The 57671-nt window shown below is 43.0% G+C and carries 43 protein-coding genes and 1 riboswitch (2 of these 44 running past the window's edge); of the genes, 24 read left to right on the forward strand and 19 right to left on the reverse strand.

Going from position 1 to position 57671, the window contains the following annotated elements:
• A protein-coding gene (locus R7H07_RS04995) for a DMT family transporter (RefSeq protein ID WP_017633983.1) crosses the window boundary here: on the reverse strand, nt 1-844 show its 5' portion. 44 nt of this gene lie to the left of the window's left edge; 844 of the gene's 888 nt are visible here — the first part of the coding sequence; the start codon lies at nt 842-844; its stop codon lies off the left edge, out of view.
• Nucleotides 845-954: 110 nt separating this feature from the next.
• On the opposite strand from R7H07_RS04995, the gene R7H07_RS05000 reads away from it, so the two are divergent.
• The 4 genes from R7H07_RS05000 (at nt 955) to R7H07_RS05015 (ending at nt 2883) form a co-directional block, all read left to right on the forward strand.
• Nucleotides 955-1437 (forward strand): MarR family winged helix-turn-helix transcriptional regulator, encoded by a 483-nt coding sequence (locus tag R7H07_RS05000; RefSeq protein ID WP_053350391.1) that lies wholly within the window; start codon nt 955-957, stop codon nt 1435-1437.
• Nucleotides 1438-1460: 23 nt separating this feature from the next.
• Entirely contained in the window at nt 1461-1814 is a 354-nt protein-coding gene (locus tag R7H07_RS05005) for an MmcQ/YjbR family DNA-binding protein (protein WP_206959184.1), read from the forward strand.
• A gap of 119 nt (nt 1815-1933) precedes the next feature.
• On the forward strand, nt 1934-2368 hold the full coding sequence (locus tag R7H07_RS05010) for a DUF962 domain-containing protein (protein ID WP_206959185.1): 435 nt from the start codon (nt 1934-1936) through the stop codon (nt 2366-2368).
• Between the two features lie 203 nt (nt 2369-2571).
• Nucleotides 2572-2883, forward strand: a complete 312-nt coding sequence (locus R7H07_RS05015; RefSeq protein WP_005377799.1) for a hypothetical protein — start codon at nt 2572-2574, stop codon at nt 2881-2883.
• Nucleotides 2884-3033: 150 nt separating this feature from the next.
• On the opposite strand, the gene R7H07_RS05020 is transcribed toward R7H07_RS05015, so the two are convergent.
• From R7H07_RS05020 to metA, 7 genes are all read right to left on the reverse strand, one after another.
• On the reverse strand, nt 3034-4125 hold the full coding sequence (locus R7H07_RS05020; RefSeq protein WP_054577886.1) for a hypothetical protein: 1092 nt from the start codon (nt 4123-4125) through the stop codon (nt 3034-3036).
• Between the two features lies 1 nt (nt 4126).
• On the reverse strand, nt 4127-4603 hold the full coding sequence (locus R7H07_RS05025; RefSeq protein WP_017633987.1) for a hypothetical protein: 477 nt from the start codon (nt 4601-4603) through the stop codon (nt 4127-4129).
• Nucleotides 4604-4612: 9 nt separating this feature from the next.
• On the reverse strand, nt 4613-7789 hold the full coding sequence (locus R7H07_RS05030; protein ID WP_206959186.1) for a response regulator: 3177 nt from the start codon (nt 7787-7789) through the stop codon (nt 4613-4615).
• A 156-nt stretch (nt 7790-7945) separates the two neighbouring features.
• Nucleotides 7946-10102, reverse strand: a complete 2157-nt coding sequence (locus R7H07_RS05035) for a GGDEF domain-containing phosphodiesterase (protein ID WP_206959188.1) — start codon at nt 10100-10102, stop codon at nt 7946-7948.
• Nucleotides 10102-11031, reverse strand: a complete 930-nt coding sequence (locus tag R7H07_RS05040) for a phosphate/phosphite/phosphonate ABC transporter substrate-binding protein (RefSeq protein WP_033905206.1) — start codon at nt 11029-11031, stop codon at nt 10102-10104. The genes R7H07_RS05035 and R7H07_RS05040 overlap by 1 nt, the downstream gene beginning before the upstream one ends.
• 267 nt (nt 11032-11298) lie before the next feature.
• Nucleotides 11299-12024 carry a type IV pilus biogenesis/stability protein PilW gene (pilW, locus tag R7H07_RS05045; protein WP_206959190.1) on the reverse strand — a complete coding sequence of 242 codons (726 nt, stop codon included), beginning with the start codon at nt 12022-12024 and terminating at the stop codon, nt 11299-11301.
• A gap of 179 nt (nt 12025-12203) precedes the next feature.
• Nucleotides 12204-13145 (reverse strand): homoserine O-acetyltransferase MetA, encoded by a 942-nt coding sequence (gene metA / locus R7H07_RS05050; RefSeq protein ID WP_206959191.1) that lies wholly within the window; start codon nt 13143-13145, stop codon nt 12204-12206.
• 340 nt (nt 13146-13485) lie between these two features.
• Between metA and R7H07_RS05055 the strand changes: the two genes are divergently transcribed.
• From R7H07_RS05055 to R7H07_RS05065, 3 genes are all read left to right on the forward strand, one after another.
• Nucleotides 13486-13872 (forward strand): DUF6559 family protein, encoded by a 387-nt coding sequence (locus R7H07_RS05055; protein WP_005377791.1) that lies wholly within the window; start codon nt 13486-13488, stop codon nt 13870-13872.
• 123 nt (nt 13873-13995) lie between these two features.
• Nucleotides 13996-14331: a DMT family transporter gene (locus R7H07_RS05060; protein WP_069593657.1), complete on the forward strand. Its 336-nt coding sequence runs from the start codon at nt 13996-13998 to the stop codon at nt 14329-14331.
• A 420-nt stretch (nt 14332-14751) separates the two neighbouring features.
• The gene (locus tag R7H07_RS05065) at nt 14752-15702 is read left to right on the forward strand and encodes an LpxL/LpxP family Kdo(2)-lipid IV(A) lauroyl/palmitoleoyl acyltransferase (RefSeq protein ID WP_031778977.1); all 951 of its coding nucleotides are present in this window, start codon (nt 14752-14754) and stop codon (nt 15700-15702) included.
• 70 nt (nt 15703-15772) lie between these two features.
• Here R7H07_RS05065 and R7H07_RS05070 read toward each other — a convergent pair whose 3' ends face one another.
• The gene (locus R7H07_RS05070; RefSeq protein WP_005377788.1) at nt 15773-17245 is read right to left on the reverse strand and encodes a carboxypeptidase M32; all 1473 of its coding nucleotides are present in this window, start codon (nt 17243-17245) and stop codon (nt 15773-15775) included.
• Nucleotides 17246-17468: 223 nt separating this feature from the next.
• On the opposite strand from R7H07_RS05070, the gene R7H07_RS05075 reads away from it, so the two are divergent.
• The gene (locus R7H07_RS05075) at nt 17469-18104 is read left to right on the forward strand and encodes a LysE family translocator (protein WP_017820932.1); all 636 of its coding nucleotides are present in this window, start codon (nt 17469-17471) and stop codon (nt 18102-18104) included.
• On the forward strand, nt 18104-18670 hold the full coding sequence (locus R7H07_RS05080; RefSeq protein ID WP_005385713.1) for a hypothetical protein: 567 nt from the start codon (nt 18104-18106) through the stop codon (nt 18668-18670). The genes R7H07_RS05075 and R7H07_RS05080 overlap by 1 nt, the downstream gene beginning before the upstream one ends.
• Nucleotides 18671-18788: 118 nt before the next feature.
• Here the strand turns inward: R7H07_RS05080 and R7H07_RS05085 are convergent, their stop codons facing one another.
• Complete coding sequence (locus R7H07_RS05085; protein WP_206959192.1) at nt 18789-20165, reverse strand: alanine/glycine:cation symporter family protein; 1377 nt, start codon at nt 20163-20165, stop codon at nt 18789-18791.
• A gap of 123 nt (nt 20166-20288) precedes the next feature.
• Nucleotides 20289-20388: riboswitch (glycine riboswitch) on the reverse strand.
• 526 nt (nt 20389-20914) lie between these two features.
• On the opposite strand from R7H07_RS05085, the gene R7H07_RS05090 reads away from it, so the two are divergent.
• Nucleotides 20915-21073, forward strand: a complete 159-nt coding sequence (locus R7H07_RS05090; protein ID WP_005377784.1) for a hypothetical protein — start codon at nt 20915-20917, stop codon at nt 21071-21073.
• A 31-nt stretch (nt 21074-21104) separates the two neighbouring features.
• Entirely contained in the window at nt 21105-21839 is a 735-nt protein-coding gene (locus R7H07_RS05095; RefSeq protein ID WP_017820934.1) for a chromosome segregation ATPase, read from the forward strand.
• Nucleotides 21840-21929: 90 nt separating this feature from the next.
• Here R7H07_RS05095 and R7H07_RS05100 read toward each other — a convergent pair whose 3' ends face one another.
• The 6 genes from R7H07_RS05100 to proV all read right to left on the reverse strand — a co-directional run bounded on the left by R7H07_RS05100 (nt 21930) and on the right by proV (nt 28345).
• Complete coding sequence (locus R7H07_RS05100) at nt 21930-22313, reverse strand: hypothetical protein (RefSeq protein WP_158173857.1); 384 nt, start codon at nt 22311-22313, stop codon at nt 21930-21932.
• Between the two features lie 99 nt (nt 22314-22412).
• Nucleotides 22413-22778: a VOC family protein gene (locus tag R7H07_RS05105; RefSeq protein ID WP_158173858.1), complete on the reverse strand. Its 366-nt coding sequence runs from the start codon at nt 22776-22778 to the stop codon at nt 22413-22415.
• 145 nt (nt 22779-22923) lie between these two features.
• Nucleotides 22924-24873, reverse strand: a complete 1950-nt coding sequence (locus R7H07_RS05110) for an LTA synthase family protein (protein WP_206959193.1) — start codon at nt 24871-24873, stop codon at nt 22924-22926.
• A gap of 194 nt (nt 24874-25067) precedes the next feature.
• The gene (gene proX, locus R7H07_RS05115) at nt 25068-26075 is read right to left on the reverse strand and encodes a glycine betaine/L-proline ABC transporter substrate-binding protein ProX (RefSeq protein WP_005377779.1); all 1008 of its coding nucleotides are present in this window, start codon (nt 26073-26075) and stop codon (nt 25068-25070) included.
• Nucleotides 26068-27153, reverse strand: a complete 1086-nt coding sequence (gene proW, locus R7H07_RS05120) for a glycine betaine/L-proline ABC transporter permease ProW (RefSeq protein WP_005377778.1) — start codon at nt 27151-27153, stop codon at nt 26068-26070. Before proW ends, proX begins: the two co-directional genes overlap by 8 nt.
• 4 nt (nt 27154-27157) lie before the next feature.
• Nucleotides 27158-28345: a glycine betaine/L-proline ABC transporter ATP-binding protein ProV gene (gene proV / locus R7H07_RS05125; RefSeq protein WP_005377777.1), complete on the reverse strand. Its 1188-nt coding sequence runs from the start codon at nt 28343-28345 to the stop codon at nt 27158-27160.
• 438 nt (nt 28346-28783) lie between these two features.
• On the opposite strand from proV, the gene R7H07_RS05130 reads away from it, so the two are divergent.
• From R7H07_RS05130 to R7H07_RS05160, 7 genes are all read left to right on the forward strand, one after another.
• Entirely contained in the window at nt 28784-30664 is a 1881-nt protein-coding gene (locus R7H07_RS05130; protein ID WP_005377775.1) for a DUF294 nucleotidyltransferase-like domain-containing protein, read from the forward strand.
• Complete coding sequence (locus tag R7H07_RS05135) at nt 30664-31410, forward strand: 3'-5' exonuclease (RefSeq protein WP_017820938.1); 747 nt, start codon at nt 30664-30666, stop codon at nt 31408-31410. The genes R7H07_RS05130 and R7H07_RS05135 overlap by 1 nt, the downstream gene beginning before the upstream one ends.
• A 192-nt stretch (nt 31411-31602) precedes the next feature.
• Nucleotides 31603-33261, forward strand: coding sequence for a BCCT family transporter (locus R7H07_RS05140; RefSeq protein ID WP_005377772.1), 1659 nt, complete (start codon nt 31603-31605; stop codon nt 33259-33261).
• Between the two features lie 314 nt (nt 33262-33575).
• Complete coding sequence (ectA, locus tag R7H07_RS05145) at nt 33576-34109, forward strand: diaminobutyrate acetyltransferase (RefSeq protein ID WP_005393379.1); 534 nt, start codon at nt 33576-33578, stop codon at nt 34107-34109.
• Nucleotides 34110-34143: 34 nt separating this feature from the next.
• Complete coding sequence (gene ectB / locus R7H07_RS05150) at nt 34144-35409, forward strand: diaminobutyrate--2-oxoglutarate transaminase (RefSeq protein ID WP_017820939.1); 1266 nt, start codon at nt 34144-34146, stop codon at nt 35407-35409.
• 14 nt (nt 35410-35423) lie between these two features.
• The gene (locus R7H07_RS05155; protein WP_005377769.1) at nt 35424-35810 is read left to right on the forward strand and encodes an ectoine synthase; all 387 of its coding nucleotides are present in this window, start codon (nt 35424-35426) and stop codon (nt 35808-35810) included.
• Between the two features lie 86 nt (nt 35811-35896).
• Nucleotides 35897-37318 carry an aspartate kinase gene (locus R7H07_RS05160; RefSeq protein WP_005377768.1) on the forward strand — a complete coding sequence of 474 codons (1422 nt, stop codon included), beginning with the start codon at nt 35897-35899 and terminating at the stop codon, nt 37316-37318.
• Nucleotides 37319-37506: 188 nt separating this feature from the next.
• Here the strand turns inward: R7H07_RS05160 and R7H07_RS05165 are convergent, their stop codons facing one another.
• Nucleotides 37507-39072, reverse strand: coding sequence for an arylsulfatase (locus tag R7H07_RS05165; RefSeq protein WP_005377767.1), 1566 nt, complete (start codon nt 39070-39072; stop codon nt 37507-37509).
• A gap of 389 nt (nt 39073-39461) precedes the next feature.
• On the opposite strand from R7H07_RS05165, the gene R7H07_RS05170 reads away from it, so the two are divergent.
• Entirely contained in the window at nt 39462-41792 is a 2331-nt protein-coding gene (locus R7H07_RS05170) for a tetratricopeptide repeat protein (protein WP_065274484.1), read from the forward strand.
• Nucleotides 41793-41837: 45 nt separating this feature from the next.
• Here R7H07_RS05170 and R7H07_RS05175 read toward each other — a convergent pair whose 3' ends face one another.
• Nucleotides 41838-42566: a formylglycine-generating enzyme family protein gene (locus R7H07_RS05175; protein ID WP_372081184.1), complete on the reverse strand. Its 729-nt coding sequence runs from the start codon at nt 42564-42566 to the stop codon at nt 41838-41840.
• Between the two features lie 238 nt (nt 42567-42804).
• On the opposite strand from R7H07_RS05175, the gene R7H07_RS05180 reads away from it, so the two are divergent.
• The 3 genes from R7H07_RS05180 to R7H07_RS05190 all read left to right on the forward strand — a co-directional run bounded on the left by R7H07_RS05180 (nt 42805) and on the right by R7H07_RS05190 (nt 46442).
• Nucleotides 42805-44130 (forward strand): anaerobic sulfatase maturase, encoded by a 1326-nt coding sequence (locus tag R7H07_RS05180; RefSeq protein ID WP_206959194.1) that lies wholly within the window; start codon nt 42805-42807, stop codon nt 44128-44130.
• A 53-nt stretch (nt 44131-44183) separates the two neighbouring features.
• Nucleotides 44184-45281 carry a hypothetical protein gene (locus tag R7H07_RS05185; protein WP_065274487.1) on the forward strand — a complete coding sequence of 366 codons (1098 nt, stop codon included), beginning with the start codon at nt 44184-44186 and terminating at the stop codon, nt 45279-45281.
• Between the two features lie 162 nt (nt 45282-45443).
• On the forward strand, nt 45444-46442 hold the full coding sequence (locus R7H07_RS05190; protein WP_005385672.1) for an HAD family hydrolase: 999 nt from the start codon (nt 45444-45446) through the stop codon (nt 46440-46442).
• Between the two features lie 107 nt (nt 46443-46549).
• On the opposite strand, the gene R7H07_RS05195 is transcribed toward R7H07_RS05190, so the two are convergent.
• Nucleotides 46550-48067, reverse strand: a complete 1518-nt coding sequence (locus tag R7H07_RS05195) for an arylsulfatase (RefSeq protein WP_005377761.1) — start codon at nt 48065-48067, stop codon at nt 46550-46552.
• A gap of 247 nt (nt 48068-48314) precedes the next feature.
• On the opposite strand from R7H07_RS05195, the gene R7H07_RS05200 reads away from it, so the two are divergent.
• Both R7H07_RS05200 and R7H07_RS05205 read left to right on the forward strand, forming a co-directional pair.
• The gene (locus R7H07_RS05200) at nt 48315-49751 is read left to right on the forward strand and encodes an arylsulfatase (protein WP_225478180.1); all 1437 of its coding nucleotides are present in this window, start codon (nt 48315-48317) and stop codon (nt 49749-49751) included.
• 152 nt (nt 49752-49903) lie between these two features.
• Nucleotides 49904-57671, forward strand: partial view of an Ig-like domain-containing protein gene (locus tag R7H07_RS05205; RefSeq protein WP_318128760.1) — the 5' portion only. The gene runs 4373 nt beyond the window's last position; 7768 of the gene's 12141 nt are visible here — the first part of the coding sequence; the start codon lies at nt 49904-49906; the stop codon falls past the right edge of the window.

Below are 57671 nucleotides of genomic sequence, written 5' to 3' on the forward strand. Positions count from 1 at the left end.
GCTGAGGTAGTAATGACATTACGATCATTCCTAGCATTAAGCTGTATTGCAGAGGAGTGAACGTTTCCCCCAATAGCAGTAGGCCTGAAACAATGCCTGCGACTGGGTTTGCAATACCACCAAAGGTAAAATCTACGACCGACATCCGCTGTAATAACCATACATACATGCCATACCCTAATGCAGTGTTCAGAATAATTACCCACAGTAACCCTAGAATATTCGTCATGGATACGTCCTGAACGACCGTAACATATGGCTCTGGATTGTTTATCGCCAGCACACTTGTTGCGATAGACATAATCACGCCACCCAAAATGAGCTGCCATGTTAGCACTGTCCACCAGTGCATTTTTGTACCTAGTGACTTTGTTACGCTACTTCCTATCACGATGCACATAATGGCGGAGATCATCGCAAGTAAGCCCACGGGTTCGAGAGAAATAGAGCTAGGATCAAATAAGAACCAAGCTAAAGTAATCAAAGTTGCGCCGCTTATCGCTTGAATGCCACTAGGCTGACGTTTGTAGACCGCCCAACCAAACAGCATCGCAAAAACGGGGACCGAAACCATACCAACACCAGAGATGGCAGAAGGAAGCGTCAACGCCATGACAAAAATGAGACCAAAGAAGCAAGCGATGTTGATGGTTCCTAAAACAAGCAGCACTTTCCACTCACTTCTTTTTGGAAACGAGGGCTTTATTGCCAGCAACAAAAGACCCGCAGGCAGTGCCCTTAGAGCACCAAGTAAAACGGGAGGCCAGTCCGGTAGAGTAAACTGAGTAACAGCGTAAGTCGTCCCCCAAAAAAAGGCAGGAATCATCGCAAGTAAAATGTTCATGTTAAATATCTTTATGTAGAGATAATTAAATGTAACGATATCGGCAAGGTGGCTTTTTGTAAAGTATCTTTATGTTAAAATAAAAAATATATGATGTTTGGAGAGAAATAATGGATGCAATTGATAGAGTGGTAGAGCAGTGGGCTAGGGAGAAGCCAGACCTCGACACTGAACCAATGGCAATAATGGGTCGACTAATGCGAATTGCAAAACACATGGAATCTAGGGTCGCCGAGCTACATAAGAAGTACGATCTGAAAATGGGTGAATTTGATGTGTTAGCGACACTGCGTCGAGCTGGTTCACCATATTGTCTTACTCCTTCAGCGTTAATAGAGTCGATGATGCTCACTTCGGGTGCGATGACCAATCGCTTAGATAAACTTGAGAAGAAAGGGTTTATTACCAGAACCCATAGTAAAGAAGACCGACGTAGCGTCACCGTTGAACTAACAGAGCAAGGCTTAACCTTAATTGACAAGCTAATTTTGGAGCATGTAGACGTTCAGCAATCGTTATTGCATGGTCTAGAAGGCAATGAAAAAGCGCAGGTTAACCAGGCGTTAAAATTGCTATTGCCACAATTTGAGTGAGAACGCAGAAGGAGGTAGGGGATATGAAAAGCAAAGAACTAGAACAATACTTAAGTACCTTCATGTGTGCAGAAAGTGATTTCCCATTTGGGCCTGAAGCGGTTGTATACAAAATCAAAGGCAAGATGTTTGCCATCATTGCAGAGAGAAACGGTCGGGAGTATGTCAGCGTAAAAGTAAAACCAGAAGATGGAGAAGTCTTAACGTCGCAGTTTACGGACATTATCCCGGGTTATCACTTAAATAAGCGTCATTGGATAACGGTTTATTTTAACGGTGATGTCGAGGATGGGTTGATTCAAGATTTGTGTGAACGCTCTTATTCTCTTGTCGTTGCCAAGCTGCCGAAAGCACAACGAGCGTTGCTTGGTGAGTAATCGGCAACGCACTGGCCTCTGTTGTTTTGTCGCTCGTTGCTCGTAGCCTTTACGGAAAAATTCGCACCTTTTTCATCCTCGGGCTATATAAGAATAAGAAGGTGGAAAAGGGGAATGATATGCGAGCATTATCTGAATGGCTAAAAGAATACGGGGAGAGTCACCAAAACCCTATCAACCAAAAGATTCACACAATCGCAGTTCCAGGTATTTACCTTTCTGTGGTTGGACTTATTTGGTCGATTCCCCAGATTTCATTATTAGGCTTCGAACTTAATTGGGTTTGGGTAGCGGTGATCCCCACTTGGGTTTTCTATTTTCGTTTGTCTCTGAGCGTATTCATGATGATGATCGGCTACACATTAGCGTGCATTGGCCTTATTTGGTCTCTAGAGGTATTGATGTTGCCCGTTCTGCATATTTCTATGCTTTTGTTTAGCGTATTGTGGATATTGCAATTTATCGGTCACAAGATTGAAGGTAAAAAACCGTCGTTTTTTGAGGATTTACAGTTTCTACTCATCGGCCCGATTTGGGTGTTCAGAAAACACTAGCGATAAGCAAAATCAGGCATCATCCGAATGACACAAGACATATAACGTTCAGAGATTATGTAGCTCTTACTACAGAATACCTCTCCTTCTTATTGCCACGACAAGCATTCACTTTAGATACGCACTATGATTAAAGAGGTGCCAACGCACTTTACGCTATCGAGATGCTTAAACTTACGGCAAGTTTACTTTAGGGGGGATGAATGTACGATCGACAATATAAATATGCCTATTGGAGAGAAGAGCGTAAAAAAGGCAAATGGCACTATATATTAAAGTCCTTCTTTATGATTTGTTGTGCATTACTGCTTGGTAAAGTCATCGGTTTGTTCATTTTTGGAGAGCTGCATTCTTTAAGCGACATTTGGGAACAACTCCCAGCGGATGTTTTTATTATGATGCTCGTGGGCTTTCCAATTAGTGTCCTTGGTTGGTACCACGAAGAGTCAAAGTTTTTCCGGGCACTGCGACGCAAAGAAAAGCGGTTAAAAGGCAATCAAAATAAACCGAAATAGAGTAACCTTTGTCTCTGTTTGGATTGCCACTTACCTATCTGATCGATTCTATCCCTTCCAGTTGTTTAGCGTTTAGTTACGTGTTGCAAAAAGCCTTCTTAATACAACAAACAGCCCCCAGTGTTGTGGAAGTTGGTACTGTAAGAAACATTAAAAAACGAAGTTGAGCATTAGCGTATAAAGGCTCGCACTGTCATCCTTTGGGGCTGATGAAAACGCGCCAGAGCTATTATTGTAGGCGTTGAACCTTTGCCATTCTGCGTTTAGGGAAACGTTGTAATCTAGGTCGTATCTCAATCCGAGTAAGAAACTGTCTCCACTTTTTTTATCCCGACTATTAAACTGCTGACCGTAAACAATATAAGGAGTCAGCTTGTTTACATTATAACTTGTTGTCGCGTACCAAGATGAGGAAAGATTGCTGGTCTGTCCTTCTGCCATAATCACAATGTTATCGAGCTCGTATCTTAACCCTAGAGAGAACAGATCGATCGTGTTGTTTTTTTCTGTTTCAACTAGACGGTCAATGATTGTGGTTCCGCCACCGGGAGTGGACTGCTCAATGTTAGAGAGCGTCGTTGTTTGATCATAATCGCCGTGGAGGTAGGAAAAATTCCAACGATAGCTCTCTCCGCTTAGCGTTAAGTTCATCCCTGCAGTATTGTTTGACTCAATTTCCAATTCAGTACGTTCATTGATGGTTACGTCACTATTGTCTTTAAACCCGACAAACGGCATGGCAGTAAGTACGACTTGCTCATTGAGGTCATGAATCCAGCGTGCAGATAGGCCGTTATAAGCCGTGATACCTAGAATGCTGTCATATACCTCATTCGGTGGGCGGGCTTGGGTAAAAGCGTGGCCGACATAGTTGTACTCAGACATCAAAAACAGTGGCAGTCTTAAGCGTCCTCCTCGTATTTCTATGTTTTTATAGGTATAAGCCAAATACGCCCACTCGAGCTGAGGCGAGCTCCAATGGTCTTGCGGGCGCTTTACGACTTGTGCGGATGCCCGAAATGCCTTGTGAAAATAATCGAGCTGCATGCCGAAAGTGGTATCGCAATCGAAACAAGATTCATCGCCAATAAAGCGGTTAACTAGTACCGTAGTTGGGTTATCGGATTTTGCCCACGATGTAGAGCCAAAACCACTTAAAGAAAGTTGTTCTGTTAGTTCAATCGTGGCTGAGCTCGGAAAGGTCGCGATACTCAGCGATAACATGGTTAAATATTTTTTCATATCAATTCTCCGAGCTAACCACACATAAAACATGAGCATTACTAGGGACGCTCGATGTTGGGGCATAACCAATTCTATTCGGCTTCTCTTGCATCCATGCTATGAGGTCATCAATGCTGGAGCGTGCAATCACTTTTGGCGGTCTAGCTTTACCTGAAAAAGACAAGCTTGCCCAATGCGCGTTCATTTGCGCTAAATTTTTGTTGAGAAGATAACGATAGAACTCAGCTCTTTCTGTTGATGTCGCAGGCCAGTCAGAGAGTTCAATTCGCTGGCCTTGTAAAAGTTGCGTCTTCCCTCTGTACAACTTTCGCGCTTTATTGACAGTGAGCGGAGAGAATTCGTCATTAAATGAGAAAACGGCGTAGCTCTCTGCAGCGAGAGCTTGGCAATTTAATGAAAGAAGGGCAATCAGAATAAACAGATAGCGTTTTATGTAACGCAAAGGAAAAGCAACGCGAGAATGATTTCTACTCATAGAATCCACCTACATTGCTTGTTCAATTTGATACAACAGTTTTTCTTTGCGCACAGGCTTTGGTACGTAGGCATCCATTCCTGAATCAAAGCAGCGCTGAATGTCATCATCTACGACGCTTGCGGTTAATGCGATAATGGGCGTCTTAGCTAATCCTTTACTCGCTTCATAAGCTCTAATTTGCCTAGAAGCTTCAAACCCATCCATTATGGGCATCATGCAATCCATCAAAATAACATCAAACTTTCCATCTTTTTGGAACATCTCGACTGCAATTTGCCCGTTTTCAGCGACTTCGAATTGATAACCTGCTTTAGATAGCAATAGAGACGCCACTTTCTGGTTCACTCTATTGTCTTCGACAAGCAAGATGCGTTCGGAGCGAATAGGCGTTACCGTTGCTTCTGGTTGCTCTGAACTCGCAGGTAGTTTATGAGTTTTATCGGGGGTAGTGTTCTCTTGGTGTGGTTCAGCAGGCGTCGTGTTGGAAACACGTAACCCAATTGCCTTATCTAACTTCTCTTTAAGCAACCCTGCTTTAAACGGTTTGGGCACATAGTCATCCATTCCAACGTCAAAGCATTTTTGTATATCGTCATCGACCACACTTGCCGTTAGAGCAATAATCGGAATTCTGAAAGCGCGTTTTTCTTTTACTTCTATTTGACGAATTATTTGGGTGGCTTCAAATCCATCCATTACGGGCATCATGCAGTCCATTAAAATTATGCTGTATTGATTCTGTTGAAATTTCTCAACCGCTTCTTGTCCGTTTACTGCGACATCAAAGTCGAAGCCAGCTTTTGTGACGTGTAGCCCCGCGATTTTTTGATTGACCGTATTGTCATCAACGACCAAAATTTTCGGCAAAGATTTAACATGTTGCGCTGAAATGCTCTCTTGTTGTGCGTGCGAGAAATTTGCCGCACAACTTTCAAGTGCTTTAATTAAGCGCTGCCCTAGTAGTGGCTGAGTGACCAAGGCGCTGATACTGCTTCTAAAGTCGAATTGTGGGCTATGAAGGTGCTTGATGAGGCAGACACGAATGTTTCGTTTACAAAGGCTTTCTATCTCATCGATATGCATCGCCGCTGCATTTGGTGATGCTTCTACATGAATAACGATAACGCGCTCGTTATCAATCCACGTTGGCAACGCACTTAAGGTATCTACTGACTGCGTTATATTGATGTTGAAAAAACTTAACTCGTTACGCAGTTTTTGTTCTAGTTGAGTACTGCTGCATACAATCCATATGTCGTTGTGATTCAGAGCGTGATAAGCGTTAAACTCTTGCGTCACAACAGGAGCAGTTAGTTCAAAGAAGAAGCGACTGCCTTTACCTTTCTCGGATTCAAGTTGAATTTCTCCACCCATTAGCTCAACTAATTGCGTGCTAATGGCAAGCCCAAGTCCAGTTCCCCCAAATTGTCGGGTAGTAGAGTTATCCTCTTGGGCAAATGGAGCAAATATTTTCTTTTGCTGCTGGGCATCAATACCAATCCCAGAATCTTTAACGGAAAACTCGATGACCGCTTCACCATTTTTTATTTCGCGGGTGATGACCGATAGCTCTACACTGCCTTGTTCGGTAAATTTTACCGCGTTAGACATGAAGTTCATGACAACTTGGCGTATACGATGGTCATCCAACATTACGTGGTAAGGCGTGTTACGGCTAATGTTGACTTGCACATCGATGCCTTTTTCCTTTGCTTTCGGTGAAATGATAGAAGCAATGTCATAGATAGACTCTCGAACACAAGTTGAATGTGGGCTAATGAGCAACATCCCAGATTCAATTTTTGAGAAGTCTAGAACGTCATTAATTAAACTCAAAAGCAGTTGGGAGGAGGTTTCAATCGTATCGACGTAATCGCGTTGTGTGGCAGTCAGGGAAGTATCGGATAAGACTTCAGAGATACCAATAACGCCATTTAGCGGCGTGCGGATCTCGTGGGACATGTTGGCCAAAAAGCTACTTTTGGCTTTACTCGCCTTAATTGCATCATCTTTTGCTTGTTCTGCATCTTCTTTAGCTTGTGTGAGCTTTAGTCTGGACAACATCCGCTCATCACTAAGCTTTTTTACCTCTCGAGCAAACTTACTCAGCTCGTCTTTACCCTTTATTAGTTGAGCAAGAGGTGAATTTTCAGTGTTACTTTGTTCATTGCTTTCGTTACTGAGAAATTTGAGGACTAGATTCAAGTTTCCAGTAACTTTTCGCACCAATCTTAGCGTTAAACTTACGACCAACAGCGTTAAAAGGCTCATCATTGCGATAAAGGTAAAGCGGTGCTGTGTCGTCGTGTTGATTGTCTTTGATATATCATCACTCAGCTGCTGTTCCATTTTGTCGTCAACACTTTGTAATAACGATAAGCGTTTGTTGAGTGCAGATAACCCCGCATCAATCTCATCCGGGGTTAATGATTTGAGTTGAGCTGGTTGCAATAAATAGGCACGAAACTCTTGGCTTTTGATAAAGACTTCACCCGTAAACGTCTCAATGAGCAGATCTACTTGTTGTTGATTGGCATTTAGCGTCACAAAACGCTCTAGAAATAGTTGTTGGTTCTGGATTAAAGATTGGATAGAAGCCTGTGTTGTGAGGTCATACTCGTTATTTTCCTCTGAAGATCGAATCAAATATTCGCTTAATCTATGCTCTTCAGTGGACCAAAACATCAACCATTCAAGTTGCATCAAAGAAGAAAGGTGAGTGTTTGTTTCATAACTCACATTTCTAAAATAGACTTTGTCTAAGCTCATGAGGATTTCTTTGAACGTATCAGCGCGCCACTCTGCCACATCTAACTTTTCTTCTTGATTTTGCGAAGAGAGCGTCGAGAGGGTTGCTTCCTCAAAGCTTGTCAACTGGTTTAGTATCTCAGCGTTTTCACCGAATATTGGTGCAGCGGTGTCGCGTAACAATTGAGATATCTGCTGAGTTTTTAGTTGCTTATCTATTACATCAGGGTTATTCGGTAGGTGATAAAGCGAAGATACGCGGTCGATGTAGACAGAGAATAACTGTGCTTTTTGTAGTTCCTGAGCCTGGATAGAAAGGCTTTGTACATGTTTACCCGCGAGGACAAGCAACAATAAAATTGGCAGCAAAACCAACCCAAATAGCTTTTGTTTTACCGACAGGTTGTTCCAAGAAAAGATTCCTACCACGCGCATTTCCATATCCAAGAAGTTGATATGAAAAGTGTAGTTTATTTATCTCAGATGTTAGATTTTAAGAGAAAATTCATATTAATGAGGTGGGGGAAGTGTGACCGATATTGCATTACGAGTACTAACGCGCTAAGCGGCAATAGTTAACAAAACGGCGTTCTAAGCAAAGTGATTGACGCTTTGAGCGCCACTCCCTCGTTGGTATTCAAATGCAATCAATTCCTCGGCAGGTACAGGTCTACCTAAGAAAAAACCTTGTACGACGTCACAGTGGAGAGACTCCATTCGTGTGAGTTGAGTTTGAGTTTCTACGCCTTCGGCTACTACTTTCATTCTTAGGTTGTGAGCCATGGATACAATCGCGCGAACTAATGAATCGTCTTGATCGCTTTTTCGGATTTGAGCGATAAATGAACGATCAATCTTGAGCCCGTCAAAAGCCATATGTTGTAGGTAGGCAAGGGCTGAATACCCCGTACCAAAGTCATCTAGCCAAACTTCCACTCCGATACTTTGTAGTTTTTTAAGCACATATTGAGCTTTCTCTGTATCATCAATAAAAAGTGACTCTGTCACTTCAACATGAATGGTTTGAGGGGCGACATCATGTCGTCGTAAATACTTAGAAAATAATTGACTTAAATCTTGGCGATAGATTTGTCTTGGGGACAAGTTTAATGCGATGTGAAAATCAGTACCGAAATGTTCTGCCCACATTGCCCGCTGAGCAACTGCCGTCTCAATGATATGTTCTCCAAGCTCCAATATTAAATCACTTTGCTCTGCGATCGGGATAAACGATTCTGGACTGATATAGCCTTTCTCGGGATGATTCCACCTAACCAATGCTTCGACCCCAATTAGGCGATAGGTTTTTAGATCAAATTGTGGTTGATACCACAGCTCGAATTGAGACAAATCACGTACTGAACGACGCAGTTCTCGTTCTATGTATAAACGTTGTTTAATCGTTTCATCAAACGTGGAATCGTATATCGTCATAATGTCTTTACCGCGTCTTTTGGATTCCTGCGCCGCAAGAGAAGAAAGCTGTAAAAGAGACTCAGCGTTTGAACCAAATTCTGGATACACAGCAATTCCGAGGCTTGCCGTAATTTGAATATCGTTCTCTTCCAAACTAAAGGGAGAGAGTAGTTGGCGATGAATAGCGTGCGCTTTTTCTCTAGCTTCATGATTGTCCGAGCACGGAAAGGTCAGTACAAATTCATCCGCACCTACTCGACTTACGATGGTCGAAAGGCGGTAAAGCGGCTTAAAATAACTCGGCAAACGGCCTTGAAGCTCTGAGGCAAGATGGCCTAGCAATTTATCCCCAATGTTATGTCCATAGTTATCGTTAATGTGCTTAAAGTCATCCAAGTCAATAAACACAACCGCGAGTGAGGGGGATTTGTGGTCAGTTATTTGCGTTTGAATATCAATGAGTAACTTTTCTCGGTTTGGCAGGGAAGTCAGAATATCGTGGTACGCCATGAACTCAACTCGGCTGGTGTATCGGTTCACTTTGTTTGACATTTTGTTGTACGCCGAAATAAGTTCTCCCACTTCATCTTTGCTTTGTATGTCGGTGACTGGCAGCGCTTGGGTATTTGACTCTGAAAATTGATCTTTTAGTTGCTTGAGTGGCTTAGTTAACGACCGCCCCAAAGCATAAGCGATGATGCTACCGAATAGAACGGATATCCCACTGATCGTTAGCAGCAAGTTAAACATCTTCTGTTTATCGTTTGAGGTAATCGCTTGGACTTGTTCAATGTTCTGTTCTTTCTCTTCCAGTAGATGTATCAAGTTAAGCTCAAGATACACCGCCCCAAGAGTAATGTTTGATTGCTGAATCGGCGCTGCGATCTCCAACTGATGCTTGGAAAAGGAAACGAGAGTTCTGGATTCTTCTATTGCTTTCAAAATAAAAGGAGAGCGGTAATGAGGTTGGGCAAACATCCTTAGCTGAGTAGTGCCGTCGTGAAAGATTAGCCCTTCATTGTCAACAACATGTATTTTCGAGACATCTGGCTGGCTCAATGTGGCCTTAATTTGCTCATACGCTTGACTGATATTGTCTGTATAGAGTGGATCAAAAAGCTGTTTTGATAATAGCTCTGCATAAACCAACCCTTTTTGCTTAACGTAAGATTCTGTTTTTTCTTGAGAGTTGTTCGTGATTTGTTGAGTTAAGCTATTTGAATACGCATCGTAACCGTGCATGTATAGCGCAAGATTTATCACCACAACAAACAAGACAACGAACATTGTCGAGCAAATGTATTTGGTTTCGAGTGAGAGCTTTTGAAACATCAATCCACCTTCGGTAACAAGTGAACTGACTTGCGCACTGTACTTAAGGAGGCTCGCATTTCTGGAGTAAGCGCGCTGAATTTTTTGGTGTTCTGAAACTTTTTAAGTGCGAGAGAGCCTTCGTGAGTTGTATCCATATCAAGCAGTATGGACGTGATTTTACGCTGTTGCTCAAGGCTCATGCTTGGAGAAGCGAGAATCAAATCCCTGGGTATTTCAACAGAACGAGAAAAAATCGCTAGTTTGTCTTTCATGTTCTCTGGCAAATCTTTGGGATTGTTCCAGTTGAAGTTACTGAATGCTCCAGCTGCAACTCTCTGTTTATATACCCACACAGATAGGTTGATTTCATTTGACTGAGCGAGTTGCTCATCAAGGAATAAATAACCAATACTGTCTTTGGCCGGTTTGTCATCAGGAGAGGGAAGGTATTGCAGTTTTTCTCCGTGATTCAGCAATGTAATCGCAGGTAGGTAATAGCTGCTGGTAGACGTGCGCTTTTCGAAAACAAGCGTTTTCCCGCGCAGGTCAGAAAATGACTCAATGCCACTCTCTTTATTAGTAAAGAACACCGTATGATATTTTTGCAGGCCTTTTTTCCATCGTATAGCGAGGACTTGGCTATTAGACTCCTTTTCTAAGGTCATCGCATTAAAGGGGGTCGCCGTTGCAATTTGAACGGTGCCATTTTCAAGCGCAACCGCGAGCTGACGATAATTTTTAAATACCTTTACCGCCCCTTTTGCGTAACCATATTCAGCCATATTTTCAGTTACATACTGGGTAAGGGGCGTCGCTTTTTTGATTTTACTTTGGGCTTTATTCGACACAATGCCAAACGTGAATGTTTTCTCAATATTATCTTGTGCACTGACGACAAAAGGTGAACTCAGCAAAGTGAGTAATAACAGAGTGCAGGCAGGTTTCATCCGGCTTCAACTTCCTTCTGGTGCATGTCAGTAATATTTAGTATTTATCAATGTGCCGAAATCAATCTTAAAAACAGTATGATGTACAAATTTCGTTGTGTGCGCACTTTTTATAATGTGACTCGGTCACTTATTCCGTTCAAATAGTACCGAATTTGACGTTTATGTACAGGATGAATGTATCACCGTGAGTCTGAATTCACTGGATTCTTGGTCAAGCGCTGTATTGGCTGTGAGCTAATGCGCCTTATGTATCGCTATTTTGTACTAAGAAAATTTTTCCAATTGTTTTTGATACTTTTTCTCGAGAGCTTCATTGCCTGCTGCACGTTCAAGTTGAATCATGAGTTGCAAAGAGGGCTTCTTCACGCCATACATTTGATTGAATCTCATTAATCGAATTCTAGCTTCAGTATAATCACCGCTATCAATTTCTATTTTAGCGAGTTGCAAAATCGATTTTGGTCTATGAGGGTCATGATCGATAGCTCTAGTAAAGTAGTATCTCGCTTTGTCTTTATCTTGTGATTTTAGAGCACAAAAAGCTGCATTCTCATAGCTTGCTGGAATAAGGTAGTAATAAGGCTGCTCAATGGCTCGATTAAACATCTGATCGGCTTTTTCGAAGTCACCTCGCTTGCAAAGAAAAGTACCGTAGTTATTGAGCACATTTCCGTTTTTAGTATGTTGGCGTAGAGAGCGTTTATACATCTGTTCGGCTTTAACATCTTCACCAACCGTTTCGTAGTAGTGAGCCATAGATAATTGCGCGCGATAGTATTGAGGTGCGTGGTTTAAGGCTTGTTGTAAGTTATCATGCGCGCGAATCATGTTACCGCCGTTTAAATAACCTAAGCCAAGTGCGATACGTGATTCTGCCATTGCCACAGGATCGGCTTTAACGACAGGGCTTCCATCTTCTTTCACCGTCACGCAACCCACGAGTGCAAACTGAGACAATAATATTAGTGCACCGAGCTTTGCTGTTTTCATTCTTTATCCCTACATCCCTGAATCTTTCTGCATGATATGAATTACTTAGCAAAAGCCTATTGAGGAAAAAACACTATGCGATCAGGTTTGCAAACTGTTATGAAAAAGCCGCCATATGGCGGCTTGGTTCACATATTACATTTCGGTAATGATGAGTGCTTTGTTTGCTTATTTTGAAGCTAATCGTCTTTAGTGAAAGCATCTTCACTGAAGTGATCGAGGTCGTACGGTGTTTGCTGATAAACACAGTAGTTCAGCCAGTTTAAAAAGAGGAGGTGTCCATGGCTTCTCCAGCTTGCAATTGGTGGGTTATCTGGGTTGTTGTTTGGGTAATAGTTGACAGGAATAGCGGGCTCCATACCTTCGCTTAAATCTCGGATATATTCATTATGTAAGGTGTGAGAATCATACTCAGGGTGTCCTGTGACAAAGACATTGCGCTTGTCTTTTGTGGTGGCCAAGTACACACCTGCGACATCCGATGTCGCTAAAATGTCTAAGTTAGTATGCTCTTCTAGAAAGTGAGGCGAAAAATCTGCGTACCGCGAGTGAGGAGCCAAAAACGTGTCATCAAATCCACGTAAGATAGGGTGAAATTGATGATGGATTTGATGATGATACACGCCTGAAAGTTTTTCTTTACGCGTTTTTTTAGGTAGATCGTAGAGTAGCTTTAGTCCTGCTTGCGCAGCCCAGCAAACATAAAGAGTGGATGTCACATGATCTTTTGCCCACTCCATGATGGTTTTGAGATGATCCCAATAAATGACATCTTCAAATTGCACCAAACCTAATGGAGCCCCAGTAATGATCATGCCATCGAAGTTTTTATCTCGCACCATTTCAAATTGGCGATAAAACGTGTCTAAATGTTCAGTTGGCGTATTTTTACTCGGGCGGTTATCAATGCGCAGTAATTCGACGTTAACCTGTAGTGGGCTGTTTGAGAGTAGACGCAGAAACTGAGTTTCAGTCTCTATTTTTTTTGGCATCAGATTAAGGATCAGCACTCTTAAAGGACGTATTTCCTGACTCGCTGCACGCGTTTCACTCATCACGAAGATGTTTTCTGTCCTTAATACATCGGTAGCTGGTAATTGATCTGGAATTCTAATTGGCACGACTTTCTCTCCCTAAGTATAGTCAATCTAGACGTCTATACTTCTAAAGCTAACTTAATTAAGTTTAGATGTCGATACGAAATCCGACTTTTCAATCTACTCTTTACATTATGGTAAACCGTACTCGGGGTTGTCACACAATTGTGACTAAAGCAGAGTTTCTGATGAGATAGGTTTGAAACGCAGTGTGTACTATTTGCTGGTAATTATGCGATCACGTTAATATGTGAAGGTGACTTCGTAGTAAGGAAGTCTCAAATTAATGAGCCATACTAAAAACAATCAGCTCACCATTTTGCATTAATGTGCATATTTGGAAACATCGTCAGTGGAGGACATTATGTTCGGTATTTTCAAGAGAAAGACAAAGATTCAGAGCATAGCTCAAGAAGTTCCTTGCGTGCTACTGCATTCGTTTGGTGATAAAGACATTTATACGCCGGAAGAGATTGATCAAGCTCTTCAAAAGCTGGGTTATGATAAGAGCAAGGATATCAGTCATTATCAGTATGCGTATGGAATGTTTGCCGATGAAGCCTCTTACGAGCTCCTAGAACTAACGGATGAGCTAGGTAATTATGGTCATTTCCAACGTGAAGTAGGTAAGATGCTACTCAATACACCTGAGCCGATTGATATGCATATCTACTTTGAAATTTCTCGTCAGCACCAAAACGTCAGCCTTTCACCTGGTCATCAAAAAGTAAGCGAAAGTGATGGTGTGTAAACATCGTTAGTGGTATTCCATCGTGAGATGAGTTGGGTATAATGCGCGGCCTAATTATCCGGACATGTTGTCGGTTACATTTCTGTTGAGCGTTAATGCCTTATGTTCAAAATGCTTGTCTCTATGCCACCAATGTTGGCGCTGTCGATAGCGATTGTATGTGAAGTGATTGCCACTTCTTATATTCCCAAAACAGAGCAATTTACGAAAGTAATGCCGAGCACAGTCGTTTTGATTGGTTACGGCATCGCTTTCTTCTTGCTTTCCGTCACAGTGCAAACAATGCCTGTCGGGGTTGTTTATGCCATATGGAGTGGTGCTGGGATCGTTTTGGTTGCGACGGTTGGTTACTTTGTTTACGGACAGCGTCTAGACTTACCAGCCCTAGTTGGTATTGGGTTTATCATCGCTGGTGTGTTGATCGTAAATTTATTATCCAAAACAGTAGGGCACGAATAACGCCACTCTACTTGTTAAGTGAATAAGAAGCCGCAGCGAGAAATTGCTGCGGCTTTTTAGTACAAATTCAATCGCTAATGGCGAGTATTGATATGACGTCTTATTGTTGTATTCATCACGGTCGCATTATGTGATTGAAAAACAGGCATTATTTAGCGCATTGAAAATACAAAGTTATGTTTCTTCAAACTTTAGGAAAGGGCAGTAGATAAATCACTCCGATAGATGTTAACGTGGCGACTCATCTTTACTGCTTTTTCATTCCCTACATATTTCTGCAAAGTTCTTATTGTGTAGTGTGTCGAAGAACCATAGAATCCGCGCGCTTTAATTTATGTTATTAGCGTTATCAATGATAAAAGTGCAGTCCATTATCATTGTTTTTATCACTTATAGATGGGCACATCTGACAATACTTACATGAACAAATACAAAAAGCCTGCATTCAAGGCCGAATTTCTTTTGCCTCGTTACTGGGGAACGTTAATTATCATTAGCGTGATGTACTTACTTAGCCTCCTTCCTTTTAAAGTTCAACTAGCTTTGGGACGCAACATTGGTCGTTTAGCTATGCGAATCATGAGAAAACGTCAAGTTACTATCAGACGCAATCTTGAGCTTTGCTTCCCTCATATGGAAGAATGCCAACGCGAAGCAATTCTAAAAGACAACATCGACAATACTGGCATCGCACTTTTTGAGACCGCAATGGCATGGTTTTGGTCAGATAAACGGGTAAACAAACACGTCACGATAAAAGGCATGGAGCATCTAGAGGCTTTAGAGAAGTCAGGCAAAGGTGCATTAATGTTGGCCGTACACTCAATGAATCTAGAGTTAGGTGCTCGAGCTTTTGGCATTAAAAAGTCTGGAACCGGTGTTTATCGCCCAAACAATAATCCGTGCTTTGATTATTTTCAGTATAAGGGACGCTCTCGCTCTAATCGTACACTGATTGATCGTAAAAACGTCAAAGCCATGCTTGAATCACTTAAAACGGGTGAGCGGGTTTGGTATGCACCGGACCACGATTATGGTAACCGACGCTCGACATTTGCACCGTTATTTGCCGTTAAAAATGCTTGTACTACGACAGGTACAAGTTTGTTGGTTGATTCTACAGATTGCGCCATTGTGCCTTTTACGATGGTAAGAGGAAAAGACGGACACTATACCCTAACCATTAGTGCGCCCGTCGACGGTTTCCCGAAAGAGGATCATCAACGCGCCGCCGCATTCGTGAATCAAATAGTTGAAACATCAATCATGGCAAGTCCGAGCCAGTATATGTGGCTTCATCGTCGGTTTAAAACTAGACCAGAGGGTGAGGACTGTTTGTACAAGCCTAGGCTCATCCCTAGCTTGGCATAACACATAGATAGCCTACAAAAAGCCCAAGGAACATACGAACCTTGGGCTTTTACTTTCTATTCTTTTCGCTTTATAAGTAGCGATCTTTTAGGTGAGCTTGAAAGTGTTTAGCATTCAGTGTTTCACCCGTGGCTTGTTTTACCAACTCATCAGTGGTGAATAAGCTACCTTTACTCCAGATGTTTTCCGAGAGCCAATTGAATATCGGAGCTAAGTCGCCAGAACGAATAACCGCATCTACATCGACGGTTTGTTTCATTGCTGCCATAAATTGTGCAGCGTACATCGCACCGAGCGTGTAGGACGGGAAATAGCCAAAACTTCCGTCTGTCCAATGGATATCTTGCATACAGCCATTTTTGAAGTTTCCTTCGGTTGATAGCCCCAAGTACGCTTTCATCTTTTCGTTCCAGAGTTCTGGTACATCTGTATGTTTGATGACGCCGTTCATGAGATCTCGCTCAATTTCATATCGAAGAATAACGTGAGCAGGATATGTAAGTTCGTCAGCATCTACGCGAATAAAGCCTTTTTCTACGCGAGTGTAAATTTTGGCTAAATTGTCTTTTTCGAATTCACTACCAGAAAAATGGTTAGAAGCCAGTCGAGCGAGGTGATCGATAAACGCGCTGCTTCGTCCTATTTGCATTTCAAAGAAGAGTGATTGTGATTCATGAATACCCATAGAGCGAGCTTCTCCCGCGGGTGTTCCTGATAAATCTTTTGGTAGCCCTTGCTCGTATCGAGCATGGCCAGTTTCGTGGACAATCCCCATCAATGATTGGACAAACTCGTTTTCATTATAACGTGTCGTAATACGTACATCTGTCGGTACACCGCCACAAAATGGGTGGGTACTCTCATCAAGTCGACCGTGTTCAAAATCGAATTGAAGTAGCTTCATGACTTCCAAACCGAGCGCTTTTTGCTTTTCCGCAGGGTAGTGTGCAGTTGGCAATAAGATGTTGTCTGATTGTTGTTTTTCAAGCGCTTCATCGATCAAAGTAGGAAGCCAGGTTTTCACGTCAGCAAAAAGAATGTCTAACGACGCAGACGTTGTGCCAGGTTCATAAACATCGAGCATGGCATCATAAGGAGTCGTGCCATTTGCTTCGGCTCTAATTTGCGCTTCTTCCTGCGATAGCTTTACTACTTCAGCCCAGTTCTTTTCAAAACCAGCCCAGTCATTTTCTCCACGTTGTGTACGCCATGCATGTTCACATTTGGAGCCAGCAAGAGATTGAGCTTGAACTAATGATTCTGGTAGTAAGTTAGCTTGCTGCCACCCACGCTTCATTTCTCTTAGGATAGATTTTTCTTTTGTAGACAGCGTCTCTTCTTCTGCCTGAGCGAAAAGCTCTCCCAAGTGCGGTTGAGTCATTAAAGAATGGATATGTACATCAAGCTCTGCCGTGGCATTCGAGCGTGCTTCAGCGCCACCAGGTGGCATGACCGCTGCTTGATCCCAATCTATGATGGCAGATAGATGCTCAAAATTTGCCACTTTTTTGGAATGTTCAACGAGTTTTGTAAATGCGTTCATGTGACTACTCTTATTCTTTTGTTCTTTCCCTAAACACCCGATAACGGGTCCTTCATATGGTGTTGCACTAAGCAACCTGCGTTAATTTACTAATAATTAACAATTAACTCCAACCCATTGTCCATAAACTCACCCAGTTGTATAGCTCTCTTAAAAAAGAAGCTTGCGAATCTTGTGGATTGGCGGTATTGATGAAGGATTGACAATTAATTATCACGATAATATGGATATTTTGAATTTCGAGGCATTTATTATTGCCATTACGATTTTAACGTTAACGCCAGGTTTAGATACTGCACTTGTTATCCGTAACACTAGCCGCTCGGGCCTAAAAGATGGATGTACAACCAGTCTAGGGATTTGCTTTGGCTTATTCGTACATGCTTTTTTTTCTGCGGTTGGTATCTCGGCGATTCTTGCGCAATCAGCAGAGTTGTTCCAAATCGTAAAAATGATTGGCGCAGCTTATCTTATCTGGCTTGGTTTGAGCAGTTTAAAAGCGCTAATGTCGTCGAAAGATGGATTGACCGTGACCGAGCAGATTCACGAAGTGTTTAATGGTAAGCGCTCTTTTAGAGAGGGCTTTCTTTCTAACGTCTTGAACCCGAAAACGGCGGTCTTCTATTTGGCTTTCTTGCCACAGTTTGTGAATCCAGAAGGTTCACCCTTGCTTCAATCAATGATGATGGCATCTGTACACTTTGCTATTGCGATGGTTTGGCAGTGTGGTTTAGCTGGCGCGCTTAACTCGGCTAAAAATCTACTAAAGAATGCAAGCTTTATGAAGTGGATGGAAGGCGCGACGGGCGCAGTATTAGTCGCACTTGGTGTGAAGTTATTAATTGAAAAACCCGTTTAATGCGTAATATTTATCGATTGTTGATACTACTCGCTGTATTTATTGTGGGGATAGGTGCCGCTGTTGCTTGGCATACGTGGCCACAAGTACAGTTTGCGCAACGCGGCATGATCTGGTCTTGGCACTGGGGCTACTTCGAGCCTTTTGCTAATGGAATACAACAAACGCGAACTCAAGACACTAAACAGTTATTGCTCAGGCGTGTGTATTTGCATGACGCTATTGTCGTTTTTGTTTCGACAACTATGGACAATAAATTTGAGGTCGACGTTGTAAAAGAGCAAACCTGTGAACCTAAAACGACGACTTGGGCTTCGGTCTCTGTCAATCATCAACGTGTCAGGCATGTACCTATGGTGTGCGATGCGTTTGGGCAAGGCTACTTTTATCGCTACATCGGGAAACATCTGGAATCGATTGAGGTTGGTGTCGGCGACTCGTTTGTAACAGAAGCATTTTTAGACTGGCCGCTATCAGAGTTGAAAGCGGATCAATTCAAGCAAAAAAATGCGAAGTTTTTTGAAGAACGTGGAGAAAACGTTGAGCATCAATGGTTGAGAGATTAACCATTTAACCGAAGATAAATAAAGCCCGCTAAATAATAGCGGGCTTTATGTTTTTACCATTTCTAATGTGCTTTGCTCTCCGTTACTGGTAGTTTGTGACCGAACAGCTGTCGTTTCACTAAGCTTTCACTGCTTCAACTTCACCTGATTGCGATGTTGAGCTAAAGAACAGTTTGGTTTCTGCCAGTACGACGTGACGCAGTGCGATCAAACCAATCAGGTTAGGAATTGCCATCAGACCGTTTACGATATCAGCCAGTAGCCAAATCATATCGAGGTGAAGGAATGCACCAGATGCCACCAAGCCAACGAAAATCAGTTTGTATGGAAGCACAGCTTTAGTTCCGAACAGGAACACAACGCAACGCTCACCGTAGTAGTTCCAACCAAGAATGGTGGTAAAAGCGAAGAACATCAAACCGATTGAGATGAGCATAGGGCCAAATGTATCTGCATTTAAACCCACCGCAAAAGCATGAGTCGTCATCGCGGCGCCTGCTAGGTCACTTTGCCATGCACCGGTCAGGATTAGAGCAAGGCCTGTCATGGTACAAATAATGATGGTATCGAAAAAGGTACCCGTCATTGAAATTAGGCCTTGTTTAACACAAGAGTCTGTCTTCGCTGCTGCTGCTGCCATAGGCGCGCTACCCAAACCTGATTCATTTGAGAACACACCGCGAGCGATACCTGATTGGATTGCCAGCATGATGCTTGCACCTAAAAAACCACCAGTCGCTGCTGTTGATGTAAAGGCTGAAACCAGCACTAATTCAACGGCATTGAACAATTGGTCTGCATTCATGATGATCACGCTTAAACACGCCAACACATAAAATACAGCCATGGTAGGAACCACTTTTCCTGCAACGTTAGCAATGGATTTGATGCCACCCAAAGTTACGAAAGCAACCAAAAGAGTTAGTACAAAGGCAGATAGCTCACGGTTAACACCAAGAGATATCTCACTTGCATCCAGAATCGCGTTTACTTGTGGAAACGTACCGATACCAAAACAAGCAACACCCAAAGCAAACACTGCAAACATGATCGCGAGAGCTTTTGAGCCAACACCGTATTGCAAGTAATACATTGGGCCACCAATCATTTGGCCTTTATCATCGACTCTTCGGTACTTAACCGCCAACAAACATTCGGCGTATTTAGTCGCCATTCCGAAAAGGGCAGCGAGCCACATCCAGAATAGAGCGCCTGGTCCACCGAGTTTGATTGCTGTGGCAACACCAACAATGTTACCAGTACCAATTGTTGCTGAGAGCGCAGTACAAAGAGCTGCAAAGCTAGAAACGTCACCTTGAGTATTAGATGACCTATCTTTACTGAATACCATCGCTAGCGCTGTTGGGAGGTGTTTAAACTGGATCAAGCCAAGGCTAAAAGTGAAGTAAACACCTGTACCTACTAGCAAAATAAGCAGCGGTGGACCCCAGACAAAATTATCGATGGTTTGTAGTAAAGATTGTAGGTTGTTCATGATTTCCCCTTAATAAAACAACTAATAAGGAGAAGAGGGAAAGGACGAGATCAACGATCTCTAAAAGAACTAAGCTATTGGTTGTAGGCGGGAAGGCCAAGCCAAAATAGTTAGGTTGTAACTTTCCACTCCTCTGTCCTTTTGCCTGAGAGTTTCACCTTGCGTGAGTGCAAGACTTGCTCCTTCGGCGACCGATTTAACGGTTCTCTCCAGAGGTTCCTCCAACTACAGTCCCCGCTACCTAGGTAGCACCTGAAATAGTTAATTCTTCGGCGAGTTATGCTAATCAAATGTTAAAATTTGATTAATAACCACTCTCCTGCAGTCTTCATCGGAACAATTACTCAATTAAATGAGTAAAGGTTAGTTAATGATGCTGGTCATCATTAACGTGTGAACTCTATCATGTTTTTGGTCCATTTCAACACCCTATGTCAATTTATTTTCAATGAAATAACCTCATCAATTTTCATGAAGGTATGTTTGCCAATCTTTTTGTGCGAGTCACGGCATAAATAAAATTTATTGGGTTAGGGAATGGAACCCAAAACACTTCAGAACGATAAATGTGTTTCGATCGTTACGACATAAGTTATTCAATTAAGGACACAAAATTGATTAAAATCGGAGCACTTATTTTAAAATCTACGCTAAGTTGACCTTATGGTACGTATAAATGGGTTACAATGAATCTTTGTGAAACAGTCTACGGACCTAGGCAGTTTTTCATGAGTGGACAAGGAGGCGGTATGACCAGGTTATTAGCCATTGCGGTGTTGATTGCAGTAGCATTTGTGTTGTTTCGTTATCGAACCAATGAAAAAGTCCAAAAAGCGACCGTTATAACATTAATTGGCGCATTTCTGATTTATACAGCATCAATTATGTTTGCGGAATTGATCCGCTAGCAAAGTAAAAGAGTCCTTGGAGTAGTATACGGTGAGTTCTCAGAACAAAATGGAAGAGCAAGACGACGTAGTTGTCATTGAAGAGCGTGACAAACGTACGCATATCTATATCGCAATCGCTGCGGTGTTAGGCTTGGCATTTGGTGGCCTTGTTGGATCGGTTGTCACTGCGAACAAGTGGGAATCGACTTACCACGTATTAGAAGAAAAGTATCAAGCACTAACGCAAGATAAAACCCAGTTGGCATCTCAAGTAAAAGTGCGTGAAGAGGCGCTTGACCAAGAAATACAAAACCAAGTTAGTGAGTTACTTGCCGCGAAAGACGAAGCGCACCAGAAAGCACTTAAGAAGTTGCAAAAGCAATTGACTGAGGTCGAGAAGGTCAACTTGTCACTAGAGTCTCAATTGAAGCAGCAGGCAGATAAGATCAACACGACGAAGTCAGAAAATGAGAAGTTGAGTCGTCAAGCGGATATGCAAGCGACTATGTTTGAGCGGTCCCGCGAAGTATTCCAGAAAGAGCTAAAAATTTCGCAAGAATTAGAGTCTCTCGAGAAAGAACGGTCGAAATTATTACCTAAGATTGAGAAACTCAAGAAAGAGTGTGACGTATTTTTAGAAGGCAAATCTTGGGACGTGAAGTCGGACGCTTGTGATAAACATGATGAAGCTAATTCACGACTAAGTCAGGTCGATCAAATGATTGAAGTCTATAAAATGGACCTCAAACAAATCAAAGCAATAACGGAAGATATCGGCCTTTAAGTCTTTTGTATCCGATTTTTGAAAAGCAAAAGGAGCTCTTTAAGAGCTCCTTTTTCGTTGTTAGCTATGACTTTTAGGCTGTCGCGTATATTAGATTCGTGAGGCGTCATAGCCTGAGGCGAGCAGGAGCTCTCGTTCGTGTTTAATCAGCTGAGCTCGATCTTCAATTAGTTCATTGAGTGCTTGAGATGGCTTACCTGCTAATGCTTTGAACGAAGCAAAAGATTCCGCGGTGTCGATTTTATCAATCATCTGACTGATGACATTACGAGCCTCACACGGGTTACTCGTCGTTGTAAAGTATTCTACTTGCTTTGCTGCCAATTTCATCTCAGTTAATAGCTCAAGCGGGCTACTTTCTTTGGCTACTGCCATGTAGTTATCCAGCACGCGCTTTGCGTAAAGCAGTTCTTTGAGGGGGATATCTCTTCCGCTCTCGATTAGGGATTCGCTAAGGATCATACTTGAGCTCATGGGCATTCCTTCTTATTACTACGCCGCTTTTGATGTTTCCTTGAGTCTAATTTATTGAAGTCACATTGGGAATGGGTAAAAAGCATTTTTAACGCATTTTTATTCATTTATGAAAACGCGAATGCGATGCTTATCTGGATCGATAGCCATAAAATTTAACCCATACACTGATGTCGCTGGTGGTTGAACAAACTCAACACCTAGGCCTTTCCAGCGCTTGTAAATGCGCTCTAACGTATGCCTGTTGGGCACTGATAAAGACAACTCGGTACCACCACCTCGAATGCCGCTGTAGGGTGAAAGATTATCTCTTTGCTTGAGTGTCAACGTTAAGCCTTCGGTCATTGGAATAGCGGCAAAGGTTGGAGACAACTGCGTGACTTTGCGTTCGAACAGTTTCGAATAAAAAACTTGGCTTATGTGGATGTCCTCAACGTAGAGAACGAATGAATTGATAGTCAGCATGGTTTGTTCCTTAATCAATTAGAAATAGTAGGGGCAATCTAACGTAAAGGAACGACAGGAGTTGTCAGTAGAACATTCCCGAGGTGAGTGACAGAATAAGAAAAAGGAGCCGTTTAGCTCCTTTTTATCAGCGGAATCATTGGTATTAATGAGTGTGTTTGGAAGAATACCAGTTGTTTTGATACGCTTTAGATGCAAATAATGCGTTTGCTTTTGCACGCTCGATAATAGACTCGTCCACCTCTAGCGGCTTCATGGTTTGGTCTTTAAAGTCGTACGCCAGGGTCGATATCTTTTCACCAGGGGAAAGCACAACGAGATTGTCGCGCGTTAAATAACCAAAGTTTTTGTCGTATTGCATCATTGCGCGTTCATCTTCGCGAGCCAGTGGCTTCGTTAAATCACGACCAATCATCGGTGTTTTAGCATCTACCCCAATCAGAGATAACAGTGTAGGCGGCATGTCTATGTTGTTTGCTATGCGGTCATCTTTACGTGGTTGAATGCCTTTACCAAGGATCAGTGCTGGAATGTGAAAGTGCTTAACCGGAACAAGGTTAGCGCCAGAAACACGTGCATCATGATCTGCAATTACAATGAAAATGGTATCATCCCAATAAGATGACTTTTTCGCCTTTTCAAAGAAAGTGCCCAAAGCGTAATCGGAATATTTAACGGCGTTGTTACGCGTCATATGTTCTGAATCGTATGGCTCAATTTTGCCTTTCGGATACTCATAAGGGCTATGATTACTTGACGTAAAAACTAAGCTAAAGAAAGGTTTGTCGCTTTTTGAAAGGCGTTCAAACTCTTCGTTTGCTTTGTTATATAGATCTTCATCACTAACACCCCAAGAGCCAACAAAGCTTGGGTTGTTATAATCGTCTTCTTCTACTATTTGATCAAAACCGTTACCGAAGAAGAAAGTTTTCATGTTGTCAAAGTTGGCTTCACCGCCGTAAATAAATTGCGTGTGATAGCCTTGAGCTTTCAGTAAGTCCGCGATGGTAAAGAAACCCGTTTGGCTTTTACTCAGCTTCACTACCGCGCGAGACGGAGATGGAGGAAAGCCCGTGGTTACGGCTTCAATTCCACGAACAGAACGAGTACCAGTGGCGTACATTTGTGTGAACTGCCAACCTTCCTTCATGAGTTCGTCAAGGTTTGGTGTTAGAGGCAAACCGCCCAAAGCACCGACAAATTGGGCGCCTAAGCTTTCTTGTAGCAAAATCACTAAGTTTTTATGTTTACCCTGGTAAGTCGCGGGGTTACTGTTCATGGTTGGGAGTAATGAAGGGGTGAAGTCGGACTTTGTTGATGAAGTGCGAACTAATTCCAACATCTTTTGAGTGTCCATTTTTCCGTAGAACTGCTCAGCACTCTTTTCTGACTTCATGCTATTAACCGCAAACAACAATGAGTAAGATGAGTTCAGTGCTAAGTCGTTAAGCAGTGGATCGTTAGAAAAGGCGACCATAGCAGGATTTAGCGGGCGGTGCCCTAAAGATGAGCGAGCACCTGCAACCCCAAAAAGAACAACGAAAAGTGCCAATAGTGGTCGCCATTTCCAGTTGACCTGCTGCGCCTTATCGGTCAGTTTCTTACTCCACTTCCAACCTAAAGTGATGGTTAAAACTGTACCTAACGCACCAATAAACAGTTCTAATTTGTAGCCAGTCCAGAGCATACTCAAGACTTCTTTTGGGTAGATTAAGTATTCCACAAACAGGCGGTTTGGACGTAGGTCGTATTCCTGAATGAATGGCGCTGTTGCTAGCTCCATGTATACAAGCACCCAAAGCCCTAAAACCATCCATATGCGTAATATTCGCTTCCAACACTCTCCCATCTTACCGGTTAATGGCATGAAGGTTGAAAACAGTGCTGGAAGAATAAATAACCAGCAAAGCGTTGCAATATCTACGCGCAAACCTTGACCTAGGATGTAAATTAAGTCGTTTAGAGAGTCAATACGGTCAATCTGCCAAAAAGCTAGCAAAACTCTTGAGATAGACAGAAATAGAAGCGAAAACAAAGAAAAGGCAGCAATTGGCTGCAAAGGCCCCCACACAGAGCTCTTTGATAAGTTTTTCATATTTATTCGAATAGTTTAATTGTTATGTTGTGTTGTTTTTAGCAAAGAAAGCGTGAAATAAACGTGAATTATAATGTGGGTTTATGGTCGAGTAGTGTAAGTGTTGGTATGTCTATGTAAGGGGGAGGGGCGTTTGTGTAAAAAAAGAGCCAGTTGATAACACCAACTGGCTCTAGAGGTTGATAAAGGCATGATTACATTGCGGCTTTCTTCGCTTCTTCGACCCATGCGTCGAACTTTTTCTGGTTCGCTTTGATCCAACCATTTACATGAGACTCGATGTCCGCTGAGCTGTTCTTACCTTGGCTCATCATCATATTCTGAGCACTAACATCATTGATATTTAGTTTGATGATTTCAAATAGCTTCGCAGCAGCAGGGTTTTTTTCCGTAAACTCTTTATTGGCAACGATGCGCATAGAGTTCATCTCGAAGCCGTAGTTCTTACCGTTCTCTAGTGTCGTATCAATGTCCTTACGCTCACCAGGAAGTGAAGAGAATGGCACTTCTAACCACACAACATCTTTCCCTGGAACTAAAACGCCACTTACCCAGTACGGTGTCCAAGTGTAGTAAAGAATCGGATCGCCTTTTTTGTAACGTGAGATCGTATCAGCGATAATCGCCGCGTAGTTACCTTGGTTGTGTGTTACTGTGCCACGAAGTTTGAAAGCATCCAACTGATGCTCAACAACCATTTCACACCCCCAACCTGGGTTACAACCAGTTAAGTCCGCTTTGCCATCGCCGTTTGCATCGAATAGCTTCGCCAATTTTGGATCTTTTAACTGACCAATGTTAGTGATGTTATATTTTTCCGCGGTTTTCTTATCGATCAAATAACCTTGCGCAGCACCACTTACGTATTGGCCTTTACGGAAGAACTTATCATCACCGCCCGACATCGTGTACTTATCGGCGTGAAGAGGGAACCAACCAACCGCTAAGAAAGTAGCATCACCTTTAGCAATAGAGGTGTAGCCTACGTTGTAGTCCACTTCTTTGGTCGGTTTAACATCGTAACCAAGCTCTTCAAGTGCGCGGTTTACGATCAACGTTTGAAATGTTTCTTCTGCAACGGTTGATTGAACAGGCTGAACAGTGACACCTTCACCCGGTAATTCACTTGCCACACCATAAGTTGAAAATGCGATAGTACTTAGAGCTCCAACAGAGAGCGCTTTCTTCCATGAATTATTCATTGATGTTTCTCCTAAGTTTTAGATCGTCTTGGTTCGTCTTTGTTTTCAGTTTTAATAGGTATGAAACAGGACCTGTGTGATACCAGCGAAGTTTAGTGTTGCCCGCGTTAACCCCTAACACCTGGGTGATACGGTCTAACAAAATCGCAAGAATAACGATGCCTAAGCCACCAACGGCAGCAAGACCCATATCAAGTCGGCCAATACCACGAAGTACCATTTGGCCTAAGCCGCCAACAGCAATCATTGAAGCAATCACTACCATAGAAAGTGACAGCATTAAGGTTTGGTTTACACCTGCCATGATAGTTGGTAACGCCAACGGTAACTGGATGCGATAAAGCATCTGTTTTTTGTTTGCCCCGAAAGAGTGGCCAGCTTCGATAAGCTCTTCAGGTACTTGCTGAATACCTAAAATAGTCAGGCGCACAACGGGAGGCAGGGCGAAAATGATCGTTACTACTACGCCAGGAACGTTACCAATACCAAACAACATAACAATTGGCACAAGGTAAACGAACGCGGGAGTCGTTTGCATTGCATCTAATATTGGCCTAACAAATTTGGCAGCGGTTTGGCTCCTTGCCAACCATATCCCCATTGGTAGCCCTATAAGCAAACAGAAGAAAACGGCGGTTAACACCAGTGCTAGCGTTGTCATCGCTTGTGACCACGCACCAATTAGGCCGATGAAAACAAGGGATACAAGAGTAGAAAAACCAAGTTTTACATTGGAAAACTGCCACGCTAGCAAAAATAAAATGAGTACCATTATAGGCGCAGGTGTAGACACCAAAGCAGTTTCAAACGACGTTAGAATAAAGTCGATTGGAACTCGTATTGCTTGGAAAACAGGTCGACCATGTTCCACCAGCCAGTTCAAACCGGATTCTACCCAGCTATCGAGGGGTAAAACCGCATCTTGGAATGGGTTCATAATATCGAATGGCGCTTGCTCTACAGTTTCTGAGTTGAGCCAATCATTACTTGGCGCGGCCTCTGTACCTTGCGACCAAGGATCATCTTGCGCAGGAGCAGTATTTGACCAGGGATCATTGTTAGTTTGCTCTGAAGACATCGTGTTAATCCTTATCTAGTGTTTGTAGAAGACGTGATTTAGTCACGACACCAAAGTAAGTTCCTTTCTCATCTACGACAGGCACGGCATAAGGAACACCAGCAACCAGACCCAAAATGTCATTAATTGACTGATCAGGCTGAAGAGTAACTTCATCCGGTAATTGAGCACTGGCTAACGAACGGTTTTCTTTATGAGCCAAACGTAGTGAATCAAGAGATACGATGCCGGAATATCGGCTAGATTTATCGACGACAATGCCGTAATCACGGTCGTGATCCATCAGAATCTGCATCGCAGAGCCTGGACCGTCATTTTCCGATTTCTTAAAAACAGCCGCTGGCTTCTTGCGCGCGATATCTTTTGCTGTCAAGACACTTGCAATGTTTACGCCGCGGAAAAACGCTTCGACATAATCATTTGCTGGACTGTGTAATATTTCATCAGGTGTACCAACCTGAACAACCTCACCGTTTTGCATGATGGCGATGCGGTCGCCAATGCGCATTGCTTCATCCAAATCATGAGAAATGAAGACAATTGTGCGTTTGTCATCGTTCTGTAGACGAATAAGCTCATCTTGCATCTCAGAACGGATCAATGGGTCTAAAGCGGAAAACGCCTCGTCCATTAATAGGATGTCAGGATCACAGGCTAACGCTCTCGCTAAACCAACGCGCTGTTTCATACCACCGGATAATTCGTCAGGGAAAGATTCTGCATAAGGGTCTAAACCCACTCTTTCTAAGGCGGAAAGGGCACTTTTCTGACGCTCATTAACATCGATGCCGGCAAGTTCTAAACCAAAGGCGGCATTTTCAATCACCGTCATGTGTGGCATGAGTGCGAAACTTTGAAACACCATTGAGATATTATTACGACGAACTTCTCGAAGTTCATTCTCGGAGATGTGGGCGATATCTCTTCCTTTGAGATAAACACTACCTTTAGTCGGCTCAATGAGCCGGTTAAGAAGTCGAACAAGGGTGGATTTCCCGGAGCCAGAAAGGCCCATGATTACGAAAATTTCCCCTTCATTTATGGTGAGAGATACATCGTTTACGCCGACTGTTAAACCTGTCTGTTCAAAAATACCGTCTTTATCGACGCCTTTGTCGATAAGCGAGAAGGCTCTCTCTGGGTCTTCTCCAAACACTTTATACAGTCCCTTAACTTCCAGTATGGGATCCATGTTATCTGTCCTTTTTCGTGTGTTTATAACTGTTTAACGATTTGTACTCTAATTAATTTTAGTTCAACTTTCAACGAAAGGGGGTTGGTTAACTAGTTCTGCCGTGCATAGAGAATTCGTTGAGCAAGGTATGTTCAATTCTTATTTTTTATATTTAAAACAATTTCTTGTGATGTGTTTTTATCCGCCATAACGTTGCCCTGACGTAGGGTTGAATTTATTTTGAATTTTTTTGTACATTTCAACTCAACTCGCTTGCATAGATATAAGCTGTGATAGCTTAGAACTCTACATATAAAAAGGTTAGAGCTCTAATTTTTGGTTAAGGCTTGGTCCTGTGAAATCGGTTAGGTACTGTTATCCTTAGATTTATTTATTGCTTGATTTCACTCAGGGTGATATTTATCGCTGTAGTTTAGGCAACGTATGGAATAAAAAATGGAAGCCGAACAGTTAGAAGTGCTCAATTTCATTAGCCAGTACCCACCTTTTGATGACCTACCTGAAGAGCAGCTTAGAAAAATTGCTCTCAATGCCGAGGTTGCATACTTTCGGCAAGGAACAAAAATTCTTAACTTCGGAGATACGATCCGCGACTTGTATATGGTGAGAAGTGGGGCGGTAGAGATTTATCGACGTAAAGGTGAACTTTACAACAGGATTGATGCTGGTGGACTGTTTGGTCAGATGGGGTTGTTGATGAACAACCGCGTACGTATGCCAGCCAAAGCGATAGAAGACACTCTCGTTTACTGTATTCCGGAAAACATCTTCAATGAACTTTGTGATGAGTTTGAAAACTTTGCGGACTACATGGAACTGGAAGATAGCGCGCGTTTGCGAAGCGCAATATCTAGCCGCTCCGAAAGCAATGACTTTACCACCGCTAAGGCACGTAAAATCTTAGCAAGAGATCCAGTAACTCTGGAGGCAACGGCTTCAATTCAGGAAGCTGCGATACTAATGGCAGAGGAAAATGTCACCTCTCTGCTCATTATTCGCCCGACAGAGGAGCTCACAGAAGAAGATGATGAACAGCTGCTTGGAATATTGACTGATCGCGATCTTTGCATTCGCGTACTAGCTCAAGGTATTGATACCAATATTCCAGTGAGTGAGGTCATGAGTTATGACGTGGTTTCATTGGATTATAACGCCTATGTGTTTGAGGCCATGTTAACCATGTTGCGTTACAACGTGCATCATTTACCAATTTTAAAAGATAAAAAGCCGATAGGAATTATTGGCATGACGGACATCGTTCGTTACGAATCTCAGAACAGCCTATTGCTAGTGAGCTCTATTTTTCAGCAAACCAGTGTCGAGGATCTCAAGCAGGTTTCTGAACAAGTAAAAGACTGTTTCGTAAGAATGGTCAATGAAGATGCCAACGCGCACATGATTGGTCGAGCCATGTCGGTTATAGGCAGTAGTTTCAAACAACGCCTCGCTGAATTAGCTGAGCAAGAGTTCGGCCCAGCGCCCATTCCTTATTGTTTAGTCGCAATGGGTTCAATGGCGAGGGATGAGCAGCTAATTGTAACGGATCAAGATAACGCCCTTATTCTCGATAACAGTTATGACGTTGAGATTCACGGAGAGTACTTTGAAAAGTTTGCTAAATTTGTTTGTGATGGTTTAGCGGCATGCGGCTATGCTTATTGTACTGGAGACATTATGGCTACCAACCCAGAATGGCGAAAAACTCGTGCAGAATGGGAAGAATGCTTTGGAAACTGGATAGACAATCCAACCCCTGAGAGATTGTTAAATAGTAATATCTTTTTTGATCTCCTCGGTGTGCATGGGCGAGTGAAATGGGCGGAGCAATTAAGCAGCTTTATTGTGAGACGAGCGAAAAGAAATAACCGCTTTCTTGCTTGTATGGCGTATAACGCAATACGTAGGACGCCTCCACTGGGCTTTTTCAAAGACTTTGTGATGGAGAAAGATGGTCGTCATCGCAACTCGATTAACTTGAAGCGAAGGGGGACGGCTCCGTTGGCCGATTTAATACGGGTGCATTCTCTGGCAATCGGTTCGCGATCGCAAAACTCTTTCGACCGTTTAGATGACATTAATGATGCTGGCATTTTACCGAAAGGTCGAGGTTTGGATTTAAGGGATGCGATGGAGCTAATCTACATGGTTCGAATTCGTCACCAAGCCCTTGATATAGAAAATGGAGAAGAGCCAGACAACAATATTGAGCCGGAGAACATGTCTGAATTTGAACGTCGAAACTTAAAAGCAGCATTTCAAATTCTAAGTAACGCTCAGAACTTCATTAAGTTTCGATACCAGAGAAGTAGCAAATAATGTGGTTCTCAAAAAAAGTAGAAAAAGAACAGCCGTTGTTGGATACATCCCAGACGCCAGAGTGGTCAATGTTGTTCAAACAACTAGCTAAAGAAGCGAAAGACGAGAGGCTCAAACGCTACTATTCGACACCGATGGTTAATGGGGAAACACCAATTGAACAAGTGCCATTTGTCTCGGTAGACTTTGAGACAACAGGATTGAACTCGGAAGAGGATGTCATTCTCACGATCGGACTTGTGCCGTTCACTATTGATCGTGTTCAATGTAATGGTTCTGCTCATTGGGTCGTTAACCCAAACAGAGAGTTAAACCACGAGTCTGTCATTATTCACGGTATCACTGACTCTGAGGTTAAAAACGCGCCGCAGCTGTCTCAGATCTTGGGTGAAATATTGGATGCGTTGTCAGGCAAAGTGGTACTTGTTCACTACAAGAACATTGAAAGGCAGTTCTTTAATAACGCCTTGCTAAATAGCATCGGAGAGGGGATACAGTTTCCTGTTGTTGATACGTTAGATATTGAGTATGCGATACAACGCCGTGAATGCAGAGGTTTTATCAATAAGTTGAAAGGCAAGAAACCCGGTTCTGTACGATTAGGGCACGCTCGTGAAAGATATGGCCTCCCTGCTTATCAACCTCACCATGCCCTGACGGATGCGTTAGCAACTGCGGAGCTGTTTCAAGCACAACTGCAGTATCACTTTAATCGAAACATGCCAATATCTTCGGTTTGGCAATAGGCGTTATTTATGGTGAAAACAATAAAATGCAATGAGAGATAGGGGGCTTTAAGATTATGATGGCGGATTGAGTAACCGCTTATAAGAACAATGTTTTATGAACATGTGCTTGGTAGTGATGAAGACGTTTCATTACTCGAACTCCGACGAAAGTAATTTAAACTTGGTCACGTATTTTTAAGGAGATTATCCGTGAGCACCGATAATAACGGTGGCATTCAACGCCCCGATGGAAAAGTAAACGCAATAGATACTGACTATCAAATTGGTCAGGATAACGTTGCGCTAAAGGTAGGCCCATTTGGCCTTGATATTCATAACCGTGTTTTTGCAATTTCTGGCTTAGCAATCGTCATGTTTGTTGTGATAACACTATTATTCCGAGAACAGGTAGAGCCGTTTTTTGCAGACCTACGAGCGGGTTTGTTGCACAATTTAGACTGGTTTTTTCTCGCTTCAGGTAATATTTTTGTCATTGTCTGTGTCGGATTGATCTTCACACCATTAGGCCGTGTACGAATCGGTGGTACTGAAGCAACACCGGATTACTCCTATGCCGGATGGTTGGCAATGCTATTTGCTGCGGGTATGGGCATTGGTCTCGTATTCTTCGGTGTATCAGAACCGATGTCCCATTTTAGTTCTGCGATTGGTGGCGTGAGCGTTGAGAATGGTGTACGTACTGACTGGGCACCGCTAGGTGGTGCAGAGGGCGATGCAACTGCAGCTTCGGCATTAGGGATGGCTGCGACGATTTACCACTGGGCACTTCATCCGTGGTCAATATACGCGCTCTTGGCTCTTGGGCTGGCTATCTTTTCATTTAACAAAGGTTTGCCACTCACCATGCGCTCAATTTTTTACCCTTTGTTTGGTGAGCGTGTATGGGGTTGGACTGGTCATATTATCGATATTCTTGCAGTTGTAGCGACGGTTTTTGGTTTAGCAACATCGCTAGGCTACGGTGCGTCTCAAGCCGCAACGGGTTTGAACTTCCTGTTTGATGTCCCAATGACCAATACCACGCAGGTTATATTGATTATTGGTATTACTGCGCTCGCTTTAATCTCTGTTGTGGCTGGACTCGATAAGGGCGTGAAAATCTTATCTGAAATCAACATGGGTCTTGCAGCGCTGCTATTGCTATTTGTTATTGTTGTTGGCCCAACGATTGCGATTTTAACTGGTTTCTTCGAGAACATCGTTTCCTATGTGGCTAACATCCCTGCCTTATCTATGCCATTTGGACGAGAGGATGTGAATTACTCTCAAGGCTGGACGGCGTTTTACTGGGCGTGGTGGATTTCTTGGTCACCATTTGTGGGTATGTTCATCGCACGTGTGTCTCGCGGTCGTTCAGTTCGTGAGTTTATTATTTGCGTTATTCTTATCCCATCTTCAGTTTGTGTGTTATGGATGACGGCTTTTGGCGGTAACGCAATTAGCCAATACGTTAATGATGGCTACGAGGCGGTGTTTAACGCAGAACTACCTTTAAAACTTTTTGCCATGTTAGATGTTATGCCATTGGCTGAGATAACATCTTTTGTCGGCATTATCTTAGTCGTGGTGTTCTTCATTACCTCTTCTGACTCAGGATCACTGGTTATTGATACTATTGCTGCGGGCGGTAAGGTCGATGCACCAACGCCACAACGCGTGTTCTGGTGTACGTTTGAAGGTTTGGTTGCGATTGCATTGATGTTGGGTGGTGGTCTAGCTGCTGCTCAAGCCATGGCGGTGACGACTGGTTTACCATTTACTATTGTTTTGCTTGTTGCAACAGTATCTTTGATAAAAGGTTTGATGGATGAACCTCGTCCAAAGGCGGTTTCTAAGAAATCAAAATAACTAGTATCAGCAATTAAATTATTGATAAAAGCGGTATGCGAAAGCATGCCGCTTTTTTTTGGATTTCTATTTTTCTCTGAGAAATGAACAGCATGGAAAATGGTCTTATTCTGGTTGTTTTTTGTACTGCGCATTTAGGTGACTATTTAATAAATTAGACCTCGAACTATTTTAACTTTTGGTTAATAGGCTTGTTCTTGTGATGCGAATCACAAAAATACCGATAAAAAGGCGGATTATTTGATTTTTAGTCGCGAGGGATGCCCATAATAAAAAGGAAATTTAATTAGACCTCAAAGGATATGTATTTTCACATGATCACATCAGCACCTTGGGTCCTTTATCCAGAGATTGGAGAAGACTCAAGTAAAAAATGGATTTTTCGTGAGCCTAAAATCTCTGATGGTGACGACATTTACAGCTTAATTGCAGACTGTCCTCCATTGGACATGAACTCATCTTATTGCAATTTCCTACAGTCTACGCATTTCAGCAAAACCAGTATTTTGGTTGAGCAAAAAGGCGAAATCGCAGGTTTCATTTCCGGTTATCAGAAACCAGACGAGCAAGACGTTTTATTTGTCTGGCAAGTTGCAGTCTCACCTCGCTTTAGAGGTCATGGTTTAGCATTCCGCATGTTGAAAGAACTTCTCACCCGAGAGGAATTAGGCGGTGTTAAATCGGTAGAAACTACCATCACGGAAGATAATAAAGCCTCTTGGGCACTGTTCAAAAAGTTAGATGCGATGAACGGCAATTCTGGCCAAGTAAGCACATTTTTGGATGAAGAAGCCCACTTTAAAGGCAAACACGATACAGAATATTTGTATCGCATTCCTCTCAAATAATCCTCAAACAATAGGAATTAAAAACGGTCTCATCATGGATATTTTCAAAAAGCAGGAATCCAACGTACGCTCATATTCAAACAATTTCCCGGTCGTTTTTCGTAAAGCGAAAGGCTGCTGGCTAGAAACAGAACAAGGTGAACGATACTTAGACTTCCTTGCTGGAGCGGGATCTCTAAATTACGGCCATAACAATCCAGTACTAAAACAAGCGTTGCTTGAGTACATTGAAATGGACGGCATTACTCACGGTTTGGATATGCACTCAGAAGCGAAAGCATCGTTTCTGGAAGCGTTGGATACTTACATCCTTAAACCAAGAAACTTGGATTACAAGGTTCAGTTTACGGGCCCAACAGGTACTAACGCTGTTGAGGCGGCATTGAAGCTGGCTAAAAAAGTAAAAGGCCGCGACAGCGTCGTTGCGTTTACTAACGGCTTCCATGGTTGTACTGCTGGCGCACTGGCTGCAACGGGTAACCAGCATCACAGACAAGGTAACGGTTCTAGTCTAAGTAACGTCACTCGTATTCCATTTGAAGGTTACGCTGGCGTAGATGGTCTCGCGCTGTTCGAAACCATGCTAAATGATAACTCTGCAGGTATGGATAAACCAGCCGCTGTACTTCTTGAAACTGTGCAGGGTGAAGGTGGTTTAAATGCTGCTTCAAACGAGTGGTTACAACGTTTGAGCAAAATCTGTAAAGCCAATGACATTCTTGTGATTGTCGATGACATTCAAGCAGGTTGCGGACGTACTGGTACTTTCTTTAGTTTCGAGCCGTCTGGTATCCAACCGGATATCGTGACGCTATCGAAGTCGATCGGTGGTTACGGTTTGCCGATGGCTGTCGTATTACTTAAGCCTGAGCTTGACCAGTGGAAGCCAGGCGAGCATAACGGTACGTTCCGTGGCAATAATCACGCCTTTATTACTGCTGCAAAAGCACTAGAAATTTACTGGGCAAACGATGATTTTGAAACACACATCAAGCAGTGTTCAGACAAGGTAAGTGCAGTGATTGACCGTTGTGTTCGTCGCTTTCCTCAAATGTTTGTGCAGAAAAAAGGCCGCGGCATGATGGTTGGTATTGAATGTATCAATGGTGACATGGCATCTGAAATTGCGAAAAACTGTTTCGAGAATGGAATGGTGATAGAGACAGCGGGTCCAGACGATGAAGTTGTGAAGTTCTTCTGTCCACTAACCATCAGCGAATCAGAGCTAGATCAAGGACTAAGCATCTTTGAAAATGCAGTAGAGACTATCGCTGCGAAACATTTCAAACAAGCATCTTAATAAGGATTTTAATTATGATCGTCAGAACTCTAGATGAATGCCGCAACAGCGAACGACGTGTTGTTTCAGATAACTGGGAAAGTGTCCGCATGTTGTTGAAAGACGACAACATGGGTTTCTCTTTCCACATCACAACGATTTATGAAGATACAGAAACTCATATTCACTATCAAAACCACCTTGAATCGGTGTTTTGTATGAGTGGTGAAGGTGAGATTGAAGTTGTAGGTGGAGAAACGTACCCAATCAAACCAGGTACATTATACATCCTTGATAAACACGATGAGCACTACTTGAGAGCTTATAAGAATAAAGAAATGGTAATGGCGTGTGTGTTTAACCCACCGATTACTGGCGCTGAAGTGCACGATGAAAACGGTGTTTATCCTCTCGTTGACTAAAAGATGATGGTGGGGTGCTTTGCCACCCCACACTTTACTATCTCTTCTTTTTTCTTTTTAAAGTTACCAATCAAAAAAGGCTTATCATGACATTTACCGTAGAAAAAATCGGCGGTACATCAATGACAGCATTTGATGCTGTTCTCGACAATATTATTCTTCGTCCCAAAACACCATACAATCGTATTTTTGTCGTATCTGCATACGGTGGTATGACCGATGCGCTGCTCGAGTGTAAAAAAACCAGTAAACCAGGCGTTTATCAGCTTATCGCGAAACGCGACGACAAATGGGAAGAAGCGTTAGCGTACGTTGAAAGCCGTATGTTGCTGACCAATGAAAATATTTTTGCGGACCCAATGAATCGTATCCGTGCGGATAAATTCATTCGCTCCCGCATTGCTGAAGCGAAAAACTGTATCGCGAATATTTTAGAAACCTGTCAGTACGGTCAATTTTCGTTGCGCCAGTACTTGCCTCAAATTCGAGAGTTTCTCTCGTCTATCGGTGAGGCACATAGTGCTTACAACACAGCACTAAAACTAAAAAATATGGGTATTAACGCTAAGTTCGTTGACCTGTCTGGTTGGGATAATCAAGCGCCAAGAAGCCTTGATGAGTCGATCAGTGACGCGTTTGCTGATATCGATGTATCAAAAGAACTGCCAATCGTGACAGGTTATGCTTACTGTAAAGAGGGCCTAATGCACACTTATGACCGAGGTTATAGTGAGATGACATTTAGCCGAATTGCAGCAATAACAAAAGCGGATTTAGCAGTAATTCACAAAGAGTACCACTTGAGCTCAGCAGACCCACGCGTTGTTGGCCCTGAAAAAGTATTACCAATTGGTAGTACAAACTATGACGTAGCAGACCAACTTGCTAACCTTGGCATGGAAGCGATTCACCCAAATGCCGCTGCGGGTTTACGTGAAAGTGGTATTGAGCTACAGATTAAAAATACATTCGAACCTGAACACGAAGGTACTTTGATCTCTTCAAGCTACCGCCCAGAAGAAGACAAAGTCGAGATCATCGCAGGTAAAGAGAAAGTATTTGCACTGCATTTGTTTGACCAAGCAATGGTAGGAAAAGCCGATAACGTTAGTTACGAATTGATGGAAATCATCTCCGATGCTCGTGTAAGTTTGGTTGGTAAAGAGATGAACGCTAACTCAATTACTTACTATCTAGGTGGCAGTACTGATAGCTTAAACAAAGTATTGTATAAAGCCGAGAAACGTTATCCGAATGCCTCGATTAAAGGTCGTATGGTCGCGCTTATCTCAGCCATCGGTTCTCAAATTGATACCAACAAGACGTTGGCGAAAGGTGTGCTTGCATTGATGAATAATGGCGTTACGCCAGTTGCACTGCACTCATCATTGAGAAATGTAAATGTTCAATTTGTTGTCGGTGATAAGGAATACCAGCACGCGATTTGCGCATTGCATGATGAGTTTTTCCAAAGTAGCAGTTTAGCTAAATCGGTTAATGTGGCTTAGTTTATCCACGGTTAAAATATAAAGGAGAGCAGGTTAGCTCTCCTTTTTTTGTTTTTCAGTTTGTACTCACAATGCCCACTTTGTATAGGCTAAACAGGCGATTTAAGTAAGTTCCTATGTGGCGATACACATAAGCTAGCAGAATGGTCTGCTGGCTTATGTTACTGATTAACTAACGTTAACTTAGTTTACTTAAACTTGCTGATTTCTTGTTCAACTTTGTCTAGTTGTTGCAGCTTCTCTTGCATTTTTAGAGAGTCGTAGTTTAGTGAAGCAGGGTTCATCGCTGTGCCACGTTGCATTGGGTATTCTGGAAGTGTTTTAAAGAACTCTCCCACAACGTCTTGTACAGGTACAAATAGCCACATGTTGTCAGCCATCCAACGCAAGTACATTTGTGATTCGCTTGGGCCTTTTTCGAATGGGTCAGCGCGTAGGTGGATGATTTTAGGCCAGTTCGGAGCAAAACGAACGGCGTTACTTAGGTTCCCTTCAAGCGTTGCAAAGTGAAGTTTCCAGTCATTCCAGCGGACAGCGTTTAATTCACCATTAGACGTAAAGTAAAGCAGCGACTCACGAGGGCCTTTTTCTTCCTTACCTTCAAAGTATGGCATGAAGTTGTAACCATCTAAATGCACACGCCATTCTTTGCCATTTGCTTTGTAGCCTTCTGCCAGTTTTTCTTTTACATCAGGTACGCCAGCAGCTGCCAATAATGTAGGCAACCAGTCTTGGTGTGCCATCATTTCATTGATCTTGGTTCCTGGCTTAATGACGCCTGGCCAACGAACCAGTTGAGGAACACGCATACCGCCTTCCCAAGTTGTACCTTTTTCACCATGGAATGGTGTTGCGCCACCATCTGGCCAAGTCATGGTTTCTGCGCCGTTGTCCGTTGAGTAGATAACGATAGTGTTGTCTGCAACACCTAGCTCATCCAGCTTGTCGAGTAAAACACCTACATGATCATCATGTTCCAGCATACCATCGGCATAAATGCTTACACCTGATTTACCTTGGTATTTTTCCTGCAAGCGAGTCCAAACGTGCATACGAGTGGCGTTATGCCAAATAAAGAAGGGTTTATCCGCCTTAACTGCTTTTTCCATAAATGCCAAAGAGCTCTCTAGGAACTCTTCATCTGCGTGCTCCATACGTTTTCGTGTCATCGGGCCAGTGTCTTCAATCTTACCGTCGGCATAAGACTTAATGACACCACGAGGGCCATAGTTTTTACGAAACTCTGGGTCTTTAGGGTAGTAATAAGTTTCAGGTTCTTCTTCTGCGTTTAGGTGATATAAGTTACCGAAGAATTCGTCAAAGCCGTGTTTTGTCGGTAAGTGCTTATCTTGGTCACCTAAGTGGTTTTTACCAAATTGACCCGTCATGTAACCTTGTTCTTTTAACAGGTCTGCAATGGTTGGCGCCCAATCAGGTATGCCGTGGTCAGAGCCTGGCATACCAATTGTTAACAAACCCGTACGAAATGGCTCTTCACCCGTAATAAAGGCCGCGCGACCAGCAGTACAAGACTGTTGTCCGTAGTGATCTGTGAACAACGCACCTTCATTCGCGATACGGTCGATGTTTGGCGTTTTGTAACTCATCATACCTTGGTTGTATGCGCTGATATTCCAGTAGCCGATATCGTCACCAAAAATTGCCAGAATATTCGGTTTGTCGGCTGCCATAGCAGCACTGGACGCCGCTAACAGTCCTGCGCCTACAGCGATTTTGCTCAATTGATTTGCCATAAAAACTCCAGATTGTTGAGAGTAAAGATAAGCACAAGTGAGCCTTATGCTTAGTTGCTGCATAAGTTAATGATGTATATAGAAAAATCCTCTTATACTCGATATAACCATAAGTTATTGCTAGGTTGTAACCATTTGTTAATTAAGAAGAAATAGGATTGTTCTGTTAGTTTGTAGAGATTCGTAAAGTAGATTTAGATCACTGAAGAGCCTTATTTTTATTGCGTAGTAGAAGAGGGGGATGGAAATGAAAAACAATAGGATGCTCGCTTGTTTTACGGTCCTAAAGCAATACTAAAGTCGTTATGTATTGCTTGTAATTATTTGTATAACCAGTGATTTAGTGTCTATATTGATTTAGGTTGTACATTATAAATATAAGGATATCTATGAGTCAGTGGGCAGGCCGGTTTCGCATTTTATTGCTGGTCAACGTTGTTGTCAGTTTTATGGCTTTTTCTCAAGAGTTATTAACAGAGAAACCAAATATTCCTTCAGGCTTAAATCCAGAATATGCTGGCACACAAGCTTGTATAGATTGCCACCAAAACGAAGTGGAGGCCTGGAAAGGGTCACATCACGATATGGCCATGAAGCATGCAAGTACAACCTCTGTGCGTGGTAATTTTGATAACCATGTTGTAACACACAAAGGAATGCCTAATCGTTTTTTTAAAAAAGGCGACGAATTTTGGGTCAATATTCAAGGTGCTGACGGGCAATGGCATGACTATAAGATCAGCTATACATTTGGCTGGGAGCCATTACAGCAGTACATGGTCGAGTTTGAAGATGGCCGCGTGCAGCTTATTCCTTTTGCTTGGGACACAAGAGCTAAAGTTGAAGGGGGACAGCGTTGGTTTCATCTTTATCCAGAAACGACAACAACGGATGAATTCTATTGGACCAATACCGGGCAAAATTGGAACTTTATGTGTGCTGATTGCCATTCAACGAACCTAAAGAAGAATTACGACGCTGACAAAAACACTTACAACAGCTCATGGTCAGAGATTAATGTGGGATGCGAAGCATGCCATGGTCCCGCTAGTCAGCACATAGAACTGGCCAAGAAATACAAAAATACTGGCACTTCTTTTGAGCATGACAGCCATTATGGCTTTGATCGAAATTTGTCTAAAGCAGTGTTGGATTGGGTGTTTGAGGAAGGCCATAGTACGTTACAGCCGAAATCAATTGAAGCAACCAATCAAGTGCAAACATGCGCTCAATGCCATAGTCGCCGAACCCAGTTAAATGAAACAGGTGATCATGTTAAAGGTTCCTTTTTTGATAAATATCGCTTAAGCCTTATAACACCTGAACTCTACTATCATGATGGACAGATTTACGACGAAGATTATGTTTATGGTTCGTTTCTTCAATCTGAAATGGCGGAGAAAGGGGTCACGTGCACTAATTGCCATGATCCACACACGGCAGAGTTAACGATCCCAGAAGAGGCAGTATGTTCGCAATGCCATATTGCATCGGAATATACACCTGAAAAGCATACCTTTCATAAGGCTGAATCTGAAGCATCGCAATGTACGACTTGTCACATGCCAGAAACGACTTACATGCAAGTCGATCCTCGTAGAGACCACAGTTGGCATATTCCACGACCGGATTTGAGCAAACACATTGGAACGCCCAATGTTTGCATGTCATGCCATGAAGATAAAAGCAATCAATGGGCCGATGAACAGATAGCAGAATGGTACCCGAATTCGAAGTATCGTAATCAACAACATTTTGCTGTCGCATTTTATGCGGATTCAATTGGTCATCAAGGAGCAGCAAATGCGTTGGCATACTCTGCTCAGGATTCGTCGTTAAAAGACATTATTCGTGCTTCAGCCCTGGAGAGAATGGGGGGCAACACTGACCAAAATACAACAGTATCTTTGGCTAGGGCCGTTAAGAATGAGAATGAAATGGTTCGATTAGGGGCAATTTCAGGCTCGTCTGGTTATGAATTTCATGACCGGTGGCGGATTCTAGAGCCATTACTTGGTGACCCGGTGCTTTCAGTGAGAGCGGAAGCTGCCTCGGCGCTGGTAGCGAACTACGCACAAATGACCCCTTTACAAAAAGATATAATTAAATCGCCTTTAGAAGAGTACATGGAAATTCAAGAGTTTAATGCCGATCGTGGTTTCGGAAGAACCAATTTGGCGAATGTGTACCGCAGCTTAGGTGAAATCGACAAAGCGGCCGAGCTGTATAAACAAGCGATCAGCATCGAACCCTACTTCGAAAATAGCTACGTTAACCTAGCAGATTTGTATCGCCACCTAGGTAAAGAAGAAGCTGCGATCACGGTGCTACAACAAGGGATGAAAGCTCAACCTAAATCCAGCACATTACCATACAGCGCAGGTCTTTCTTTGTTACGTCAAGGCAAAGCCGATGATGCGAAAAAGCTACTTAGACGCGCCGCAGAAATTGGTGAAACTAATGCGCATTATTGGTACGTGTACGGTCTAGTTTTAGAAAAAAGCGATGTTCTAGAAGCCAGTAAAGCGTTGCATACAGCATTTGAAGTCGGTGGCAATCCACAACACTTGTTTGCTCAATGCGAGGTTCTAGCGAGAAATCATAAAAAAGGTGCTGTCGCTTTTGCTTTCGATAGGTGCATACAAGAGCTTAGTCACTATGCACCTAAACAAGCTATTGATCAGCTTAAAGCCTCTATTGTTGGGGTCAATAGGAGCTAATTACCAAAAGTGGAGCTTTTATCGCTCCACTTTTTCTTACTTGGTTTAATCAGCGTCTTTCGCTAATCTCAGCCCCATGTCGGACATGATGACTGACTGGCTAGCAAAATCGCGACGATAGTTTTCGGATTCGTCAGCATCATAGGCAAAGCTACCACCTCGTACAGACTTGTGTGCCAGGCTTTCTTTTTCATCTTTTGCGTTTACCGGATTATCACTTGGTGCTGATTTGTAATAGCCTTCATCAAACGCATCAATAACAAACTCACCAACATTACCCGTCATATCGTATAAGCCAAGCTCATTCGGTTTTTTCTGACCTACCTTGTGTGCCTTATTGTTTGAGTTACTGGCATACCAGGCAACGTCGTTAATATCATCAGACCCCGCGTAAGTGAATCCTTGACTTAGATTCCCCCCTTTCGCTGCAAACTCCCATTCTGCTTCGGTGGGTAAACGATAGTGCTCTCCCGTTTTTTCATTCAATTTCTTTATAAAATAATTGGCTTGTTGCCAGCTAATGTTATTCACGGGCGTATTTGGGTTTCTAAAATAACTCAGAGAAGAGCCTGTAACCGATTCGAATAACTCTTGGGTTACCTCAAATTTTGCCAAATAGAAATCATCCACGCGAACGGTGCGAGCCGGGCGCTCGGATTTATTTGCTGATGGATTATCCGAGCCCATCATAAATTGTCCACCTTCAATAAGAACCATATCTTGAGCGATTTTTTGAGCAAGAGGGCTAGGTTGTGTTGTTGCACATCCAGTCATAATTAGCGAAATCGAAATAGCGGCACCAAGGTAAAGAGTATTACTTTTGGAATGCTTCATAGGGGAGCTCCATCAACATTTATGATCAAAGAATTTTATCAAGCAAGTCTATGAAAAACAGTTATACACACTATAACAAGCGCCACGAATAATTGAACATTATCATCACACTAGGCGATTAACTTAATGATTAGTCTTAACGCCGTTGGGCACAGGCTAGCAACTAAGAAGGTGATGAATGCACATAACTCAAGGTCCGCAGTTCAATGGAAAAGCATCCAAGCGATTACATGTCATGGCGAAACCTATCGGTGCAGTGTGCAATATCGATTGCACCTATTGTTATTACCTAAACAAACAAGATTTACTTGAGTACAAGCCAGGCTGCTCACCAGTCATGGATGAGGAAACGCTAGAGACCTATATCCGTCAATATATAGCGGGACAGAATACACCTGAAATCATTTTCTCTTGGCAGGGTGGTGAGCCGACAATGCTAGGTTTGGATTATTTCAAGACAATTGTTGAGCTACAGAATAAATACCGTCCCGATGGCATTACGATCTCCAATGATCTCCAGACTAATGGCACACTGCTTAACGATGAATGGTGTGAGTTTTTAAAGGCGAACAACTTTCTCGTCGGTTTAAGCATTGATGGCCCAGAAATGATGCACAACGCTTACCGAACAAACCGAGCTGGTAGAGGCACATTCCGGCAAGTTATGAATGCGGTTGAATTATTACATAAGCACGAAGTAAAGTTTGCTACGCTCACTTGTGTTAACAACTTGACCGGACGTAACCCACTTGAAGTGTACCGATTCTTGCGAGATAAAGTACGCTCCCCTCAAATGCAGTTTATTCCAATAGTTGAGCAGAAAACATTCAGAACAACCGCCCCTCAAACTTGGGAGCCAAACGAGCAACTAAAGCAAGGAGATAAACGGTTGATCCCAGGTCATAAAGATGCCGTTATTGAGCCTTTTTGCGTTGCGGATGAAGCATGGGGAAATTTTCTGATCGCGATTTTCAATGAATGGGTTTTACACGATATCGGCAACGTGTTTGTGCAGTACTTTGAAGCCAGTATCGAAACCTGGATGGGCAGAAAAAACCCACTGTGTACGTTAGGTGAAATCTGCGGGAAGGGCTTAGCAATGGAGCCTAATGGTGATGTGTTTGCGTGTGATCATTACGTGTACCCAGAATATAAGGTTGGAAACATTCATCACGAAAAGCTCGATACGCTCGCTTATAGCTCTGAGCAGCAGAAATTTGGGTTTGCTAAAAGTCGTACGCTGCCCCAACAGTGCCTTCAATGTGATTATCAATTTGCATGTTTTGGAGAATGTCCCAAAAACCGTTTTATCCGTACTAGGCAAGGTGAGCCTGGTCTTAATTATCTCTGCGCGGGTTGGAAGAAGTTTTTTACCCATGTTGATCAGTCGATGGCGTACATCTTACGAGCGACAGGTAACCCAGTGGTTCACGGTAAATACAGTGACCAGATTCTACGCCAGCAAGCTACTCAAACACAGACTGTGTTTGAAACGAAGTTTTAAGATAGTCACTACGCCTGCTACAGGCCCGGAAATGAAAGAATATAGGTTATTGAATGCAAAAAATTAAGCTGCTCTCTAAATCATTACTCGTGATCTCGATCGGCATTGCTGCGAGTCAAACAGCAGTGGCACAAGAAACAACATTGCTAGACCCAGACCAGGTATCGCCGACAACGGTTGTCACTCCACAAGAAGCTCAAATGACACCGGCGCAACGAGTCGAAAAGCTGTCTTATGATGCGCAAAATAAAAAGTTGTCTTCAGAAAAACGTATTGATGCTTTACGTGAGTTAGCCAACTATCCAAGCCAAAATGCATTGGTTGCAGTTGCCCGTGGGTTGCAGGATGAAGATGCAGGTATTCGCGAAGCTGCGATCGTGGGAGCACAGCCATATATGATTGAGCACCGTTGGCGTTTGATTTCACCATTATTGAGTGATGACGCCGCCATGGTGCGAATTACAGCAGCGATTAACCTCGTTCGAGATTACGCCAATTTGAGTTCGGAGCAACAGCAGTCACTTGAGGGGCCTGTTTCAGAGCTGACAGCACACTTGTCCAGTAAGAACGATAATGTTTCCAAGTTATTACTTGCAGACGTTTACCGTTGGCATCGTGATTGGGATAAAGCGGCGCTGATATACCCAGAGTTAACTAAGCTTGAGCCAAACAACCCTCAAGTTTGGTTAAGCTATGCAGACAACTTCCGAGCGCAACAGCTAGACCAAAAAGCTATCAACGTGCTTGACGAGGGTATCAAGCTAAATTCAGAAGATGCCTCGCTGCATTATTCTAAATCTCTCGCTTTGGTTAGATTAGACAAAAAGAAAGAAGCGGCGTTTGAAATAGACAAAGCTGCGACGATGGCAAAGACGAACAGTTACTTTTGGTACTTAAATGGTGTTCTGCAAGAAGAGTTAGACTTGAAGAAGTCTGTCAACGCTTTTGAGCAAGCGTATTTGATATCCGGTGCTCCAGAACAATTGTATGCCGTGTGTGACATCTATGTTAGATACGGCAACCCTAAAACGGATGACTGTTTAACAGAGCTAACGAAGGTCGCTCCCGACTATGTTATTGAAGAGCTCAATCAGAAAAAGGGACGTAAAAGTGCCCCTACATCAGTTGAAGCCAATGAATTTAAACTCTAATCGTTAAATTCCATGTTTCTATTTTAATAAAATAGTGGACTAGATTGGTGACATTGTCACTTTTTGGTGGCCGTTGCATATTTCAGTTCAATATGCGCCTGTTTCAATTGAACTATACTTTTGATTGGATTCGCACCTAACACCTCAATATAAGGAATTAAGATGGCTATAAAGTTAAAGACGATTGTCTTAGCAACAGGTTTTGCTCTGTCTAGTTACGCTGTTGCTGCTGATATGCAAGATCCACTTCCGTCATGGAACAACACTGACGCTAAGCAAGCTATTATGGCGTTTGTTACGAAAACAACGACCCAAGGTTCGGATTCCTATGTTCCTGAAAGCCAACGAATCGCGACGTTTGATAATGATGGAACACTTTGGGCAGAAAAGCCTGTTTATCTACAGTTGTTTTTTGCGATCGATAGAGTAAAAGAAATGGCCTCTGAGCATCCTGATTGGAAGACAACCGAACCCTTTGCTTCCGCATTAAAAGGTGACATGGAGGGGATTGGTAAACAAGGACTCGAAGGTGTAATGAAGCTTGTTATGGCAACCCATTCTGGAATGTCTACTGAACAGTTTCATCAAGAAGTTAAGGAATGGTTGAAAACGGCTGTCCATCCAACAACGGGTAGACCATACACTGAAATGGTCTATCAACCTATGCTCGAACTGCTCGACTATTTAAGAGCGAACGACTATCAGACCTACATCGTTTCTGGAGGCGGAATTGAATTTATGCGCGTTTGGGCGCCGGAAGTATACGGCATTCCAACGCAAAACATCGTGGGAACGACGTTAAAGGCGGAATATCAAAGTGTTGATGGAAAACCTACCATCCAACGCATGCCGGAAATAGACTTTGTCAATGACAAAGCAGTAAAGCCTGTGACGATTCAAAACTTCATTGGCAAACGTCCGGTAATGGCGTTTGGTAATTCTGATGGTGATTTACAGATGTTAGAGTGGACGAAAGCAGGTTCAGGTCCAAGATTTTCTGCGATTATCCATCACACGGATGACAAGCGTGAATGGGCGTATGATAAAGATTCGCATGTTGGTAAGTTAGATAAATCGTTTAAAGTAGGTGAAGAGCAAGGTTGGCTATTTGTCGATATGAAACAAGATTGGAATCAAGTGTTTAAAGAGAGCACTAAATGATAATCTTTGTTTGACCATAACTTGCTGCAACCAAACAATTGCAACGAAATAAAAGGCCTCACAATTGAGGCCTTAGTTAATTCCACAATAGCTTCGATACCTAGGGTCTAGTTTCTAGGTTGCTGTGTCATTGTTTCTACCACTTTTTCAATACTTAACGAGCTACCTTTCGTTGCAGGGAACTCCTTAAATGTCTCTAGGAACTTACGCACGATAGCTTGAGCAGGAACGAACATCCACATTTGATCAGCGTAAAAATGTCTGACGTAAAGTGCTGCATCTGGACCGACCTCAAATGGATCCATACGAAGGTTTACAATCAAAGGCCAACTAGGTGTTTTGCGGTATGCCTCATTAATGGCACCCTCCATAATACTGAAGTGGATCTTCCAGTCTTTATAACGAACGGCGTTTAAATTACCACCAGCATCGAAGTAAAAGATTTCTTTGCGTGCGCCTTCATCAGCTTTACCAGTCAGCAGATCAAGTTGGTTGTAGCCATCTAAATGTGCTTTAAAGGTTTTGCCCGCTGCTTTATGACCCTTCAATAGTTTTTCTTTCACATCAGGTTCGCCCACAGCTGCGAGTAGAGTTGGCATCCAGTCTTCTTGTGAAAAGATATCGTTGATAACCGTTCCTGGTTTAATGTTTCCAGGCCAGCGTACCATCATCGGAACGCGGAATCCGCCTTCCCAAGTCGTACCTTTTTCGCCCTTGAACGGTGTAGTACCACCATCTGGCCAGGTAAATTTCTCAGCGCCATTATCAGTACTAAAAACAACAATGGTGTTATCTGCTACGCCTAGCTCTTCAAGTTTATCAAGCATGACACCTACTTGATCATCTAGGTCCATCATGCCATCGGCGTATAAGCCGTAACCTGACTTCCCTTGATATTCTTCACTCAAATGTGTCCAGACGTGCATACGGGTTGAGTTATGCCAAATAAAGAATGGTTTGTCTTCTTTTACTGCTTTTTCCATAAAGGCCAAGCTAGCATCCATGAACTCTCGGTCTACGTTTTCCATACGCTTACGAGTAAGGGGACCTGTGTCCTCGATTTTGCCATCCGCAGTCGCCTTCAACACGCCTCGAGGTCCGAATTTTTTACGAAACTCTGGATCTTTTGGATAAAACTCAGACTCAGGCTCTTCTTCCGCGTTTAAATGGTATAGGTTACCAAAGAACTCATCAAACCCATGGTTAGTTGGTAGGTGCTCATCTTGATCACCAAGGTGGTTTTTACCAAACTGACCAGACACATAGCCGTGATTTTTAAGTAACTCTGCGATAGTAGGATCTTTCGATTGAATACCCTCTTTTGCGCCGGGCATACCAATAGTCAATAGACCGGTACGAAACGGATGTTGACCCAGAATAAATGAGGCTCGTCCGGCAGTACAACTCTGTTGTGCGTAAGCGTCTGTGAAAATGGCACCTTCATTGGCGATTTTATCAATGTTAGGAGTCTTCCCTCCCATCATACCATTGTGATATGCACTAATGTTGTATACACCTACATCGTCACCCCAGAACACAAGGATGTTGGGCTTATCGGCAGCAAAGGCTGTGGACGCAGCTAATGTACCGACCAATGCCATTACCTTTTTAATCGAGTTTCGCATGAAAATCCTCCGCGATAAATGAATCCATTATCGTTATATAACGTTACTAATTGTGTTCATCATGGCGAAGTCGAGTGAGATGACACCAAATGAGACAATGTAGTCAGTTGAATATAGTAGAGGTTTTTTGTTGCTTCCAAGTAATCCCTGTTTTTCAAAAATGTTAACTAACATGGACTAGACTTTAGTGTGTTTTAAGTGTGATAAGACGCACTTACAGGATTGAATTTCAATGAAAGGCGACACTATGAAAAATAAACTAGCAACTATCCTGTTTCTATGTATCCCGTTAGAAGTGGTTGCGGAAGAGACACCAAATGTCGTGGTAATGTTGGTTGATAACCTTGGGTGGGGGGAACTAAGTTCCTATGGGAGTACCAGAGGTGTTGAAACTAAAAACTTAGATCAACTTGCTAGAGAAGGTGTACGCCTTACTAATTTTAATGTGGAACCGCAATGCACGCCAACTCGCTCCTCATTCATGACGGGGAGGCGAGCGCTTAGATCTGGGACAGATAAGGTTGTTTGGGGAGTGCCTTACGGTATGGTGAACTGGGAGATAACCATTGCAGAGAAGTTTAAGGAACAAGGATATAACACGAGCCTTTACGGGAAATGGCATTTGGGAGACCAAAAAGGGCGCTTTCCAACGGATCAAGGCTTTGATGAATGGTATGGCATTGCAAATACGACGGATGAGTCAGAATATAGCTCTCAACCCGGTTATAAAGCTATATTACCTAAACCTCAAATCCTTTCAGCTAGAGCAGGGCAGGATCCTAAAGGGGTCAAAGAATATAATTTGGACTCACGTAGAACGATTGACAGTGAGCTAGTTGAACATGCCACAGATTTTATAAATCGAAATGTGAAAGAGAATAAGCCATTTTTCTCTGTAATTACTTTTACTCAACCACATTTACCGACGCTACCTCATCCTGATTTTATTGGTAAAACAGGCAAAGGAAATTACTCAGATGTGTTAGCTGAGATAGATTTTCGAGCTGGGCAAGTTATTGGTGCAATAGAAAAAGCAGGAATTAAAGACAATACACTAGTGATTTGGTTTTCTGACAACGGTCCAGAGTGGCATATGCCATACCAAGGCTCTAGCGGACCATGGCGTGGTGCGTACTTTACGGCTCTTGAAGGCTCTCTCCGAACACCATTTATTGCCTCTTGGCCTAACCACATCAAACCGGGCAGAGTGAGTGATGAAATTATCCATGTTGTGGATCTATTTGCCTCACTTTCTCATGTCGGTGGATACAAATTACCAAGCGATAGAACAATAGATAGTATTGATCAGTGGGCCTTTTTAAAGGGAGATAGTGAAAAGTCTAATCGAGATGGTTTCATCGTTAACAATGGATCTGAAACCTACGCTTATAAGTGGGAAAATTACAAGATGCACTTTATTGATCAAGATATCATGCCGGAGAAAGGGCGCCCATTACAGATCCCTGAAATATACAATTTGATTGATGACCCTAAAGAGGAGTTTGATTTAAGAAATAATGCCACATGGTTATTTCCTATCATGATAGGAAAGAGAGTAAAGTTTGAATCTTCCGTTTCAACAAGCTGCGATACGATTCCTTTCCCTGCTCCATTTGGATATGAGCCCGATTGTAGCAAGGGGAATTTCAATCAATTTCCAGTGGATGGATTACGCCAGAAGTAGTTTACCCCAATGGCTCTTTCTCGCATACATGAGGTATGTTTTTGGTTCAATATCTCATTAGAGCCATTTAGGGCCATGTTTTTTCTAGTTTCATTTGAACAGTCATATTCGTCGACCATACTTAAAGTTCGTTGTTTCATATGGGGCGAATTATGCAGCCAATACTCTACATTCAAATCGGTAATGTTCTTTGGGCGGTTTTAAGTGACGGTTCTTGGATCCAAATGTTGCCCAACGAACAATTAGTTCCAGAAGTAGAGGTGGTTGTTCTTAATACTGACATTCTCGATATTACATTTAATGAAGATACAACAAGTGAGGATGAATCGAGTTCGAATGATCTTTTAATTGCATCTCAAAACGGTATTGAATCCACTTTTAATCAGAGCGTTCGAGATTTTAGTGAGTCTTCTGGTGGGTTAAGTTTTGTTGCCTATATTCGCGCTGTTTTACCTGAGCAACTCGTTTCTAATGGCTATGTTACTAGGCCAGCAGTGCAAGAAAGAGAGAACCCAACTTCTGAGACTCAGGCTCCTGAGCGGTTGAATCCCGATGCTATATTAACGGTGGATATTCTTGATGGCGGCGATGGATACGAAAACCAGTTTGAAGTTCCTAGTGTCACGATTCAAGGTGACGCACTCAAGATAAGCGATGAGTGGCTTGTTACTATCACCATTACCGACAGCCTCAATAATTCCATTACTGTTACAACGACCGTAGAGAATGAGGCGTATACCCTATCAGGCGTTGATCTGTCTTATCTTGCTGAAGGGCCGCTTACGGTGACTTCTGTGGTTTCTGACATTTATGGCAATAACCTGAACGCCGTCGATACGACCATTAAAGATACGCTTGCAACGGTGAACGTCAATTTTGATGGTGGAGGGGATGAGTATTTAAATCAGTACGAAATCGCGACTACTCGCCTCGAAGGAACGATTGAAAACATTGAAGATGGCCAGCGTATCCAAGTTACGGTAACCGACTCGTTAGGAGCGATCATAAACTTAGAAACGGTGGTGACTGGTGGAAGTTGGTCTCTGGACGACGTTGACCTTTCTGGATTGTCTGAAGGTACGCTGACCGTTGTTGCTGAGAGTATAGATATAGCGGGCAACCCTGCAACCAGTGAAAACACCATCATCAAAGATACGCTCGCAAGTGTGACGGTGGACGTTGACGATGGCGGAGACGGCTATTTAAACATTGAAGAGCGCCAATCTGTCACTTTGTCAGGGCAAGTCAGTGATGTTGAAAATGGTCAGACGGTTTCTGTCACGGTTCAAGACAGCTCAGGGGTGATGCTCTCGTTCAATGCCGTTGTCGTTGATGGTATGTGGCAAGTCGAAGGGGCGAACTTATCCACGTTAGCCGATGGGGCGTTAACCGTATCTGCCTCCGTGAATGATGTGGCGGGCAACCAAGCGAAAGCAATGGATGAGGCTACGACCATAGATGCCACTGCTCCCACCATTGATATCGATACGGATTTTTATATTAGCGGTGGTCTTGCCATTGATGATTTCCGTGAGGGTATAGTCACGGAAATGAGAGGGACAACCAGTGGTGTAGAGCAAGGTCTGGCGGTGACGATTCGGGTAAGTGACGGAGACAGCACGCTGAATTTTACTGGCCTTGTTGATGCATCAGGTTCGTGGACAGTAACCGGAATTGACGTAAACACTCTCAATCTAAACAGCACGTGGACCATTGAAGCTGAAGTGTTGGATGCCGCCGGCAACCATGCGGTCGATACCATGCCGACAATAGTGCTACCCGGTTCAACGGTATTTTCTGAAAACATCGTTGGATTTTTTGGTGAGCAAAGCAGCTCGGCAGCCATCAACATAGAAAATGGTGTGCCAGCACTGCATGCAGAGCAACCAAGTTTGAGTGCGCTTACATCGGTCGGTCAATCTATTAACGTTGTTGTTGCAGAAGATGGGTTGAGCTTACAAGGAACATCGACTGACGACCGATTAGTTTTCTCAGCAGAAGTCAATGATGATGGTACGGTTCAAATTACTTTTTATGAAGCGATTGATCATGGTGTAGGTCAAGATGAGCTGGTGACTAACGTATTGGTTGAAAGCATTCAAAGTGATGCTGATGGTACACAAGAGACGGTTGTGGCCCCCCTAGAAATCGTCATCAGTGATGCCGACCCAGTGATCGCAAATGAGTCATATAGTGTAACCGAAGGCCAAGTCATTTCTGGCAATGTACTGGAGAATGACATTGATATTGATGGTGACTTGTACATTCGATATGTCAGAGCCGGAGGAGAGATCCAGTCTGTCCCTGATGGTGGCTCAGTAAGTTTTAGTCTAGATAAGGGTGAATTAACCGTATTTTCAGATGGCTCTTGGCAGTTGAATGCCAGTCGCAACTTAGATCACACGGTTGAGCAAAGTATCGTATTTGATTATCTCGCAGCCGATGATTCAAAAGATTACGGTGTAGCAACCGCAACTATCGACATTATAGATGGCCAAGCGGGTTATGTAGGCAGCGCTACTATAAACACAGCAGAAGTACCTCTGGGAGAGGCATTATTAACCACCGAAGGCAGTGTTAATGTGATTGCTGGCTCTGATAACCCTGATCCGACTAGTTTGTATTTTGGTGGGGCATCCATTACTAAGTTAGAGGCATTAGGGCTTACAAGCTCAGTCTCTGATAATGAGCTTAGCTACACGTTAAGTTCCAGTGGAAAGCAAATCACAGCATTTGCCAATGGTGTGACTGTATTTACGTTAACATTGAGTGGCATTGAGTCGGGTAACGATGTACTAGCTTCAATCTCGCTTACTCTTGATCATCCTATCGATCAATTCAATAGTAGTGATACGGTAACCTTCCCGCTGACCATTGGAGGGACAGATCTAGACTCCACACCGCTTGTAGAGAATGAAATTGATTTCGTGTTGAAAGATGGTGTTGATCCTACGTTGAGCAACTTGACTGTTGTTGCAATGGAGGAGATTAATCTAGAAAGTGGGACAATCTTTAAGACTGGGAGCCTTCAACTCGATATCGGGAGTGATTATGTTGACTCTCTTCGATTTAGCGAATTAAACCAGCCCACATTAGTGAGTAGTGAAAGTGAGTTGCTTTACCGGCTGTCTGATGACGGTACGACAATTACTGGCTATATCTTAGAAGGTGGGGTTGAAGTAAATATTTTTCAATCGAAACTATTATCCACATTACCTTTAGAGTCGAGTAGTGAAATAGAGTATTCCTTTGAATTATATCGCTCTTTCGATCTGTCAAAAGATCAAATCCTGGATATACCATTGTTAGTTAATGCAACAGATTCAGACGGTGACACCACCTCCGTAACATTGGATATTACCTTAGAGGCAATTGAAGGTTTGAACGATGATGCCTCTTTAACGGTGGATATTCTTGATGGCGGCGATGGATACGAAAACCAGTTTGAAGTTCCTAGTGTCACGATTCAAGGTGACGCACTCAAGATAAGCGATGAGTGGCTTGTTACTATCACCATTACCGACAGCCTCAATAATTCCATTACTGTTACAACGACCGTAGAGAATGAGGCGTATACCCTATCAGGCGTTGATCTGTCTTATCTTGCTGAAGGGCCGCTTACGGTGACTTCTGTGGTTTCTGACATTTATGGCAATAACCTGAACGCCGTCGATACGACCATTAAAGATACGCTTGCAACGGTGAACGTCAATTTTGATGGTGGAGGGGATGAGTATTTAAATCAGTACGAAATCGCGACTACTCGCCTCGAAGGAACGATTGAAAACATTGAAGATGGCCAGCGTATCCAAGTTACGGTAACCGACTCGTTAGGAGCGATCATAAACTTAGAAACGGTGGTGACTGGTGGAAGTTGGTCTCTGGACGACGTTGACCTTTCTGGATTGTCTGAAGGTACGCTGACCGTTGTTGCTGAGAGTATAGATATAGCGGGCAACCCTGCAACCAGTGAAAACACCATCATCAAAGATACGCTCGCAAGTGTGACGGTGGACGTTGACGATGGCGGAGACGGCTATTTAAACATTGAAGAGCGCCAATCTGTCACTTTGTCAGGGCAAGTCAGTGATGTTGAAAATGGTCAGACGGTTTCTGTCACGGTTCAAGACAGCTCAGGGGTGATGCTCTCGTTCAATGCCGTTGTCGTTGATGGTATGTGGCAAGTCGAAGGGGCGAACTTATCCACGTTAGCCGATGGGGCGTTAACCGTATCTGCCTCCGTGAATGATGTGGCGGGCAACCAAGCGAAAGCAATGGATGAGGCTACGACCATAGATGCCACTGCTCCCACCATTGATATCGATACGGATTTTTATATTAGCGGTGGTCTTGCCATTGATGATTTCCGTGAGGGTATAGTCACGGAAATGAGAGGGACAACCAGTGGTGTAGAGCAAGGTCTGGCGGTGACGATTCGGGTAAGTGACGGAGACAGCACGCTGAATTTTACTGGCCTTGTTGATGCATCAGGTTCGTGGACAGTAACCGGAATTGACGTAAACACTCTCAATCTAAACAGCACGTGGACCATTGAAGCTGAAGTGTTGGATGCCGCCGGCAACCATGCGGTCGATACCATGCCGACAATAGTGCTACCCGGTTCAACGGTATTTTCTGAAAACATCGTTGGATTTTTTGGTGAGCAAAGCAGCTCGGCAGCCATCAACATAGAAAATGGTGTGCCAGCACTGCATGCAGAGCAACCAAGTTTGAGTGCGCTTACATCGGTCGGTCAATCTATTAACGTTGTTGTTGCAGAAGATGGGTTGAGCTTACAAGGAACATCGACTGACGACCGATTAGTTTTCTCAGCAGAAGTCAATGATGATGGTACGGTTCAAATTACTTTTTATGAAGCGATTGATCATGGTGTAGGTCAAGATGAGCTGGTGACTAACGTATTGGTTGAAAGCATTCAAAGTGATGCTGACGGTACACAAGAGACGGTTGTGGCACCGTTAACGATTACTATTTATGACTCTGATCCGGTGATTAGAGATGACACATACTCAGTCGTAGAAGATCAAACAATTACGGGCAATGTTCTTGAAAATGATATTGATCTTGATGGAACACTTTATGTGAAATTTGTAGAGGCTGGCGGGGAGCAGAAGTCAATTCTAGAGGGGGGATCCGTAAGTTTTAATTTAGAAAAAGGCGAATTAACCGTATTTTCTGATGGCTCTTGGCTGTTTGATGCAGGTCGAAACCTAGATCATTCGGTCGAGCAAAGTGTTTCTTTCAGCTATTTAGCTGCAGATGACTCCCAAGACTATGGCTTGGCTAACGCGACCATTGACATTACTGATGGACAAGCAGGTTACGTAGGCAATGCGACTATAGACGTAACAGAAGTCCCTTTGGATGGCCCGATATTGAACTTTGAAGGAACTGTCAATATTGTCGCGGGATCTGACAACCCTGATCCGAGTAGTTTGTATTTCGGTGGGTCATCTATTACTAAGTTAGAAGCATTAGGGCTTACAAGCTCAGTCTCTGATAATGAGCTTAGCTACACGTTAAGTTCCAGCGGAAAGCAAATTACAGCATTTGCGAATGGTGTCACTGTATTTACGTTAACATTGAGTGGCGTTGAGTCGGGTAACGATGTATTAGCTTCAATTTCGCTTACTCTTGAGCACCCTATCGATCAATTCAATAGCAGTGATACGGTCACTTTCCCGTTGACCATTGGTGGCGTAGATTTAGATGCCACACCGCTTGTAGAGAATGAAATTGACTATGTTCTAAAGGATGGCGCAGACCCAACTTTAAATAATTTGAATGGGGTAGAAGTAAAAGAATCTGATCTCGCAAATGGAAGTGTGTTGAGCTCAGGGAATTTTCAAGTTGAGGTTGGCAGTGATTACCTCGAATCTTTGTCGTTCATCGTCTCTGAACAACCCTTGTTGACGAGTGGTGAACAAGTTGTGCTTTATCAAGTCTCTGCGGATGGCAAAACACTTGATGGTTATATTCTTGACGAAGATGGGCAAACTCAGATTCCCATCTTTCAAGCTACCCTCAATGCTTCATTACCTATTGATGCAAATAGCGACATTACCTACTCCTTTGAGCTTTTTCAGGCTCTCGACCAACAAGAAAATACTGATCCAAACGTACCTCTCGTTGTTACTGCAATGGACTCAGACCAAGATAACACGTCGGTCGTTTTAGACATTAATGTGATAGATAACGACAATGGACAAGCGCTAATCAATAGCGGCAATGTCGAGTTAACCGAAACACCTGTCGATACAAACATTGCTCCTGATGGGGTTTCAGCCATAGCGAATACGGATGTGATAGTTACGTCATCATTCGATCCGATTGTGTATCTGGGTGTTGACATAAATGATGGAGATACTGTCAAAACTACGCTTGGTGATGCTGTTACTTATAACGGAGAGGCTGTCACTTGGTACGATAACAATGATGGAAGCTTTGACGCAATTTCAGACACTGGAGACGTTGTATTTAGGGTCACGTTACCTAGTGACTTCTCTTTGCCATCAAATGATACGTCTACCGTTAATGTAACTGTAGAGCTTTATCACTCGCTTGACCATGTTTTAGGTGATGGGACGCAATTGTCGATCTCTATGCCCATCGTGGCGAGAGATTCTGATGGAAGCGAGATCTCTACGGAGTCCAACATACTGGTCTATGATGGCTTGTTTCCGGAACTAGTAATTACAGAGGGAATCACAGTCAATGAAAGCGGGTTGAATGATGATTCGCTTGATTCTGGCATCGAGGGCTCGTCACCATCCATTACGCTATTACAAGGTTCAGACTCTATCGCCAGTGTGAGCGTGAATATCGATATGTTCAATGCGCTCGGCTATAAAACAAGTAGTGGTAGCCTGGTTTCGCTTGATTCACCGGACTCGAATGGTTGGTTATATGCAAGAGATGAAAGCGAGCAAGACGTCTTTAGAATTAGATTTAATACCGATGGGACTGTCGAGTTTGATCTATACCGTGCACTTGAACACGATGAACCTGACGGTGTTCCAGCGGACGAGAACACATTAGAACTCAGTTTTTCAATTTATGCCGTTGATAAGGATGGCGACCAGTCTGAAGCTGAGACATATACCGTAAGTGTAGTGGATGATATCCCCGAAGACACAAGCTCACCAATAGAAATTGAACTTACCGAGGGGGATGAGTTTTCGGGAAACTGGTTTAGCAATAATGCCGACTTAATCAGTTCAGATGGCACGTTGATTTCAAGTTTGACCTATGCAGGTGAAACATACGATACGGCGAGTTCGGTATTTAGCGATGATGCTTGGACCATCGATTTAATCAATAGTAGTGATGGTAACTTAAAATATGGAACGCTGACTATTGCTCAAGATGGGACATTTACGCTAACTACCGAGCTTATTGTTAATACGCCTGTAGGTGGTTTGCTTGATGATCTAACGATAACTGTGACGGATGCAGACGGTGACCAAGCAAGCAGTGAAGCTCAATTAATTCTTGATGATGCCAGGGGCTTTATTCGAACCGTTAATGTAGATACGTTAGAAGATAATGGCGCGAATAATAGTGGAGACCCTACGCCAGTCGCGTTACCGATTAGAGTTTCTCCTGGGGATACGGAGAATAATGAGCGTGTTGAAGCGATAAGGATCTCTATTGAATCTCTACAAGGAGGGGCTCTGTTTTTAGACGGAGCGCGCCTTGAAGATGATGATAATGACGGATTTATTAGTCTTTCTGGTACAGAGCTAATGGGGGTGGGTATATTCACTGTTCCAAATGGTGATCTCACTTATCAACCAGCACTAAACCTGTCGGGCAACACTATCAAAGTTTCGTTAGCAGTGTCTGCATTAATCGTATCTGATGTCGAACCAGATGGTTTTGTATTACAAGGCAATAACA

The organism is Vibrio sp. Vb1127 (assembly GCF_033338735.1).
GTDB lineage: Bacteria > Pseudomonadota > Gammaproteobacteria > Enterobacterales > Vibrionaceae > Vibrio > Vibrio alginolyticus.

Bases quoted from the DNA above. Each gene is read 5' to 3' on its own strand.
- R7H07_RS05000 (WP_053350391.1), top strand. From the start codon at position 955: ATGGATGCAATTGATAGAGTGGTAGAGCAGTGGGCTAGGGAGAAGCCA.
- R7H07_RS05005 (WP_206959184.1), top strand. From the start codon at position 1,461: ATGAAAAGCAAAGAACTAGAACAATACTTAAGTACCTTCATGTGTGCA.
- R7H07_RS05010 (WP_206959185.1), top strand. From the start codon at position 1,934: ATGCGAGCATTATCTGAATGGCTAAAAGAATACGGGGAGAGTCACCAA.
- R7H07_RS05015 (WP_005377799.1), top strand. From the start codon at position 2,572: ATGTACGATCGACAATATAAATATGCCTATTGGAGAGAAGAGCGTAAA.
- R7H07_RS05020 (WP_054577886.1), bottom strand. From the start codon at position 4,125: ATGAAAAAATATTTAACCATGTTATCGCTGAGTATCGCGACCTTTCCG.
- R7H07_RS05025 (WP_017633987.1), bottom strand. From the start codon at position 4,603: ATGAGTAGAAATCATTCTCGCGTTGCTTTTCCTTTGCGTTACATAAAA.
- R7H07_RS05030 (WP_206959186.1), bottom strand. From the start codon at position 7,789: ATGCGCGTGGTAGGAATCTTTTCTTGGAACAACCTGTCGGTAAAACAA.
- R7H07_RS05035 (WP_206959188.1), bottom strand. From the start codon at position 10,102: ATGTTTCAAAAGCTCTCACTCGAAACCAAATACATTTGCTCGACAATG.
- R7H07_RS05040 (WP_033905206.1), bottom strand. From the start codon at position 11,031: ATGAAACCTGCCTGCACTCTGTTATTACTCACTTTGCTGAGTTCACCT.
- pilW (WP_206959190.1), bottom strand. From the start codon at position 12,024: ATGAAAACAGCAAAGCTCGGTGCACTAATATTATTGTCTCAGTTTGCA.
- R7H07_RS05055 (WP_005377791.1), top strand. From the start codon at position 13,486: ATGTTCGGTATTTTCAAGAGAAAGACAAAGATTCAGAGCATAGCTCAA.
- R7H07_RS05060 (WP_069593657.1), top strand. From the start codon at position 13,996: ATGCCACCAATGTTGGCGCTGTCGATAGCGATTGTATGTGAAGTGATT.
- R7H07_RS05065 (WP_031778977.1), top strand. From the start codon at position 14,752: ATGAACAAATACAAAAAGCCTGCATTCAAGGCCGAATTTCTTTTGCCT.
- R7H07_RS05070 (WP_005377788.1), bottom strand. From the start codon at position 17,245: ATGAACGCATTTACAAAACTCGTTGAACATTCCAAAAAAGTGGCAAAT.
- R7H07_RS05075 (WP_017820932.1), top strand. From the start codon at position 17,469: ATGGATATTTTGAATTTCGAGGCATTTATTATTGCCATTACGATTTTA.
- R7H07_RS05080 (WP_005385713.1), top strand. From the start codon at position 18,104: ATGCGTAATATTTATCGATTGTTGATACTACTCGCTGTATTTATTGTG.
- R7H07_RS05085 (WP_206959192.1), bottom strand. From the start codon at position 20,165: ATGAACAACCTACAATCTTTACTACAAACCATCGATAATTTTGTCTGG.
- R7H07_RS05090 (WP_005377784.1), top strand. From the start codon at position 20,915: ATGACCAGGTTATTAGCCATTGCGGTGTTGATTGCAGTAGCATTTGTG.
- R7H07_RS05100 (WP_158173857.1), bottom strand. From the start codon at position 22,313: ATGAGCTCAAGTATGATCCTTAGCGAATCCCTAATCGAGAGCGGAAGA.
- R7H07_RS05105 (WP_158173858.1), bottom strand. From the start codon at position 22,778: ATGCTGACTATCAATTCATTCGTTCTCTACGTTGAGGACATCCACATA.
- R7H07_RS05110 (WP_206959193.1), bottom strand. From the start codon at position 24,873: ATGAAAAACTTATCAAAGAGCTCTGTGTGGGGGCCTTTGCAGCCAATT.
- proX (WP_005377779.1), bottom strand. From the start codon at position 26,075: ATGAATAATTCATGGAAGAAAGCGCTCTCTGTTGGAGCTCTAAGTACT.
- proW (WP_005377778.1), bottom strand. From the start codon at position 27,153: ATGTCTTCAGAGCAAACTAACAATGATCCCTGGTCAAATACTGCTCCT.
- proV (WP_005377777.1), bottom strand. From the start codon at position 28,345: ATGGATCCCATACTGGAAGTTAAGGGACTGTATAAAGTGTTTGGAGAA.
- R7H07_RS05130 (WP_005377775.1), top strand. From the start codon at position 28,784: ATGGAAGCCGAACAGTTAGAAGTGCTCAATTTCATTAGCCAGTACCCA.
- R7H07_RS05135 (WP_017820938.1), top strand. From the start codon at position 30,664: ATGTGGTTCTCAAAAAAAGTAGAAAAAGAACAGCCGTTGTTGGATACA.
- ectA (WP_005393379.1), top strand. From the start codon at position 33,576: ATGATCACATCAGCACCTTGGGTCCTTTATCCAGAGATTGGAGAAGAC.
- ectB (WP_017820939.1), top strand. From the start codon at position 34,144: ATGGATATTTTCAAAAAGCAGGAATCCAACGTACGCTCATATTCAAAC.
- R7H07_RS05155 (WP_005377769.1), top strand. From the start codon at position 35,424: ATGATCGTCAGAACTCTAGATGAATGCCGCAACAGCGAACGACGTGTT.
- R7H07_RS05160 (WP_005377768.1), top strand. From the start codon at position 35,897: ATGACATTTACCGTAGAAAAAATCGGCGGTACATCAATGACAGCATTT.
- R7H07_RS05165 (WP_005377767.1), bottom strand. From the start codon at position 39,072: ATGGCAAATCAATTGAGCAAAATCGCTGTAGGCGCAGGACTGTTAGCG.
- R7H07_RS05170 (WP_065274484.1), top strand. From the start codon at position 39,462: ATGAGTCAGTGGGCAGGCCGGTTTCGCATTTTATTGCTGGTCAACGTT.
- R7H07_RS05175 (WP_372081184.1), bottom strand. From the start codon at position 42,566: ATGACTGGATGTGCAACAACACAACCTAGCCCTCTTGCTCAAAAAATC.
- R7H07_RS05180 (WP_206959194.1), top strand. From the start codon at position 42,805: ATGCACATAACTCAAGGTCCGCAGTTCAATGGAAAAGCATCCAAGCGA.
- R7H07_RS05185 (WP_065274487.1), top strand. From the start codon at position 44,184: ATGCAAAAAATTAAGCTGCTCTCTAAATCATTACTCGTGATCTCGATC.
- R7H07_RS05190 (WP_005385672.1), top strand. From the start codon at position 45,444: ATGGCTATAAAGTTAAAGACGATTGTCTTAGCAACAGGTTTTGCTCTG.
- R7H07_RS05195 (WP_005377761.1), bottom strand. From the start codon at position 48,067: ATGCGAAACTCGATTAAAAAGGTAATGGCATTGGTCGGTACATTAGCT.
- R7H07_RS05200 (WP_225478180.1), top strand. From the start codon at position 48,315: ATGAAAAATAAACTAGCAACTATCCTGTTTCTATGTATCCCGTTAGAA.